Raw genomic sequence first — 57671 nt, forward strand, 5'->3', positions numbered from 1 at the left:
TGGCGTCCTGGCCGTTCCACTGGGTCTGGGACATCTGGCTCGTGATCGTCGTGACGACCTGACGCACGCCCTCGGCCTGCGTACGGAGCGTGTTGGCCAGGCTCCGTACTGCCTCTACGTCAAGACCGAAGACGTTGCCACCCTCTGCAACCATGTCATGCTCCTTTTTCTGTGGCTGTCCCCTCGGACAGCCTCCGTTTCTGCGACGTCACGAACTATTTCACGGCCCGCGACGCGGTGGAATGGGGAGTACTCCCCATGCCCCTCGTCACCCCGGTAGGGCGACGTGGATCTTGGTAGCCCGACCCGCCGTGACGAGGAAGCCACGGCCCGGCGGGAAGTCCTTGCGCCGGATCCGGCCCAGCGGCGTGTTCATGAGCGTCTCGCCGTCGGTGTCTCCTGGCGTGAGGAGCAGGCCGTTGCGGCCGGACTTGAAGGCCCCGGCCAGCGTGAACGCCTTGCTCCAGGTGGACGACTCCGACTCACCGATGACCAGCTGCTCCTTGCGGGTCGCGAGCTTGACGAAGGCCTCCATCGGCTTCTCCGCAGGCGTGCCCGTGAGCTCGGTGTAGTTCTCGATCATCACGGTGAGAGTACCCGGGGCGAGCCGATCGCTCTCGAGGGCCGTGGTGAGGTCCTTGAGGGACTCCACGATGTCCTCCGGGGTCGACGCGGTCACGTCCCACAGGTCCAGCGCGGACAGGCTCGATCGCCGCGACGTCAGGTACACCAGACGTGTGCCGCCGTTCCTGCGCAGCGCGGTCGCGAGCGACACGAACGCCGTCGTGCGTCCGGCGCCAGGCGGGCCGGCCAGCATGAACGGGCCACGCATGGGCAGGCCGATCGGAGCGATGTCGAGGTCGCGCAGGCCGATGGTGGCCAGGTCCCCGGTGCGCTGCGGCAGCTGGTCGAGCGTAAACGAGTCGGGCAGCCGCTCGACGCCGGGCGCCTGGGGCACACCACCGACCGAGCGCATGGTCTGCTCCAGCCGGGCGAGCTCGCGTGACTGCACGGCCGCGTTGGAGTCACCACCGAGCACGGCGATCTGCGCCTCCTGGCCGTACATGATCGCCCGTCCGGGTGCCGACGCCGGCGTCAGGACGTCCTTCGGCGCGTTGAGCATCACGTAGTCGTCCTCCTTCGCCATCCGGTGGATGATCCGCTTCTGCACGGTGGAGGCCAGCGACGGCGGCACGGACACCGCACGGTCGCCGCTCATGACGAGGTGGATGCCGACGGGCCGCCCGTCGGTCGCGAGCTGGGTGAAGGTCCCGAAGACCGAGAAGCCACGCGCGCTGATCGTCTCGTAGGCCTCACGGAACGCCCCGATACCGTCGACGAGCACGATGATGCGGGGCTCGTCGGGCTTGTTCGCGAGGCGCCGGTACTCGTCGATGGTCGACGCGCGCACGGCGGCGTAGCGGTCGGCGCGCTGGTCCAGCGTGTCGCGCAGCCTGCGCAGCAGGCGGGTCACCCGCTCCTCGTCGTCGCCCGCGATGATCGCGCCGACATGGGGCAGGTTCTCCAGCATCTGCAGACCACCGGAACCGCAGTCGATCCCGTAGACCTGCACGGGGCCACCCCGGTGCGTCAGGCCCGCTGACACCGCGATGGTGCGCATCGTCGTGCTCTTGCCCGTGCCACCGGTGCCGTAGATCGCGAGGTTGCCGTCGGTGTCGGGCTCGTAGTGCACGGTCGGCTGGGCCTGCTGCGGCGGGTTGTCCAGCACGCCGAGGACCAGCTGGGAGTCGGTGCGCCGGTTGGGCAGCAGCGCCAGGTCGTACGTGGCCGCCAGCTCCTCCAGCCACGGCTTGCGCGGCGCCGGAACGCCTGCTTCGGCCGCAGCGCGGCGGATCGTCGAGACCACCCGGGCGATGTCGTTGGGGCCGGGGTCCTGCTCGTCGACGACCTCGGGGGCCGGCAGCTCCCAGCGCCGTCCGGTGCCGAAGTCCATCTCCTCGACATCGAGGGAGGACCGCTCCGGCTGGTCGGTGGTCCACCCACCGGCATAACCGGTCTGGAACGTGGTGAGGCGGCCGGGACCGGTCTTCGCGGCGCCGCGGCCGGGGATCGACGGCGAGAAGTGCGCCGCCATCTCGTCACCGAGCACGTCCTTGGAGTCGTGCTCGTCGGCCATGCGCAGGGCGATACGCAGGTTGGTGTTGGCGCGCAGGTTGTCCTTGATGACACCGGCGGGGCGCTGTGTCGCCAGGATCAGGTGCAGGCCGAGCGACCGGCCACGCTGGGCGACGTCGACGACACCGTCCACGAACTCCGGGACCTCGCCGACCAGGGCCGCGAACTCGTCGACCACGATGATCAGGCTGGGCGGCGCCTCGGGGTCGCCCGTGCGCTCCAGGGACGCGAGGTCCTTGGCCTTCTTCCGGTTCAGCAGGTGCTCGCGGTAGTGCAGCTCGGCCCGCAGCGAGGACAGGGCACGCCGCACGAGGTGCGGCGACAGGTCGGTGACCAGACCGACCGTGTGCGGCAGGTGGACGCAGTCCGCGAACGCGGCGCCACCCTTGTAGTCCACGAACAGGAAGGTGACCCGGTCAGGGCTGTGCGCAGCGGCCATGCCGAGCACCCAGGACTGCAGGAACTCCGACTTTCCGGCACCGGTGGTACCGCCGACGAGAGCGTGCGGGCCCTGCGTGCGCAGGTCCAGGTGGAAGGGCTCCACGCCGTTGTGCCCGATGAGGGCGCGCAGGTTGGTGGGGGTCTTGCGGCGCACCGGCGGGGACCCGTCGCGCGGGGTGAGCGAGAGATTCTCCTTCCACCGCTCGATCACGCCGTTCGAGTCCCGGCCGAGCTCTGTCCCCGCGAGCGCCAGGTAGGAGACGGCGCGGGGCAGGTCGGACTCGTCGTCGGTCGGTGCGCCGACGTCGACCACCGGGGACAGGATCCTGGCCACCTCACGCGCGGTGTGCAGGTCGGCGACGTCGCAGCGCACCGGGTAGGCCAGCTGGCCGTAGTGCACCTCGCCGGTCATGGCCCCGTTCTCCTGGGCGGTGGAGTCCAGCAGCACGAAGGTGCGGCAGGCGGCGGGCAGCTGCTCGACGGTGGGTGCGATCCACACCACGTGCACGCCCGCCGTGGCGCCGCGCTCGACGAGGCGCACCAGCCGGGAACGCTCCACCGGCGCGTCGTCCTCCACGAGCACGACGACGGACGGCAGCACGGGCTTGGGCGGCTCGTCCGTGCGGTCCTTGTCCGCGTCCCGCTCCCCCACCAGGGGTGCCGGGCCGTCGAGGCTGACCCCGCGCGCCTCGACGAGCTCCTCGAGCCGCGTCAGCAGGGAGATGCCTGCGGCGGGGTCGTCGGCCAGGTGGTCGGACGCCCCGAGGGGGCTGTGGGGCGAGCCGGTGTGGGGCAGCCACTCCAGCCACTCCCAGTCCTGGCGTGACCGGGCGGAGGTGAGCGCGGTGACGACGACCTCTGCGGGCGAGTGGAGCGCGACGAGCTGGAGCAGGACCGACCGGCCGACGGGCTCCACGACACCGCTGGGTCCGGCGATGCCGACGTTGCCGCCGAACCGGAACCCGGCACTCATGGGGACGTCATGGATGGTCGCGCACCGGTCCTGGAGCTGCAGCACCTTCTCCCAGTGCTCGGGGATGGCGTCGTTCTCCCGGGGTTCGTCGAACCCTGTGCGCGCGGGTGCCGACCCGAGGCCGAACCGCACGGTGAGGAACCCCTTGTGCTCGGGGCGGTGCGTCCACATGAGCCCGCCGAGGCGGCGGACGGCGTCGAGCGACTCGGCGAGCGACGGCGACTCCGCGAGCCGGACGGCCCGTTCGACGGCGTGCGTGCGGTCGATGCGGTCCGCCGTGGCGACCACCTGCTCCTCGAACTGCTCGGACGCCTTCTCGAACTCCTTGCGCGCGTTGACCTTCCGGTCGAAGTACATCCCGACCATCATGATCGGGCTCATGAACATGAACATGAGCGAGATCGGGTTGCGGGTGACCGAGAACATCGCCGCGCCCAGCATCATGGGCGCGAGCATCATGAGCCACGGGAGACGCTGCGGCTGCGGCGGCCTGGGCGGCTTGGGCGCCTTGATCTTGATCTCGCCGAAGCGGGTGACCACACGTGGGGACCGGTTGAACTCGACCACGGGGCTGGTCGGGGCGATGCTCGTGGAGCGGTGCAGCGCGACCACGGAGAGCGTGGTCTCACCGAGGGTCACGGTGTCCGACGACGTCAGCACGGCGCGCGTCATCCGCTTGCCACCCATGACGAGGCCGTTCGCGGACGCGAGGTCGTGCACCTCGATCGACTCGCCCACGACGATCCGGGCGTGCCGCTTGGAGACCTGCCCGTCCTGGAGACGGATGTCCATGCCCCGGTCGCGACCGATGTAGGACGTACCGACCGGCAGCGGGAACTCGCGTCCCGCGTCCGGCCCCTCCATGACGCGGAGCTGCGCCACCGCCGTACCGCGGTCCTGCCCGGGGTTCACGAACTGCTCGGAGACCCGGACTATCGACACCACGGAGCCCGACCGCAGGCCCGCCTGGACCAGGTCGTTCGACGGGGTCAGCACCCGGCCGCTCGTGAAGCTGGTCGAGCCGTCCCCGACGACCTGCAGGGTGAGGTTCTCGGGTGCGGCAGCGCCGCCCCTGGTGGGGTCGCCGGAGAAGAGGGCCTCGGCCACGTCCCGCACCGTGGCGGTGGCGTCGGCCGTGACCGCGACGTTCACCGCGGACTCGTCGGGTCTGTTCAGCGTCAGCTTGATGCGCACGTCAGGCGTCGTCCTTCAAGTCAAGGAGGGGTAGGTCTGCGGGGGTGACAAGGCGAGAGGCGACCGCGTACTCCACGAGCCGCGCGCGGCGGTTGGTGGCGAGCAGCCCGGGGCCGCCACGTAGCCCCTTCACGCCGATCCGGTCGAGCTTCTCGCAGACGTTGTCGAGCTTGCGGTTGAAGCGTGTGGTGGCCCAGCCCAGGCGGCGAGCCGCGTCCGCGCTGGACGGGATCTCGCTCAGGCCGGTGCCCTCACGCCGCAGCATGGGCTCTGCGAGCACCACGATGAGCTGCTTCTGGCTGGTGGTGAAGCTGATGGCGCCGATGGTCGTGGCGCCGCTGTCGGGGTCCTCCGAGCGGACCTCGTGGTACGGGGCGTCCGTGAGCTGGGCCGTCACCTCGTAGGTGGTCGGGCCGGCCGTGAAGACGATGGAGGTGGTGGGGAAGACCAGCGGCAGCCGGTGCCCGGGCGGCAGCCAGGACTGCACACCGCCACCCGAGTCGCACACGGTCGCCGAGATCAGTGACCCCACGTTGGAGAGCCACCAGATCCCGTCCTCGTGCGTCACCCGTAGGAAGCGCCGGTGGAGGTAAGGGTTGTCGTCGATCGCGAGCTCACCCTCGCGGCCGATGTCGAAGCCGTTCTCCGCCTGCGCGGGATCGAACCACTCACCGCAGAACTCCAGCATGAGGTCGCCCACGTCTCCCCCTCTCCTCCTGGTTGGTCGGCCGGCCGGTCAGTCGGCGGGCCGGAACTCGTTCAGCCTGTTCACTTGCAGACCCTCGGGATCTGCGAGGACTGCTTTCCCGCGCGGTCGACGAACACCTCGACGCATGTGGGCTCGCCCTCCGCGCGAGGGACGGTGACGGAGGTGCCCGTCTTGACAGGCTGGGGCTGGTTCGTCTCCGTGAGCGACACCACGCGGTACCCGTACCTGTCGCCCTCGACGAGGTCCTCCGGCGCCTTCCAGGTGAAGACGACCTCGTCGCCGACGATCTTGCCCTTCAGGTCCTGGACCGGGGGAACGTAGCCGTTGAGGGCGTCGGGCGGCGGGTCCTCGCCGGCCGAGACGGTCGCCGTGTCCTCCGGGTCAGGCTCGTCGGCGCTTCCGTTCAGGACCAGCCAGCCGACGACGACCGCCGCGACCAGGACCACCGCGCCGACGACCAGCCAGATCATGCCCGACCGCGACGGCGGGTCCTCCGGCTCGGCCTCCGGCTCCTGGGTCGCCTGCGCCTCGGGCAGCCTGGTGCGGTGGACCGTCTCCTCGACGGGCGGAGCCTCCCACCCGGGAGTGGCAACGGGCACGTCGAAGGCCGCGGGGACCGTCGTCCGCCGGCTCGCCGTGCCGCCGCCCTGCTGCGGACCCCACCCGGAGGTCTCGCGCGCGGGCGGCGCGAAGGTGCCCGACGCCGTGCGCACGCCACCGACCGACGGCGTCGCCGGTTCCGGCCGCTGCCCGGGGTCGATGGCCGTGACGTTCTTCAGCCGCGTACCGTCGTCGTCCCCCTCCTCCTCGGCGACCGCACCGGTCTCGTCGAGGAGGTCAATCGGCGTCATGTCGCGGGCCAGGCCCACCTGGACCTGCTGCAGCGCCCGCGCGAACGCGAGCACCGACGGATAACGCGAGGAGGGCTGCTTCGCCATGGCGATGCGCAGCACCTGCTCCAGCGACGGCGGCACGTCGTTGCGCCCGATCGGGGGCAGCGGTGCCTGCTCGACGCGCGCGACGAGGTCCGCCGACGTGTTGGACCCGCCGGGCACCTCGAACGGCGTCCGGCCGGCCAGCAGCGTGTAGCAGGTGGCGGCAAGGGCCCACACGTCCGTCGTCTTCCCGGCGACCGGCGGGTCGCCGAACGACTCCGGCGGCGACCACGGGATCGACATGCCCTCGGCGGCCGAGGCCTGCTCGAAGGTGGAGGAGATGCCGAAGTCGGTGAGCACCGGGTGCCCGAACTGCGTCACCAGGATGTTGGCCGGCTTCAGGTCACGGTGCAGGATCCCGAGCCGGTGCGCGGTCTCGACCGCGCCGGCGATCTGGATGGTGGTGCGCAGCGCCTCGGCCAGCGAGAAGCGTTCCGAGCGGTACCGCGCGCCCAGGTTGGGGCGCGAGCAGTACTCCATGGCCAGGTAGGGGCGGCCGTCGTCGGCGACGCTCGCCTCGTACATGGTCACGATCGAGGGGTGGTTGCCCAGGATCGCCATCAGGTCGGCCTCGGAGTCGAACGCCACCCGCTGGGCGTCGCTCGCGTGCTCCTTGAGGAGCACCTTGACGGCGACCAGGCGCTTCGGGCGCTGCTGCTCGTACAGGAACACGTCCGAGAAGCCACCGGAACCGATCAGCTTCTTGTACTCGAACCCCGCGATGTGGGGCGGCGCCGACGGGGCGCGCTTGCTACTCACTTGTCTCCCTCATGATGTGGCATGGTCACCAGCTCGGCTGCGTGCGGGACCTGTGCTGCGTGCGAAACCTGTACTGCGTGCGGAACACGGTCACCAGATGCCCTCGAACGTCAGGGTGGCGCCGTCACCGAGGTCCACCACGTCACCCTCGACCACGATCACCTTCTCGTTCGGGTGCAACCGCCGGGGCGCCTGCCCCGCGCGCAGCAGGGTCGTGCCGTTCGTCGTCGCGAGGTCCGCGACCAGGACGTGCCACTCCTCGAGGGTGATCTCGACGTGCGACCGCGAGATGTCCTGGTCGGGGCTCGCCACCGTGACCAGGCGCGGTGTGCGGTCCGCCGATGCGTTGTTGGTGCGCGGACGGCGCCCGACGACCACCGGGCGGTCCAGCTCGACCACCTGCGGGCGTCCGGCTACCTGCTGCACACCGCCCGTCACGATCATCTGCCCGAGCGCCGGACGGGACACCAGCTCCGCGTCGCCGTCCAGGTCCGCGCCGCAGGTGCGGCAGCGGTCGGCGGTGGGCGGGTTGGGGTGCCCCTGCGGGCACGACAGTCCGAGGATCTGCTGGGCGCCCGGCACGACGGCCGCGGAGAACTTGGGGACCGGGCTCGCGTCCTTGCGGAGCGCGGCGATGTCCACGGACATCATGGTCTCGCCGTCGTGGTCGGTGACCTCGGCAGGGGCCTCCGCCAGGGGCTCCCCCACCGAGGCGGCTCGCTGCGCGGCACCAGGGGTGACGCCCGCAGGCGGCTCCGGCGCGAGCACCGGCGGCGTCCAGCCGCCGGGCACGCCCGAGATCAGCCCGTCACCAGGATCGGCCGGCTCCAGCGCCACAGGCTCGGGTTCGACGGGTGCGAGCGGCGCTGGCGGCACAGGTGATGGAGCGACCTTCTCCTCGTGCTCCTCCTCGTCCTCGCCCTGTCGCACCGCGGCGTCCTCGACCCGCCGCATGACCGTGTCACCGAAGAGGTGGCCGTAGTCGTCGTCACCACCGAACTGCGTGGACTCGTCGACCTCGCCGCGGGCGGCGGCAGGCGCGTCGGGGCCAGGGACCACACCGAGCCCGAGCATCGGGACCGACTCCAGCACCGGCGCGGACGCCGTCTCGACGGGCTCGGCAGGCTGGGCCGACGGGTTGGGGGACGAGGGTACGGATCCCGCGCCGATCATCGGCACGTCCAGCGCCCCCGGCACCATGGTCTCGCCGGACACCTGTCGCTCGGCCGGGGCCGAGGAGCTCCCGGCACGGCTCGAGAAGCCCGGGAACGTGACGGCCCCCGGCTTCTCCTCCGCAGGGGCGACCAGCGCGTCGGGGGCAGGCGGGGCGTCCACGAGCGTGCGGCGCAGCGCGCTCGCGCGCACCACCGCCGCCTGCACCGGGTACTCCGTGTCCGCGGGCGGCTCGTCGGTGGTGATCGCGAACGACATCGGAGCGTCCACGACCCGCTCCGACCAGGTGACGACCCCAGCACCCGTCACCTCGACGGGCGCGCCGCCCCCCTCGGCGGTCACGACCACCTTCACGCCGGTCCCGCGCACGGCGACGTGCGCCGCCGTCGCCGGGTCGCTGCCCGAGAGCGAGACCACGGCGAACGGGGGCGTCTCCGCCAGGCCGCCCGCTGCGAGCACGCCGAGGGTCGCGGCGACGCCGCCGTCCGCGTGCTCGAGGGCGGTCCACAGGGAATCGACGACGTCGGCGGACGCCGGGCCGGGCAGCACGACGACCGTGCCGTTCCGGACCACTGCTCGCGCGGAACCCTCGCTGTAGTGCACCGTCATGTCAGACCCCCTGGCTTCTTGCTTCGTGCTCTTCCCGCGGCAGGGTGTCCTCGTCGGGCTCTGTCCCCGGCCGTGGTGCTGTGGAGGACCCCAAGGTCTCGTGGTCCACGCCCGTCACGTCGATCACGACCACCGTGATGTTGTCCCGGCCCCCCGCCTGGATCGCGGCGTCCACCAGGAACGCGGCAGCACGCTCCGGGTCTGGCTGCTCCAGCAGGATCGTAGTGATCTGGTCGTCCGTCAGCTCTCCCGTGAGCCCGTCCGAGCAGACCAGCACCCGGTCGTGCAGCGCCACCGGGATGTACCGGAAGTCCGCTCGCACCCCCTCCTGGGCACCGAGAGCGCGGGTGATCACGTTCCGCCGCGGGTGGCGACGGGCCTCGTCCATCGTGATCGTGCCCGCGTCGACGAGTTCCTGCACCTCGGAGTGGTCCACGCTGACCTGCGCGAGCACACCACCGGACAGCATGTACGTGCGGGAGTCCCCGACGTTCACGAACAGCCAGTAGGGCACGTCCTCACGCTCGTCGACCAGGACGCCGGTGAGCGTGGTCCCCGGCGCGTTGCCCGAGTCGGTCTCGATCGCGCGGATGCGCTTCTGCGCCAGCTCGAGGTACGCCTCGACGAGCGCGGGCTCCACCTGGTCCACCTCGGTGAGCGCGCTGAGGGCGGCCAGCGCCTCTGCGCTCGCCACCTCCCCCGCCTCGTGGCCGCCCATGCCGTCGGCAACGAAGAACACCCGGCCCGTGGCCAGGTATCCGTCCTCGTTCAGGGTCCGGCGACGTCCCTGGTGCGAGGCAGCGCCCCAGACCGTCGTCAGCCCCTGATCCTGCTGCGTCATGCCTTCGACTCGTCGGGGTGCACGACGATCCGGCGGTCACCTACGTGGATGGTCGAGCCCATCGGCACGCGTACGCGCGCGCCGGGCTCCGCGACCTGCGGTGAGCGGCCGGGGGCAGAGACGACCGTGCCGTTCGTGGAGCCACGGTCGGTCAGCCAGAGCCCAGCGGGGTCGACACCCATCTCGGCGTGGTTCTTCGACACCGACCGCGTCGGGTCGTCGACCCGCACGAGGATCGTCGGCGAACCGTCGGCGGCCTGCGGGTTACGGCCCACCAGCGCTGGTCCGTCGATCACGTGCCGCGCACCGGACTCGAGCTCCAGGACCACGGTCACCACCGCAGCGGGCACCAGGCTCGGCGCCTGCATCCGGGTGGCCTCCCACGACTCCTCGGCCTGTGCGGGTGCCTGTGCCGCGCCCTCGCCGGGGAAGGTGACGGGGCGCGTGGGGCGGGACTCCGGGTGCTGCTGGGGCGGGAGCTCGTGCCGGACCGGAGGTGCGACAGGCTGCTGGACGGGCGGCGCGGCAGGCTCCACCTGGGCAGGCCAGGTCTTGGACGGCCAGGCCGGCTCCGGCGGCTGCTGGTGCTGGACCTGCTGGACCGGCTGGGACTGGACCGGGTGCTGCTGGACCGGCTGCTGCTGGACCGGCTGCGGCTGCTGGACCGGCTGTGCGGCCGGGGACGCGCCTGGCGCACTCCCCGGTATGCCGGTGATGATGCCGCCGGCGGGCGGAGCCACCGGCGCCTGCGGGAACGACCACGGGTCGGGAGCCGCGACGGGCGGCGTCCCCGGATGCTGCGGTGCCGCGGGCGCCTGCGAAGGCAGCTGCCGGGAGGTCTGCTGAACCGGCGCGGACGGCGTGGCCGTCCGCAGCGCGGGCCGTCCCGGGGCGCGGGGGCCAGGACCGACCGGGGCGAGCCCCGTCGTCACGGCGATCTTCGGCGCCCGGAGATCGAGCACCACGGACCGGGCGACCTTGTCGTGCCAGCCCTGGATCTTGTCACCCTTGTCCCACAGGGGGGTCAGGTGCACGATGACCGGGCCGGCCACCGGGATCAGCGAGATGACACCGAGCATGAGCACCCGGATCACCTCGCGGCCGAACCCGAGCGGCCCGCGGTCGTCGGCGGAGACCGTCCGCAGGCCCATCGCGGAGTTGCCGACGGTACGGCCGGTCCGTGACTCCCAGATCCACATGGACAGCATGAACGCGAACGCCACTGCTCCTGCGATCACGTAGAGCCGCATGAGCTGGGCGAACATCTCGGCCCGCTGCTCCTGGGACAGCACCACCAGCGGGTCCGGGGTCTCGATGAACAGCAGACCGATCCCCGCGACGATCCCGCCGAGCACGCCGGCGATCCCGCCGTCGATCAGCAGGGCCAGGAATCGCTTGCCGACGCGCGCGTAGGGCGCCTCGAGCTGCTGCTGCGGTGCCATGCCCGCGCTCGGGATCTGGGTGGCCGTGTACACCTCGACCTCCGTGGTGATCGGCGGCCGACTCGTCACGAGCGGCACCCCTCCCGAAGCGCTGCTCTGCCGGGCCTGCGCGGCCGCGGCGGCCTGCTGCACCTGCCCGCGGGGAGTCTGCTGCGGCTCCACCACGGGCAGGCCGGTGCGGGGGAACGCACGCCCGCACGCAGCACAGAAGGGCGCGCCCTCCTGCTGACTTACGCCGCACCCGGCACAGACCACGGCCGTCATCATTTCTCCTTCGTCGTGCCGGTCGCCCGGGCCACCGCCTGGGCCCGACGTCGTTCGGCGACACGTGTCCAGACGGAGCGTAGCGACAGGGCCGCCCGCACCCGCTGTCGTGTGCTCACGGTGGAGCGTAGCCCGCCGACGAGCTCGTCGACCCCGGCCCAGAACGCCTCGACCTCGGCAGGCGTGGGCTCGTCGATCCCGAACACCGTCTCGTCCGCGCGGTGCGCGAGCATGAGGGTCGACGGGACGGCGTGCGCTCCGGCGATCACGCCGGCACTCTCCCGCCTGGTCGCCCCGCGCGGCACGGACGTCCCGAGGTCGGTGACGACGTCGACCACCTCGTACCAGCCACCGCTGATCCGGTCGGCGGGCTGCTCGGCGTTGCGCCGCGCTGTCCGACGCCGGGCCTTGTAGGCAAGGATCGCGACGATCGGGCCGGCGATCACCAGCAGCGGGATGCCGACGGCCAGCAGGATCATGCCGAACAGACCCCAGTCGAAGCCCTCGTTCTCGGCCTCTTCCTTGTCATCGTCCTCGACGCTTCCGGCCTTCGCGTGCTCCGGCTCCTCCGGCGGCTCCGGGTCCTGGAGCACCGGGGGCTTGGGCTCCTCCTTGCTCTCCGGCTGGGGCTGCGCCTGCGGCTTCTCCTCCGGGACCGCGTCGATCGGCACCCAGCCGTACTCCTCGAACCGCACCTCGACCCAGGCGTGCGCGTCGCTGCCGAGCACGGTCCAGGGCTTGCCCTCCTCGTACTCGCTCTTCTTGTCGGGGTAGAAGCCCATGACCACGCGGGCCGGGATGCCCGCCTGCCGCGCCATGAGGGCGAGCGCCACGGCGAACTGCTCGTCGTCGCCCACCATCTTCTCCTCCCCGAGGAGCGTGTTGAGGCGCTCCGCGGAGTGTCCAGGGCGGGACGCGGGCTCGTTCTCGAGCCCGCTGGACAGGGCCCCGTCCGCCTGCAGCCCGTTACGAATCTGGAACAGCTTGGTGGCCGGGTCGGTCTCGATGCCCGTGTACTGCGTCGCCTTGAGCGGCAGCTCCGCCGGCATCCCGCTGCCGTCGGTGTCCGGCAGCTCGACGTCGAGGTCGATCTTGCTCTTCTTCAGCGTCTCCTCGCTCGGCTCCTCGACCACGCGGGTGTTCAAGGTGTACTTGTCGCCCGGCCGGATACCCGCTGTGGTGATCGCCGTGTGAGTTTCCGAGTTGTAGTAGGTGCCCTCCGTCTGGGCCTCCGCATCGGCGCCCTTCCAGATGACGCCGGTGAGGCTGCCCACCCCCGGGACCCAGACTCCGCGGTAGCCCGTGACGGTGATGTCCACCGACGTGGGAGTGCCCTCCGCCGTGCTCGCGATCTCGTCGCCGACGCGCGTGTAGACGCCCGTCGTGCCGCCGCCGCCGGCGGCGTCGTAGACGACGCCGTCGTACTGGTCGAGCACGGCCATCGTGATGCGGCCGTTCTTGGGCAGCTCACTGATCGTGAACATCTCCTGGTCGCGGACCTCCTTCTTGTAGTACCGGAAGCCGACGAGGGGGCTCGTGTACTCGTGGATGTCGAGCGGCGGCACCACCGTCTCGCGGAGCACCGTGCGGTCGTCGTTCGGCATGAGGATCGGCCCGGTGAAGCCGGCGGCGAGGGCCGCGACCGCCAGGATCGTGGCGCCCGTACGGACCCGGTACCAGCGCAGCCTGCGCGTGGCCTCCTGGCTGGACTCCGTGGTGATCGAGTGCGTACCGACACGTGCCTCCATGACGCGCACCGCGCCCCAGAGGAGAGCCACGATGGTGATCACGAGGCCCTGCACCACGGGCAGCGAGGCGTCGACCGTACCCAGCAGGATCACGCCGACGAGGCCTGCCAGCACCGGGACGACTGCCCACACCGCGTGCTTCGCCCGCCAGGCGATGGTGCTGGCGATCAGCGCGACGAGCAGCATGAGCAGGAAGGGGATGACCCCGAGGTCGGGGAACGACTGCATGGGCGGCGCGGTGGTGATGAACCGCTTCCAGCCCTCCACGGAGCCGAGCATCAGCTCACGCAGGGACTCCAGGGACGGGACCACGCCGAGGATCGCGGTGTGCGGCACCGCGAAGGCGGCGCCGAACAGGAAGTACCCGACCACCGCGAGGGCAGTCACCACGACAGCGGGGAAGCGGCGCCAGGCACCCACCCAGGCCACCGCCAGCCCGACGAAGGCGCCGCCGACGGCGGGCAGCAGGTAGCCGAGCGAGCCCCAGACGGGCCCGAACCCGACGATGACGGCACCGAACATCAGGCTCATCGCCGCGAGGTCGACCAGGGCGAACCGGGTCAGCGCGCGGGGACGGTCCGCCTCCTTGCGGCGCGTGGTACCGCGGCCCGTGCCCGTCCGGAATCCGGAACCGGTGTTGTACGGCGACCGGCCCCGGTCGGCGCCTGCGCCGACCGGGGCGTTCCCGCGGGTGTTCTCGTTGCTCATCCGTCGCTCATCTTCTTCAGCGCAAGGGGGAGGTCGGCCAGGCGGCCCAGCGTGAGCACGCCCATCTCGGCGATGGAGTGCCGGCCGAGGGAGGCGCCTGGCACGCACTGGATGGCCATGACCTGCACCCCGGCGGGGACACGTGCCGAGGCCGAGCGCAGCTCTGTGGGCGTCACCATGCTGCCGACGATGAACGCGATCACCGAGAAGTCGGTGGCGGCCATCCCGGCGGAACGGGCAAGGTCGACCAGCTTCGTCTTGCGGGACTCGAGCTCGATGCGGGACAGGTCGTCCATGAGCCGGGTGCGGTGGTCCCCGTGCAGCGTCGCCTCGTTGACGAGCACGGTCACGCCGCGGTCCTCCTTGATGGCCTGCAGGCCCAGGGAGCCGCAGACGCTCACGGCGAGCTCGAACTCGTCCTCGTGCGCGTAGTCCTCGGCGCGTGTGGAGAGCAGCACCGCGAGGTGCGAGCGCCGGGTCTCCTCGAAGACCCGGACCATGAGCTGGCCGGTGCGCGCCGTCGTCTTCCAGTGGATGTGCCGCCGGTCGTCGCCCGCCACGTAGTCGCGCAGGGCGTGGAAGTTCACGTCCGAGCTCGTGATGTCGTTGGTGACCCGGCCCTCGAGGTCCTTGAGGAAGCCCGTCGAGGAGCCCGTGAGGTTCTTGACGCGCGGGTGCACGAAGACTTCCTGCTCGTCCGTCCACGTCATCTCGCGGCGCAGCAGACCGAGCGGGTCGGCACGCACAGACTTGACCGGACCCACCGTGATCACGCTGCGGCGCCGGGTCGGGATGGTGAAGATCTCCTCGTGCGTGCCGCCGCCCCGCAGGCGCGGCACCGGGAACGCCGCGGTGCCGGTGCCCACCGGTAGCTCCATGACGGAGGGCAGCAGGGCGCGGTTCGACGCGTTGCGCACGTCGAGGCGTCCGACGGCGCGGTCGCCGACCGTCACCCGGGCCTGCGCGAGGTCGAGCACCACGTCGTACTTGAACCTGCCGAGCACGAACACGATCGCGCACACGAGCGTCACGCTGAGCAGCACCGCCGCGACCACCAGCTCGAGCCAGCTGAGCGTGAGGCCGACGATCCAGGCAGCGACGGTCACGAGGGTCACCGCGATCCCGAACGTGCTGAACGTACGGCGGACGGGAGCGACCACTCGCCCCACCGCCGCCGCCGCCCGGGAACGGGCGGCGGCGGCGACGGTCACCCAGCCACGCCGGCCACGCTGTACCTGGGCGCGGCCGGCCGCGAGCAGTCCGCGCGGACTCTCCTGCCGCTTCCCGTACGCGGGACCTGGTGAGATGCCGGTCGCACTCATGCCGAGGCCCGCTCCTGCGGTGCCGCGACGTCGGCCATGATCCGGGAGAGCACGGCGTCCGGGCGCGCGCCCGCGAACTCGGCCTCCGGGTCGAGCACGAAGCGGTGGCACCAGACCGGCTGGGCCAGCTCCTTGATGTCGTCGGGCAGCACGTAGTTGCGGCCGTGCGCGGCGGCCCACACCTTGGCGCAGCGCACCAGGGCCAGGGCGCCACGGACGGAGACGCCGACGCGCACCTCGTGCGCGTTGCGCGTCTCCTCGGCGAGGCGGGACACGTACTCGAGCACCGCTGTGTCGGTGTGCACGTTCGCGGCCAGGTCGGCCATCTCCGTGACGGCCTTGGTCGTGATGATGGGCTGCAGCGCGGTGCTGCGGTCCTTCAGCGCGGCACCCGACAGGATCTCCACGGTGGAGGCGTGGTCCGGGTAGCCCACGGAGGTCTTCATGAGGAAGCGGTCGAGCTGGGCCTCGGGCAGCCGGTAGGTACCGGCCTGCTCGATCGGGTTCTGGGTGGCGAGCACCATGAACGGACGGCCGGTTCCGTGCGCGACACCGTCGACGGTGACCCGGCCCTCCTCCATGACCTCCAGGAGGGCGGACTGGGTCTTCGGCGAGGCGCGGTTGATCTCGTCCGCCAGGACGATCGAGGCGAAGATCGGGCCCGGGTGGAAGTCGAACTTGTGGGTGTTCTGGTCGTAGATCGTCACACCGGTGACATCCGACGGCAGCAGGTCCGGCGTGAACTGGATGCGGTTGTGCGAACCCTGCACCGACGCCGCGATCGAGCGGGCGAGCATGGTCTTGCCGGTGCCGGGGGCGTCCTCCAGCAGGAGGTGGCCCTCGGCGAGCATGCAGGTAAGTGCCAGACGCACCACCGGTGCCTTGCCCAGGACCGCCTGGCCTACGTTGCCGACGAGCCGCTCGAAGGTCTGGGCGAACCAGGCCGCCTGCTCGGGGGTCATCGTGGTCATCTCATGTTCCCTACTGCTCGTAGCTGCTCGTTCGCTGGGTGAAATTGCTGGGGTGGAGTTGCGTCGATCATCGCCTGACCGGCCGCCGTCTGCGCGGCGGCCGGTCAGGCGGGTGGCCGCCGACGGTGCGGCGGCCGAATGCTATCCGTTCCACCAGTTGGTGACGCCGTACGCCTGGCCGTCGATCAGGACTCGTACGGGCGTCCCGGGATGGCCGAAGAAGCAGTTGAGCTGCAGTCCGCCGGAGCCGTCCCCGAAGTTGTACGTCCTCTTGTAGCTACCGCCCCAGTCCCTGGCGTGGTTGACGATGTCGTGCCAGCCCTTGACCTCGGGCGTGTCCTCGGCCCAGCAGGCCACCTGGTGGTTACCCGGCTCGAAGTTCGCGAAGTTGATGTAGAAGTACGCGCACGACCTGGTGTTGCAGTCGCCGTTGTTGACACGGCTGCCGTTCGTGACGGTCGCCGTGGGGTTGGGCTTCGGATCCGACGTGCCGGAAGCGCACACGTTCTCGCTCTTCTGGCCCTCGCTGTCGGTCACCTGGATGCATGCCGTCAGTGTCTGGCTGTAGCCGGTGTTCACCGTCTGCCTGCCCGTCTTCGCCGAGCTTGTGACCGCATTGGTGACGCTCACCGTCGTGGGGCGGCCGTTCTCCCCGGTGCCGTCCCAGTTGAAGGTGACCTGCTGGCTGCCACCCTGGGCGCTGATCGTCGGCCTAGGCACCGGGCCGTACGGGACCACCGCGTTCGACGGGGACGACCAGTCCGAGCACATGGACTCGTTGCAGGCCCGCACCTGGAACGTGTACGACGTTCCGTTGTTCAGGTTCCCGTAGACGTACGACGTGGTGTTGCCGGCACTCGGGCTGCCGGAGCCGTTCGCCGACACCTCGTACCGGTGCGCCGGCCCGCGGAACTGGTCGGCCGGGATCGCGCTCCAGGACACGGTCGCACGATGGTCGGCAGGATTGCTCGCCTGCACGTTGGAGGGGACCGTCGGCTGGCCGTACGGCACCTGGCTGTTCGACTGCGGGCTGACCGGAGAGCGCCCCGCCTTGTTCTCTGCCTCCACGGTGAACGTGTAGGACGCCTCCGGGTTCAGGTCCGAGACGTTCGCGGACGTGTCCGCCGTGGGGATGGTCCTGACCTTCGAACCGCCCTCGTACACGGCGAGGTAGTACTTCCTGATCGCGTCGCCGTTGTTGGCCGGAGCGGTCCACGTCACGTCGATCCGTCCACCGCCCAGGTCGTTGGTGCGCTGCGCCGTGGGCGCGGCCGGCGTCTCGGGCTTCCCCGCCGGGGTCTCCGGTGCGGACGGCTCGCTCCAGTCCGACGGGTCCGGGGCGTCGTTCTTGGCCTGCACCCGCACCGTGTAGGCGACTCCGTTCTCCAGGCCCCGCCACACGAGCTGGTTGCCCTGCTGGCAGGTCTTCTGGGTCACGCCGTCGGTCGGGGCCGGGCTGATCTCCAGGTTCACGCACTCGATCGGCGACCGGTCCGTGTACGTCTGGTTCTTCCACGACACCGTGAGGAACTTGTCGCCGAACACGAGCGTCGGCGGGCTCGGCTGGTCGGGCTTCTCGTCAGGACGCGCCTCACGGGATGCCGGGGACGGCTCGGACTCGCCCACCTCGTTGGTCGCCGTGACCGTGAACCTGTACTTCACGTTGTTCTTCAGCCCGTCGAACGTGCAGGTGGTCGTGGCGCACTCGTGCTCCTGACCGCTGTCGGTCCGCAGCATGTAGCTCGTGATGTCGGCACCGTTGTTGTTGGGCTGCTCCCAGCTCAGTACCACGGTCTCCGAACGCACCTCCTCCACCCGCGGCGCGCGCGGCGCCTCCGGCTTGCCCAGCACCGTCAGCTTCGCGATGCCGTCGACCTCGCGATCCGGGTCCTCCGTCGCGTCCTGCACCGTGTAGCGCACGACCATCGCTCCGGTGAAGTCCTCGCCGGGCGTCACCACCAGCTGGTTGCCGCTGTACGACGCCTTGCCGGACCCGGTCTCGACCGTCGCGGAGCCCACCAGGGTGAGCTCCTTCTCCGGGAACGGGTTCGTGTCGTTGGCGAGCACCGGGATGGTCGTCGCCTCGCCCTGGTGCGCGTCGATCACCACGTCGTCGGTGGTCTGGACGAGATCGCGGGTCGAGCCGACCACCTTCACCGTCAGCTCGCCGCTCACCGCCGGGTTCTTGTTGTCGGACACCGTCAGGGGCAGCTGCTGGAACGTACCCTTCGACACCGACGGGTCGACCATCGCCGACACCGCGCTGCCCGATACCGTCGGGGTGATGCCGTTGCTGCCCTTGACCTGGAAGGTCAGCGTGTCCTTGTCGGGGTCCTTGACGTAGCGAGAGAGGTCTACCGAGCTCTCCTCGCCCTCCGCCACCTCGAGCACCGGCGTGCCGGTGATCTTCGGCGGCATGTTCGTCGACGGGGTGACGTCGATGGGCAGGGTGAGGACGGCGGAGAGCCCCTTGGGGTCCTCGGCGTCGACACCGTCGGTCACCTCGAAGCTGACCGACGCCGCACCGGCGTAGTCGGCGGCCGACGTGTAGACGATCGTGTCCTTGTCAGGCGCCTCCGCCTTGCCCTCGATCCCCTTGACCGACTCCCCTTCGGTGATGCGTACCTTGTGGTCCTCGCGCACCACCACGTAGTCCTCGAGCTCGATGGTGAGCGGCTCGCCGCTGGTGGCCTTGAGCGGCTCCAGACCCGGCTTGAGGTGGGGGCGTTCCTGGTCACCCGGGACGCGCACGAACGCCTTGGCCTTGAGGCCGTCCATGTCGGTGACCGTGTAGGTGATCACCTGGGTGCTCGAGGTGAGCTGCACCTCGAGCAGACCCTTCTCGGTGACGCGCACGCCCTCCAGAGGCGGGTCGACCGCAACGTCGAGCTCGGCCGCCACACCGTCCGGGTCGACGTCGTTGGCCAGCACGTCGATGGTCACGCTCGAGTCGCCTTCCACGTCGTCCGATGTCACCACGTCGTCGTAGGCGATGGGACGCAGCAGCGGCGCGTCGCTCTTCACGTTCACCGTGATGGCCCCGCCCGCAGGAGCCTTGAAGCTGTCCTGGATGCCGTAGTAGAAGGAGTGGGAACCCTCCTTGCCCGGCGCGGTGACGACGACGTCGTCCTCCACGACCTTGGGCTTCAGGTCACCTGTGCCCTCGAAGCCCTTGGACACCAGGCCGATCTCGTCGCCGTCCGGGTCGGTGTCGTTCTCGAGCGCGCGGATCGCGACCGTACGGTCCGGCCGCACCATGGTCTCGTCGTCCGCGGCCTGCGGCGGCTGGTTGGAGGCGGGCTTCGGCACGATGCCCACCCGCACCAGACCCTTGCCCACCGCGCCCCGCGTGTCCGTGACCTCGTAGGAGAAGGTGTCCAGACCGGTGGTCTCCCCGCCTGCCGTGTAGTCGATGAACCCGTCGACGATCCGCGCGGTGCCCTTGCTGGCCGCGGCGGAGATGGCGCTCAGCGTGACGTAGTCGCCGTCGGGGTCGCTGCCGTCCAGCTTCAGCGGGATACGGGTGGTACCGCCGCTCAGCACGCGCGCCGTGATGTCGGGCAGCTGCGGGGAGGCGTTCTCCGGCTTGTCCAGCACCGTGATGGTGACCTGTGCGGAGTCCTTCTGGCCGTTCACGTCCGACACCTCGTACACGGCGTGGAAGGTACCCGCCTCCTTGCCGGCCTTGAACCGCACGGTGTCCTCCGAGACGAAGGCCTCGCCGGCCGACGCCGGGGGCGCCTCCTTCAGCTCGTCGGTCAGCTCAAGCTCCAGCCCGTCGGGGTGTGCGTCGTTCTTCAGCACCGGGATGGTGACCACGTCGCCCGCGTGGACGATCGCGTCGTCAGGTCCTGCCTCCGGTGGCCTGAGCTGCTCGGGCGCCGGGATCGACACGACACGCACCTGGCCGGTGGTGGTGCCGGTCCCGTTCGCGACGGTGTAGTTGAACGTCACGGGTGCGTTGAGACGCTTGATCTCCGAGATCTTCAGGATCTGGTGGTTCAGCACCGCGACCTTCACCGGGGCGTTGTCCGGGACGTCAACGCCCTGCACCACGAGCACCCCGCCAGCGGGGTCGGTGTCGTTGGCGAGCACGTCGACGAGCGCCGTGCCGCCGGTCGGCAGCAGCACCTGGTCCGTGACCGCCACGGGCCGGCGGTCGTCGTCCGGCGGGTTCTCGACATCGACCCGGACCAGTCCCATCGTCGGCTTGGGGCCGTCGGTGATCTGGTACGTCACGTCGTAGGAGCCGGGCTTGTCGCTCACGAAGCGGAACACGCCCGCCGCATAGTTGGGCGTGATCGTCGCGCCCTTGGTCTCGGCGACACTCGTCAGGCGCAGCTTGTCGCCGTTCGGGTCGTAGTCGTTCCTGAGCGGCTCCACCGTGACGGGCTCGCCGACGAGCACCTTCACGTGGTCCTGCACCGGGACCGGCGCGACGTTGCTCGCCACGACCTGGATGAGCAGCTTGCCCTGGAACGGCAGGTTGCCCGAGTCCGAGACCGTGATGTCCACGACCTTGCGGCCCGTCGTGGCGCCACCGTCGCGGAACTCGATGGTGCCGTCCGGGCGGGCCCGCACCTCGTCGAGAGGATCGGCGGTCGCAGCGCTGGAGAGGAACAGGTCGTCGCCGTCAGGGTCCTTGAAGTACGGCAGCACCTTGATGCTCGCCGTGCCTTCCTGACCCACCGTGAGCACGGGCTCACCCATCTGCTGCGGCGGGTTGTTCTCCTCGAGCGGCACCACCTTGACGGCTACCGATGAGTTGGCCTTGCCCCCGCGCCCGTCGTCCACCTCGTACTTGAAGTTCGTGGTCCCTGACGCGTCCGCCGGCACGTTGGCCTGCAGGGCCGCGCCGTCGAGCACACGGTCGACACCGACGGCGCCGTCCGGCTCGCCCATGACCGACACCGTCATCACGTCGCCGTCGGGGTCCGCGTCGTTGCCCAGCACGTTGAGCACCGTGGTGCGGCCGGGCCGCACGCCGAACGAGTCCTCCTTGGCCTTGGGCGGCCGGTTCGCCTTGTTCCGGTCGGCGACGAAGTTGTCGACCAGCTGCGGTGTGGCCTCCTCGGACTCCGTCTTCTTGCCCTCGCCGTCCTCGGGCACGACGATGTCCCAGTCGTTGACCTTCTCGAACAGGTCGGAGGCCATCCACAGGGTGCCGCCCGCGATGTCGTTCAGCACGATGACGTCGCGGTTCACGCGGTAGACCAGGCTCGTGCCGACGGCCACGCCCTCGAGCACCTGGTCGACGTCGTTGTCGGTGCCGGCGCAGTCCCGGATGACCTGGCCGGTTTCCCAGGCGCCGTAGGTGCACCCCTCGAGCTGCACGGGCGCCGACGGCGCACCCTGCGCCGCACGCGTCGTCGCGTCGCCGCCGCCGAGAGGCTGCGTGACGAGGCCGTTCGGGGTGGCCAGCACCACGTTGTCGGTCTTGGCGGACGGCTGCTGGAGCCTGCCCTCGGCGCCGTCCTCCACCTTGACCGTCTCGCCGCCCGGCAGCACGAGGTTTCCGCTCGACTGGTCGAGCACCACCGGCTCGTCGCCGACGGCGGAGACCTCGACCTTGGCGTCGGGCCCCAGCGGAAGGTTGGACTCCTTGCTCTCCCGGGGTGCGCCCTGCCCACCGGTCGGCACCGTGTAGAGCTTGGCGTCAGCCGGCACCGCGAGGAACACGGTGCCTTCCTTGCCGACCGCGAGCTTGCCGCCCTTGCCGACCTTGAGCGTCGGCTTGAGCTCCTCCTGGTCGAACCCGACAGCGCCGTCGAACGGGAGGACCCAGAGCCGGCCCTCGTCCTCGTCGTACACCGCGGTCGTGGCGCCGCCCGAGGCGACCTGTGCGCCGGGCGGCAGCTCCATCGAGCCGTCCAGGACGAGCTGGGCCGGGTTCACGGGGCTGGCGGACGAGTCGCTCGAGCTGTCCAGGAGCACCCGCTGCGCGTCCTGCTCCACGTCGAAGCTCGCCGAGCTGGCCAGCAGGACGCCGTCCAGCGCCTTCGCGTCGTAGTTGAACCGGCCGAGCTGGCCGGACGACGTCTGGGTCACCCAGACGCCGGAGTCGTTGAGCTCGACGTCGGCCGTAGCCTCGCCGTCGTAGAGGAGCGCGAAGCCCAGGAGCCCTCCGGCGAAGAGGGTTACCGCGCCGATCGACGCGGCTGACCTGCGGTTCTCGTACACGCGTGAGACAGAGCTCATGCGTCCTCCTCTTCATCACTCCAGCAAAGTTCGTTCACCCGGACGGCACACACAGGCGCAACGGAAGCACCCTACCGGGATGGTGGGTGAATCGGCCTTGATTTTCAACGGGCAGAACTACCCATAGTCCGGTCCGGATTGTACGAGTCTGTCGCGCGAGCGTCACGAAAAGTCGGGGGGCGACTCACCACGTGACGCGGGTCGAGTCGCCCCAGACGTCGGTGTCGACCCAGACCTGCGATCCTGGGCTGCCCCAGGAACAGGCGAGCTCGGCGTCAGTGTCTCCGTTCGCGTCGAGCACGAGCGGGTTGCCGAACCGGTCGTTGCGGTCACGGTTGCGGACCCCGTCGGTGAACGTCGTGGGATAGAAGTCGTCACCGTCGGCGACGCACCGCACCCTGAACCCCGCGCCGGGCGTGCCGTTGCTCACGACCACCCTGACGTAGTTCTTGCCGCTCCCGGCGCTCGCGCCCTTCTGAGCCTGCACCGTGCGGTTCGAGGCGTCGCTGCCGGTCGTGCCGGTCTTCTCGGCCCAGGCACCACATCCTGCGATGTTGCAGCTCCGGGCCTGGAGCCGGTAACTCTTGTTCGGCCCGGTCGGGACGTTGATGCGGGTGGTGGGGGACCTGCTGCCGGAGTCCTCCGCGTCGCCGGTCATGATGAACTCGGTGCCCGTCACCTCGCGCCCCCCGGTGTTGGTCGCCGCCCAGACCGAGAAGTAGCCGTCGTCGCTGCGGTCCCTCGTCCAGCCGAGCTCCGGCTTGCCCGGCACGGTGTACGGGTTCACGGCGTTCGAGCGCGGCGTCCAGTCGGAGCACGTATAGGCGTTGCACGCCCGCACGTCGAAGGTGTGGTCCCGGCCGTTGCTCAGACCGCCGAAGGTGTACGGGGAGCCCGATGTCGTCTTCTCGGTCGAGCCGTCCGCGCGTACCTCGTAGTGGGGATCGTTGCCGCGGAACTGGCTGATCTCACCCCACTCGACGCGCGCCCTGCCGTCGGTCTCCTCACCGAGCGCCGCTCTCGGGGTCCCGGGTACGAGCGGGGTGCCGTACGGCTCAAGCGCGGCGGACCGGGCGCTCGCCGGCGACCTGCCCGCCTTGTTCTGCGCGGTCACCGTGAACTCGTAGGAGGACCGCTGGTCCAGCTCCCGCAGCTGCTGCGACGTGCCGGAGACCTTCAGCGTCCGCACCTTGGTCCCGTCGCGGTAGACGTCCAGGTAGTACCGCGTGACCGGAGCACCGTTGGTCACCGGGGTGGTCCAGCGTACGGCGATCTGCCCGCCCACTGCCGCGTCCAGCCGTGAGGCCTTCGGCGCGCCCGGCTGGGCCGGAGGCGCCGCGGGCGTCTCGGGAGCAGACGCGTCGGACCACTCGGACGGGTCGGGGGCCGCGTTCCGTGCCTGTACCCGCACCGTGTAGGCCGTGCCGTTCCGCAGCCCTTCCCAGACGGTCCGGGTGCCGTCGAGGCACGTCTTCTGGATCTTGCCCGACGGCGGTGCCGGGCTGATCTCCAGGTTGACGCACTCGATGGGTGACCGGTCCGTGTACGTCCGGTTCTTCCACGACACCGTGAGCTTCTGGTCGCCGAAGCGCAGCGTCGGAGCCGTCGGCGGTTCTGGCTTCTCGTCCGGCCGCGCCTCCTCGGACGCCCTCGACTCCGTCGACGTGCCCACCTCGTTCCTCGCCGCCACGGTGAACGTGTAGACCTGTTCGTTCGTCAGGCCGGTGATCGTGCAGGTGGTCGTGGGACAGGTCGTAGCGGCGCCCCTGCTGGGACGCACGCGGTACTCGGTGATCTCCGCGCCGTTGTCCGACGGCGGGTCCCAGCTCAGCACCACCGTCCGGGACCGCACCTCCTCGACGACCGGCGGACGCGGCGTCTCCGGCACGCCGAGCACCGTCATCCGGACGGTTCCCTCGACCTCCCGGGCAGGCTCACCCGTCGCGTCGGCCACCCGGTAACGCACCACGGTCACCCCGTGGAAGCCGGCGGGCGGGGTGACCGTCACGCTGTCGCCGGACGTCTCGACGGTTCCCTGGCCGGACTCGCGCTGTGCCGATACGAGCCGCAAGGGCTCCTCGGGGAACGGGTTCACGTCGTTGTCCAGCACGTCCACCGTGGCCGGCTCGCCCTGGTGCGCATCGCGGACCTCGTCCGTGTTGGCCCGGGTGAGCGGTCGTGTCGAAGCCACCACGGTGACCGCGAGCTGCCCGGCGACCGGCGGGTGCTTCCCGTCGGTCACCGTGAGGTCGACAGTGGCCCTTGTACCCTTCGGCAGGCCGGGCTCCGCCGTCACCAGGACCGTCGTGCCCTGGACGGCGAGACTCAGCCCGTCCGCGCCGCCGTCGACCGCCACGGTGAGCGGGTCGTCGTCGGGGTCGGTGGCGAAGCGGGACAGGTCGAGCGCCGTCTCCTCACCCGCTACCGCCTCCAGCGCGGGGGTGCCGGTGATCTCCGGTGGCTCGTTCGCACCGGGCAGCACGTCGATGGGCAGCGAGAGCACGGCGGTACGGCCCTCGGGATCATCGGCGCCCTTGCCATCGGTGAGCTCGAACGTCACCGCCGCCGGACCCGAGTAGTCCTCGTACGCGGTGTAGGTGATCCCGGCCGGACCAGTGACCTCGTGGGTGCCCTCGGTCGCCGCGACCTTCGACTCGTCGGTGATCCGCGGCACCCGTCCCTCAGCGACCACCACGTACTCGGTGAGATCCAGCGGGGTCGGCTCGCCCGCGAGCACCTCCACCGGCTCCAGGTCCTCCCGCAGCCGGGGCAGCGAACCATCCCGCGGCACGCGGAGGAACGCCTTGCCCGTGAGCCCGTCCGGGTCGGTGACCTGGTAGGTGATGACCTGTGGCCGCTCCGTGAGCCGCACGGCGATCTCACCGGCCGCGGTCACCGCGGCGCCGTCCGGCCCCTGGCCGGGGACGGTGACCTCCAGGTCCGCTGCGAGCCCGTCCGGGTCCAGGTCGTTGCCCGTCACGTCGACCCGCACGGTGCTCGACGTGACGTCCTCGGGGGCGACTGCGTCGTCCCGCGCGATGGGGCGCAGCAGGGGCGCGTCCCGGACGGCCTGCACGGTGATCGCGCCCGTGGCCCGGGCCGCGAACGAGTCCTCGATGCCGTAGTAGAACGTGTGCGTCCCCTCGTCGCGGGGTGCGGTGAGGACCACCAGGTCGTCCACCACCTCGGGGTCGAGGTCGTCAGCTCCTTCGAACGACTTCGGCACCAGGCCCACCTGGTCGCCGTTCGGGTCGGAGTCGTTCGCGAGCGCCTCGACACCGACGGTCCGGCCTGGCCGCACCAGCACCTCGTCGTCCACGGCGAGCGGTGCCTGGTTGATCTGCGGTGGCCTCGCCACGCCGATACGGACCGTGCCGCCCGCCGTGGCGCCGCGGGTGTCCGTGACGGAGTAGGTGAGCCGGTCCTCCCCCGCGGCATTCGAGGACGCCGTGTACTCCAGGTAGCCGTCCACGATGTCGACGGTGCCCATGGCCGGCGGCGACGTGACCGCTTCGAGCTGGACGTGGTCTCCGTCGGGGTCGCTGCCGTCCAGCGGCAGGGCCACACGGGTGCTCGCCCCGGCCAGCACCCTGGCGGTCACGTCGGGCGGCTGAGGGGCGACGTTCTCGTCCTTGTCCACGATGGTGACCGTCACCTGCGCGGAGTCCTTCTGACCGTGCGCGTCGGTGACCTCGTAGACCAGGTGGACGGTACCGCTCTGTTCCGGCCCCGCCTTGAACCGCACCGCGTCCTCGGACACGAAGGCCTCACCCGCGTCCGGCTGCTCCATGAGGTCCCCGGCGAGGGTGAGCTCCAGCCCGTCCGGGTGGGTGTCGTTGCCCAGCACCGGCACGGTGACGACGTCGCCGGCGTGCACCGCTGCCTCGTCGGGTGAGGCCTCCGGCGGGCGCAGCGTGGTCCCGGCCGGCACGGGCACCACCCGCACCTGCCCGACGGCGGTCTCGGTACCGTTCGCGGCCGTGTACTCGATGATGACGGGATCGTCCGGGCGCTTGACCTCGCTGACCCGCAGCACGTGATGGCCCAGCACGGCGGCGGTGACCGGGGCACCGTCGGGCAGCGTCACCGACTGCACCACCAGCACGCCGCCTGCCGGGTCCGTGTCGTTGGCCAGCACGTCGACCAGGGCGGAGCCGCCGGCCGGCAGCAGCACGGTGTCCGTCACGGTGATCGGCGTGCCGGCCTGCTCGGGTGGCTCCAGCACGTCCACGCGAACCAGCCCCAGCGTGGCGTCCGGGCCGTCGCTGACCTGGTAGGCGAGGTCGTAGCTGCCCGGTTCCTGGCTCACGAAGCGGAACGAGCCGCTGGCGTAGTTCGGCGTGATGGTGGCCGGTGCCTGCTCCGCGACGTCGACCAGGCGGAGCCGGTCGCCGTTGGGGTCGGTGTCGTTGGTCAGGGGATACACGGTCACGGGCTGTCCGGCGGGAACCGCCACGTGGTCGCCGACGGCGACGGGCGGCTCCTGGGAGGCGACCACGTCGATCAGGAGCTTGCCCTTCCCCACTGCCCCGACGCTGTCGCTGACCGTGAGGTCGACGATCTTGCGGCCGGTCGCGCCGCCACCGTCGCGGAACTCGATGGTGCCGTCGGGACGGTATCGGACCTCGTCGGCGGCGTCACCGGTGCTCGCGCTCGACAGCACGAGGTCGTCGCCGTCGGGGTCGCGCCAGTACGGCAGCACCTTGATCGTCGCCTTGCCGCCCTGCGCCACCCGGAGCACCGGTTCGCCGTCGGACGCCGGCAGCTCGTTGGAGTCGGTCGGGACCACACGGACCCGCACCTGCGCGCTCGCCGTACCTTTTCGGCCATCGTCCACCTTGTACGTGAAGGTGAACGAGCCGGTGGCGTCGGAAGGGATGTGCGCCTGGAGGGCGAGGCCGTCCAGCACGCGGTGCACGGTGACGCCCGTAGCCCTGTCGGGCTGTGTCGCCACCGACACCGTCATGACATCGCCGTCAGGGTCGGTGTCGTTGCCCAGCACGTTCAGGACGGTGGTGCGCCCGGCGCGCACACCGAGGTCGTCGTCCTGCGCCTTCGGGTCCCGGTTGGGCTGGTCCCGGTCCGCCACGAACTGGTCGACCAGCTCGGGGGTCGTCGTCTCCGACTCCGCCTCCTCGCGCTCCGCCTGCTCGGGCATGGCGAGGTCCCAGTCGTCGACCATCTCGAACTCGTCCGCGGCCATCCACAGAGTGCCCGCCGAGATGTCGTTCAGCACCACGACACTGCGGTTCACCCGGTACGCGAGCTCGCCCTCCACGCCCTCCAGGTGCTCGTCCACGTCGTGGTCGGTGCCCGGGCAGTCGCGCACCACCTGGCCGGTGCCCGACCACGCACCGTACGTGCAGGTGCCCACCTGGACGGGAGCCGCCGGGACCCCGTCGGCCACGCGCGTCGTCGGCTCTCCGCCGGCGAGCGGCTGGGCGACCAGTCCCTTCGCCGTGCCCACCATGACCGACCGCTGCTCGTCCGACGGCTGCTGCAGGCGAGCCTCCGCGCCACCCCGCAGGCCCACGACCTGGCCGTCGGGCAGGACGAGCGTGGACGCGGTCCGGTCCAGCACCACCGGCTCGCCGCCCACCGCGGTGAGCTCCAGCTCGGCGTCCTCCGCGACGGGCAGCTCGCTCCCGGTGACCTCTCCCGGTGCTCCCTGCGTACCGGTGTCCACCCGGTAGAGGGTCCGGTCCCCCGGGACCGCCACGAATACCGTCCCGTCCTTCGCGACGGCGAGCGACCCGCCCGTACCGACCTCCAGGACGGGCTCGAGCTCTTCCTCGTCGAAGGACGTCACACCGTCGAACGGCAGCACCCACAGGCGTCCGCCCTCGGGATCCAGAACGGCGGTGGTGTGGCCGCCCGACGCGACCCGCGCGCCGTTCGGGACCTGTATCTCGCCACCGGACACGAGCTGGGCGGGGTCGATCGGACTCGCGGAGGAAGCGCCTTTGTCGGTCAGCAGGACCCGGTAAGCGTCCTGCTGCACGTCGAACGTCGAGGAGCCCGCGAGGAGCGTGCCGTCCAGTGCCCGCGCCTCGTAGTTGAAGCGACCGACCTTGCCCGACGCGGTCTGCGTGACCCAGACGCCGGAGTCGTTCAGGTCGAGCTCTACGGTGGCCTCACCGTCCTGCAGGAAGGCGAGGGCGGCGAGCGCGCCGACGAACAGGGTCACCAGCACCCAGGACACCACGAGACCCGGTGCCGCCCCGACCTTCGCCTCGTCCTCCGCCACCCCACCGCTCCTTCGACAGGCTGCATCCTAACCAGTTGCCGAGTGTGCGAGCGGCAGAAGGACAGCTTGTTTTCACCAGGAGAAAGCCGTCAGACCGCCCGATCCGCCAGCACCTGGGCGAACTGCTCCAGGGACTCCTTGACCGGGCCCTCCGGCAGCGGCGCCAGCTCGGCGGAGGCGGCACGCGCCCACTGGACCGCGAGCTGCCGCGTCTCCGCCAGGACGGCGTGCGCACGCAGCCGTTCCAGCGCGGCGCTCAGCGCCTCGTCGGACGAGAGGTCGCCGTCGAGCGTGGCGAGCAGGTCCCGGTCCGCGTCCGTTGCGGCGTCCGACGCGACGTGCTGGCGCAGCAGGAGCACGGGCATGGTCGGCACGTGCTCGCGCAGGTCGGTCCCGGGCGTCTTGCCGGAGGTCTCACCGGACGAGGCGACGTCGAGCACGTCGTCGGCGAGCTGGAAGGCGACGCCCACCTTCTCGCCGTACGCGCCGACGGCCTCGATCTGCTCCTTCGGCGCTCCGGCGATCATCGCGCCCAGGCGGGCCGACGCCGACAGCAGCGACGCCGTCTTGTCCGACAGCACCTGGAGGTAGTGGGCGACCTGGTCCTCGCCGTCGTCGGGGCCCATCGTCTCGTGCAGCTGGCCCAGGCACATCCGCTCGAACGTCCTGGACTGCAGGATCACGGCCTCGGGGCCGAGCTCCGCGACGCGGGCGGACGCCCGCGCGAACAGCATGTCGCCGACAAGGATCGCCACCGAGTTGCCCCACACCATGTGGGCCGACGGCGCCCCGCGCCGCATGGGCGCGGAGTCCATCACGTCGTCGTGGTACAGCGACGCGACCTGCGTCAGCTCGACCACCACCGCCGCGTCGACGACGCCCGGCGCGGCGCCGTCACCCAGCTCACCCGTGAGCAGGGTGAGCAGGGGACGGAACCGCTTGCCGCCCGCGTCGATGAGGTGCCGCGAGGCGCCGTCGGCCAGCTTGTCCGCACTGGCGACGGCCTCGAGGAGCGCGTCGTCGACCCCCGTCAGCCGCTCCGCGAGGCGGGATGCCAGCTCCGGGTCGGAGATCGGCAGGCCGAGCGCGGTCGGATCGGGCAGGTTCGACGGAGCGGCCGGAGAAGCCGACGCGGACGTGCCCGTCGTCGTCTGGGGCGGCAGCGGTGCGGAGGTCACGGCACGAACTTACTTGCCTGTTCCACCAGAGAGAGAACCGGGGACGGGAAAGCGCCGAGAATCACTGTCGCGATCGCGCACACGGCGATGGCAACGGCGGCCGGTCCACGGGACCGGACCACTGTCACCACGACGCGCTGCGCGGTCGTGACCTGGACCTTGGTCAGGGTGGCCGCCGCGGTTCCGCCCGTCACCACGCTACCGCTGGTCGAGACCTCGGCCTCGCCCGGCTCGGCTCCTGGCGCGGTCTCGACGAGCGCGACCTGCGACTCCGCGGGCTCGTCCTGAGCCCGCTGAAACACCATGACCACCAGGAGCCGCAGGTAGAACGCGACGGCGACCACCGAGGCGAGCACACCGAGGACCGCGAGCCACCACAGGCCGCCCGTCGTGGCACCGGTGAACGCGCCGAACTTGGCGATGAACCCCGCGGTGAGCGGGATGCCCGCCATCGACAGCAGGAACAGCGCGAAGGCGGCGGTGAGCCACGGGGCCTTGCGGCCGAGCCCTGCCCACTGCGTGATCTCCGTCGCCTCGCCGAGCACCACGCCGTCGTCGCCGACCGGGCCGTTGTCCTCGCCGGACCCCGGCGTGATCCGGCGCTCACGTACCAGCGTGACCACGCCGAACGCGCCGATGGTGGCGATGCCGTACGCGAGCAGGTAGAAGAGCGTGGACGACTGCACCTGCGAGTTGAAGCCCGCGATGCCCACCAGCAGAAAGCCCGCGTGGGCGATCGACGAGTAGGCGAGCAGGCGCTTGACGTCGGTCTGGACGGACCCGATGACCGTGCCCACGGCCATCGTCAGGACCGCGACCACGACGATCACGATCTGCAGCTGTCGCATGATCTGCGGGTCCACCGCCTGCACACCGATCGTGATGCGGTACAGCACCTCGACGAGCGCCGCGACGGCCGCCACCTTGGTGCACGCGGCCATGAACCCGGTGATCGGGGTGGGCGCACCGGTGTAGACGTCGGGCGTCCACGCGTGGAACGGCACGGCGCCGACCTTGAACAGCAGGCCGACCACGACGAGCAGGACACCGGCGACGAGCAGCACGCTCATGCCCTCGAGCGGCAGGCCGCCCTGCTGCACGGCCTGGGCGATCTCCAGCAGGCGCACCGTGCCGGCGAACCCGTAGATCAGCGCGACGCCGAAGATGAACAGCGCCGAGGCGAACGCGCCCAGCAGGAAGTACTTGGCCGCTGCCTCCTGCGACAGGAGGCGGCGCCAGCGTGCCGTCGCGCACAGGACGTACAGCGGGAGCGACAGCACCTCGAGCGCGATGAACATGACGATCAGGTCGTCGGTGGAGGCGAACAGCATCATGCCGCCCGTCGCGAACAGCAGGAGCGGGTAGATCTCCGTCTGCTCGAGGCCGGAGCGTCGGGCCAGGTCCTCGTACGAGGTGCCGGGCACCGCCGAGGCCGCCGGCGCGAACGCGTCCTGTCCGGTGGCCGTACGGTCGGCGACCACCAGCACACCCAGGAAGGCCAGCACGGCGATGATGCCCTGTGCGCCGAGCGCGAAGGGGGTGAGGGTCAGGCTCCCCCCGACCACCTGCACGGGCTGCACCACGATCTGGGGCCAGAGGATCGCGACGAACACGAACCCGCCGGCCAGCGCGGCGAGGGTCAGCACTATCTGGGTCACACGGCGGGCCCTGGCGGGCACGAACGCCTCGATGAGCACGCCGGCCACGCCCGCACCCAGCACCACGAGGAGCGGTGCGAGGGCGAGCCAGTCGATCTCGGGTGCCACGAACTCGGTCACTTGTCGCTCCCCATCTGCGTGGCGGCATCCGCCGGTTCGTCGACCGTCGTGAGGGCCACCGACTGCTCGGCCGGCGCGTTCACGTAGGTCAGGGCCAGGCCCGGTACAAGGCCGAGCACCAGCAGTCCGACGACGAGCGGTGCCGCGACGATGCGCTCACGCCTGCCGAGGTCGGGCAGGGCTTCGAGCCCAGCGGCCGGTGCTCCCGTGAAGATCTTCTGGTACGTCAGCAGCACGTAGACCGCTGCGAGGACCACGCCGGGGATCGCCGCGATCGCCCACGCCGCCGAGCCGTCCGGCGTCCCGTTGAACGCGCCGATCAGCACCATGATCTCGCTGACGAACGTCGCCAGGCCGGGCAGCGACAGCGTCGCGAGCCCTGCCACCAGGAACGTCCCGGCGAGCACCGGCGTGACCGACCGCAGACCGCTGTAGGCCGCGATCTTCTGCGACTTCTCCGGGTGCCGGGACACGAGGAACCCGGCCACCAGGAACAGCGCGCCGGTGGCCAGGCCGTGGTTGAGCATCATGAAGCTCGACCCGGCGGTGCCCAGCGGCGTGAAGGTGAAGATGCCCAGGATGATGAACCCGAAGTGGCTCACGGACGTCCAGCCGACCAGCCGCAGCAGGTCGGTCTGCATGATCGCCATGATCGCGCCGTAGAGCACGGAGATCACGGCGAGCGCGATCACGAACGGCGCGGCCCAGCGGGACGCCTCCGGGAACAGCGGCAGGCACAGGGTCAGCATCCCGAAGGTGCCGACCTTGTCCAGGACACAGATCAGGAGGGTCGAGGTGCCGGGGGTGGCGTTCCCCGCGACGTCGGGCAGCCAGCTGTGCACCGGCACCATCGGCGCCTTGATCGCGAAGGCGATGAAGAACCCGACGAACATCAGGCGTTCGGCGGTGGTGCCGAGGTCGACCGCGACGAGCTCGTCCACGAGGAACGCCCGGCTCGGGTCGACGCCTGCGCCGACAGCGAGGAAGTACAGCGCGATGACCGCCGCGAGCATGATGAGCCCGCCGCCCAGGCTGAACATCAGGAACTTGACGGCTGCCTTACGCCGTCCTGCACCCTGCCCGAACCCGCCGATCAGGAAGTAGGCGGGGATCAGCATGGCCTCGAACAGCACGTAGAACAGGAACACGTCACGGGCGCAGAACACCGCGACCATGAACGCCTCGAGCAGCAGCACGAGGCCGACGAACCTGCGCAGGCGCACCTCGTCCCGCCCCTGCTCCTTCCAGGCGGCGAGCAGCACCAGCGGCACGAGCACCACTGCCAGCGCGACGAGCAGCAGGCCGACACCGTCGACGGCCACGGCGTACGAGACGCCGATCTGCGGGATCCACGCGTAGGTCGCGCCGAGCTGGTGCTCGGCGGCGGCGCCCGGGTCGAAGGCGACGAACGTACCGACGAGCAGTGCCACCTCGACCAGCGAGAACACGAGCGCGATCGGCCGGGCAAGGCCGACCCCAGCGCTCGCCGGGCCCGTGCGGGAGCGGCCGAGCGCGCTGAGACCCACCAGGGCCGCGCCGACCAGCGGCCACGCGATGAGCGCGGTCAGCCAGGGAAACATCTCTCCTCCGATCACTGGGCACCACCGAGGCCCGACACGAGCCAGGCGACGGCGGCGATCACGAGGACGCCGCCCGCCATGCCCGCCGCGTACGAGCGGACGTAGCCGCTCTGCGCCTTCCGGAACACCGCGCCGAACCACGACACGGTCTGGGGCAGGACGCTCCAGCCGCGGTCGACGACGTCACGGTCACCTACCTCGACCAGGCGGGCCACCCCGTGCGCCGGCTTCAGCACCAGCGTCTCGTTGGCGGCGTCCTGGTACAGGTCCCTGCGGGCCGCCCGGGTCAGGACGGAGCCGCGCGGTGCCTCCTCCGGCACGAGGGAGACGGCGTACATCCGGAACGCCAGCAGCGCCCCGAGCACCACTACCGTCAAGGTGGCCCCGATGATCACGGGCACCGGGAGCACCGGCTCGTGGTGCTCTGCGTGCCCCACCACCGGCTCCAGCCAGGTGACGAACGTGCCGCCCATGCCGAGCACCAGGCCCAGCGCGGCCGAGCCGACACCGAGGAACACCAGGGGCCACCACATCAGCGGCGAGCCCTCGTGCGGGTGCTGGTTCTCGGTCCAGCGCGGACGGCGCCCGCCGAACGTCATGAAGAACAGACGGGTCATGTAGAACGCGGTGATCGCGGCGCCGAGCACCGCCACCGAGCCGAACACCCAGGCCCGCCACGGCTGGCCCTCGACGGGCATGAAGGCCGCCTCGATGATCCCGTCCTTCGACCAGAAGCCGGAGAACGGCGGGATACCGAGGATCGCGAGCCAGCCGAGACCCATGGTGATCCACGTGATCGGCAGGAACCGCGACAGGCCGCCGAAGCGCCGCATGTCGGTCTGGTCGTCCATGGCGTGCATCACCGAGCCGGCGCCGAGGAACAGCCCGGCCTTGAAGAAGCCGTGCGTCAGCAGGTGGAAGATCGCGAACGCGTACCCGGCCGGGCCGAGACCCGCCGCGAGCATCATGTAGCCGATCTGGGACATCGTGGAGGCGGCCAGCGCCTTCTTGATGTCGTCCTTCGCGGTACCCACCACCGCACCGAACAGCAGGGTCACCGCGCCGACGATCACCACGACGAGCTGCGCCGTCGGGGCGGCCTCCAGGATCGGCCCGGAGCGCACCATGAGGTAGACGCCTGCGGTGACCATCGTGGCGGCGTGGATGAGCGCGGACACCGGCGTCGGGCCGGCCATCGCGTCACCCAGCCAGGCCTGCAGCGGGAACTGCGCCGACTTGCCGCACGCTGCGAGCAGGAGGCACAGGCCGATCGCGGTGGCGGTGGGTTGGGAGAGCGAGCCGACGACGTCGTCGGACAGGGTGGTCCCGAAGTCCAGCGCGCCGGTGTTCGCGAAGAGCAGCGCCATGGCGGCGATGAGCCCCATGTCGCCGATCCGGTTCATGACGAACGCCTTCTTCGCCGCCACCGCGTTCTCGCGGGCGGAGGGCCGCCCCGTGTCCCAGAACCCGATGAGCAGGTAGGACGCCAGGCCCACGCCCTCCCAGCCCACGAAGAGCAGGAGGTAGGAGTCGGCGAGGACGAGCGTGAGCATCGCCGCGACGAACAGGTTCAGGTAGGCGAAGAACCGGCGCCGGTGCGGGTCGTGGTCCATGTACGCCACGGAGTAGATGTGGATGAGCGTGCCCACGAAGGTCACGAGCATCACGAAGGTCATGGACAGCGGGTCCAGCCGGATGCCGAGGTCCACGTCGAGGCCACCGGCGGACAGCCAGGTCCACAGGTGGTGGTCGACCGATCGCTCCTCGGGGGGTGTGCCGATCATGCGGAACATCAGGATGATGCCGATGACCCCGGAGGCGGCCGAGGCCAGCACCCCGAGCCAGTGGCCCCAGCGGTCGGTGGCCTTGCCACCCAGCAGGAGGATCGCCGCGCCGATCAGCGGGATGCCGACCAGCCAGGGGGCGAGCCCGATCACGTCGTTCACGTGTCTACCCTTCAGCCCTTGAGCAGGTTGACGTCGTCGACCGAGGCCGAGCGGCGGGTGCGGAATATCGTCACGATGATGGCGAGGCCCACGACGACCTCGGCCGCTGCGACGACCATGACGAAGAAGGCGAGCACCTGGCCCGTCAGGTCGCCGTGCAGCCTGGCGAAGGTGACGAACGCGAGGTTCGTCGCGTTGAGCATGAGCTCCACGCCCATGAACACGACTATCGCGTTGCGGCGCAGCAGCACGGTCGTCGCCCCGATGGCGAAGAGCACGGCGGCCAGGACCACGTAGTTGGTGATGTCCATCAGGCGTCCCTCTCCGACTCGGTGGTCGCGCTCGCCGTCGTCCCGCGGGTCGAGCCTGTCTTCTCGCGGTTCGAGCCGGTCGTGACCACCACCGCCGGGCCGTGCGGCGCCGGCCGCTCCTGCCCGCGGATCCGCAGCACACGCGACACCGACTGCGGCACCTGCTCGCCGTCCGGGCCGAGCGCCGGCGTGTCCATGGCGTTGGACCGGGCGTAGACGCCGGGCGGCGGCAGCGGGGTGAGGACCACGCCGTCGGGCAGCGCCTTGATCCGTGCCTCGGCCACCGAGGCCTGCGTCTGCTTCGGCGTGAGCCGGCGCCGGTGCGTCAGCACCAGCGCGCCGACCGCGGCGGTCACGAGCAGGACGCCCACCGCCTCCATGGCCAGCACGTAGTCGCCGAACAGGACGCGTGCCAGCGCCTGCGGGTTGGCGACCCCACCCGGGTCGCCGCCGTTCAGGCCGACGGCGGGCGGGAACGTGGCGTTCGCCACGACACCGCCGAGGATCGCCGCCAGGCCGATGCCGATGAGCAGGCCGATCCAGCGCTGGCCCCTGATCGTCTCGGTGAGCGAGTCGGACGCGTCGACGCCGACGAGCATCAGCACGAACAGGAACAGCATCATCACGGCGCCCGTGTACACCACCACCTGGACGACGCCGAGGAACGGCGCCTCCTGCGCGATGTACAGGATCGCCATGCTGACCATGACGAACACGAGGCACATCGCCGCGTGCACCGCCCGCTTCACGAACAGCAGGCCGAGGGCGGCGAGGACCATGAGGGGCGCGATCGCCCAGAAGAGGACCGTCTCGCCGCCCGAGATCTCGAGGCCGGTGGGGGTCACGCGTTCACCTCCGTGCCACGGGGCCCGCCGGTCAGGTGGGCGCCGGCGTGCGCGCCGGACGGGTCGACGGTCTCGGCGGGGTCGACTCCGGCGTCGGACCGCACGGAACCGACGGCCGCCGCACCGGCCGACTTCTCGGCGACGCCAGGGCCCTCGTCCGGACGCAGCTCGTGCTGCCTCGGTGTGGGCGCAGGGGCCTTGCCCGTCGCCGCGGCCTCCGCCGCGTCCAGCGTCGGGTCGTCGGGCCGCTGCTCGCGGACCCAGTCGACCTGCGCCGCCGTCGGGCCCAGGACGTCACCGCTGTAGTAGTTCGTGTCCGTGGTGCCCTCGACCATCGGGTGCGGCGCGGCCAGCATGCCCTCGGAGAGCGGGGCCAGGAGGTCCTGCTTCTCGAAGATCATGCCGGCGCGCGTCTTGCCCGCCAGCTCGAAGTCGTTGGTCATCGTCAGCGCGCGCGTGGGGCAGGCCTCGATGCACAGCCCGCAGAAGATACAGCGCAGGTAGTTGATCTGGTAGACGGCGCCGTACCGCTCGCCGGGGCTCATGTGGGCCCCGTGGGAGTCGTCCGCGTTGACGTCCAGGCCCGCGTTCTGCGGCAGGGCCGCGTTGGACGCGCCCTCCACGTAGATCGCGTCCGCCGGGCACGCCCACGCGCACAGCTCGCAGCCGATGCACTTCTCCAGCCCGTCGGCGTACCGGTTGAGCTGGTGCCGGCCGTGGAACCGGCGCTGGGTGGGGACCTTCTCGCGCGGGTACTGCTCAGTGACCGTGGGCTTGAACATCGACGACAGCGTCACGCCGAAGCCCGCGACGGGGGCGAACATCTCCCCGATGGGCCCCGGCTGGGGCCGCAGGGGCTGATAGTCCTGTTGCTCACTCACCGTGGACCTCCTTTCCGAACCGCTTGGACGGGGGCAGCTTCTCGCCGGGCAGCGGCGGCACCGGGAACCCGCCGGCGAAGGCGTCGACCGTCGCCTTCTCGGTGTCGGCGCCCTTGCCCGAGCCCGGTGGCGCTTCCTTCTTCTCTGGCCAGAACCACATGACCGCTATGAAGACGATGGCGCCTCCGACGATCACGGGGATGAACTGCTGGTAGGTGACGCCCTGGATGCGCTGCAGCCACTGCACGACGGCGAGCACGACCACCCAGGCGAGCGCGACCGGGATGAGGACCTTCCAGCCGAACACCATGAACTGGTCGTAGCGCAGGCGCAGCAGCGTGCCGCGCACCCACACGAAGAAGAACATGACTGCCCAGAGCTTCGCGAGGAACCAGATGACGGGCAGCCAGCCCTCGTTGAGGGCACCGCCGAGGAACGCGTCGGGCACCGGCGCGCGCCAGCCGCCCAGGAACAGCGTGACGCAGACCGCCGAGACGTTGAGCATGTTGATGTACTCCGCCAGGAAGAACCAGGCGAACTTCATCGACGAGTACTCGGTCATGTAGCCCGAGACCAGCTCGCCCTCGGCCTCGGGGAGGTCGAACGGCAGGCGGTTGGTCTCGCCGATCATCGAGATCACGTAGATCACGAACGCGGGCGCCAGCGGGATGAACCACCAGATCTGCGTCTGGCTGTCCACGATCTGCGACGTCGACATCGACCCCGCCATGATGAACACGCTCACCAGCGACAGGCCCATCGCGAGCTCGTAGCTGATCACCTGGGCCGTCGAGCGCACGGCGCCGAGCAGCGGGTAGGTCGACCCGGAGGCCCAGCCGCCCAGCACGATGCCGTAGACGCCGAGCGACGCGGCGGCCAGCACGTACAGCACCGCGACGGGGAAGTCGGTGAGCTGCGCCGGGGTGGTCCAGTCGGTCCAGAAGAAGGACACGCTCGGCCCGAACGGGATGACGGCGAACACCAGCAGCGAGCAGAACACCGAGATCATCGGCGCCAGCAGGTACACGAACCGGTCCGCCCGGGTCACGGTCATGTCCTCCTTGAGGAGGAGCTTCATGGCGTCAGCGAGCGACTGCAGCAGGCCGAACGGCCCGTGCCAGTTGGGTCCTGGGCGCACCTGCATCCGCGCGACGACCTTGCGCTCGAACCAGATGGCGAAGAGCACGCTGGTCAGCAGGAACACCACGATCAGCACGGCCTTCACGATGGAGGCCCAGATGGTCTCCTGCGAGAAGTCGGCGCTCACGCCGGGTGCGGCCGCGGCCAGTAGCACGGGGTTCATCGGGCCGTTCCTTCCGAGCGATCCGCGACGGCGGCGGCCACCGTGACGGTGACGAGGTCGCCGGCCGACGCGCCGAGCGTGTCGTGCACGCGGCACGCGGCACTGTTGAGCGGCAGCCACACGACGCCGTCGACCATCCCGTCGGTGACGACGGCGGGCACCTCGACGGCGCCGCGCTTCGTGCTGATCGCGACCCGGTCGCCGTCGGCCACACCGAAGCCCGCCGCGGTGGCGGCGGACATGCGGGCGACTGCCTGCTTGGCCGTGCCGGCGAGGAACTGCTCGCCGTCCTGGCCGCGCCCCGCGTCGAGCAGGAGCCGCCAGGTGGCGAGCACCGCCTGCCCGAAGCCGACGGCGGGCGGTGCGGCCGGTGCGCCGCCCTGGACCGTCAGACGGTCGCCGGTCCAGGCGCTGTGCTGCGTCATGGCGATGGAGAGGTGGGCCTCGGCCGGCGATGCCGCCTGCAGGTCCACACCCAGGTGCTGGGCCAGCACGTGCAGCACGCGGTGGTCGGGCAGGGCGCTCGACTCGAGCGCGGCGCCGAAGGACCGCACGCGGCCCTCCCAGTTCCAGTACGAGCCCGCACGCTCGACGGGCGGTGCGACGGGCAGCACGACGTCGGCCCGCTCGGTCACCTCCGAGGCGCGTACCTCGAGACTCACGACGAACCCGCCGCGCGCCGATGTCGCGTCGAGCGCCGCGCGTGCGGCAGCCGGGTCGGGCAGGTCGGCGAGCTCGACGCCGCCGACGATCGCGCCGCCCAGCGTGCCGTCCGCCAGCGCCGCGAGGATGCCGGCGGTGTCGCGGCCGGGGGTCTCGGGGACCTCGGCGCCCCAGGCCTCGGCGACCTGGGCGCGTGCTGCGGCGTCCGCCACCGGGCGGCCGCCCGGCAGCAGGTCGGGCAGCAGGCCGGCCTCGACGCCGCCGCGCTCACCCGCGCGGCGCGGGATCCACGCGAGCCGCGCGCCCGTCGCCTCGGCGAGGCCGACGGCAGCCGCGTACGCGCCGCGCGAGCCCGCGAGGCGTTCGCCCACGAGGATCACGGCGCCCGGCTGGGCCAGGGCACTGGTGTCGATGTCGGACGTCGGTGCGTCGGCCGGGGACAGTCCGCCGCCCAGGGTGGTCGTGAGGCTGGTCAGCCACTCGGCCTCCGTGCCGGGCGCGGCGGGCAGGAGCGTGCCGTTCAGGCGGGTCAGGCCGCGGGTGGCGTAGGGGGCGATCGAGAAGACCTTCGTCCTTGCCTTCCCCTGCGATCCCTTGCGCAGCCGCAGGAACGTGATGCCCGCTTCCTCCTCGGCCTCCAGGCCGACGAGCAGCACAGCGGGCGCCTGCTCGAGGTCGCCGAACGTGACGCCCACGCCCGACCCGGCGACGACGTGGGCAAGGAACGCGGCCTCCTCGGCGGAGTGCACGCGCGCACGCTGGTCGACGTCGTTGGTGGCCAGCGCCGTGCGGGCGAAGCGCGACCAGGCGAAGGCGTCCTCGACGGTGAGCCGGCCGCCCGGCAGCACGCCGACGCCGCCGCTCTGCCTGGCCCTGGCCAGCCCTGCGGCCGCGACCTCGAGCGCCTCCACCCAGGACGCGGGGCGGAGCTTCCCGCCCTCCCGGACGAGCGGCGTGGTGATGCGGTCGGCTGCCGACTGCCAGGTGAACGCGAAGCGGTCCTTGTCGGTGATCCACTCCTCGTTGACCACCGGGTCCTCGCCCGAGAGCCGGCGTAGCACCTGGCCGCGGCGGTGGTCGATGCGGATCGCGGAGCCGCAGGAGTCGTGCTCGGCGATGCTCTCGGTGCTGACCAGGTCGAAGGGGCGCGACCGGAAGCGGTAGCCCGCCCCGGTCAGCGCGCCCACCGGGCAGATCTGCACGGTGTTGCCGGAGTAGTAGGAGGAGAACGGCCGCCCGGAGGTGTCCGTGGTGGCCTCCCCGACCGGGCGGTCCACGGGGCCGACGGGCTCGCCCGCGAACCCGAGCACACCCTCGTCGAACCGGCCGATCTGCTGGTGCGCGCCGCGGTCCTGCAGCGCGATGAACGCGTCGCCGGCGATCTCCTCGCTGAACCGGGTGCAGCGCTGGCACAGCACGCAGCGTTCCCGGTCGAGCAGGATCTGCGTCGACAGGGCGATCGGCTTGGGGAAGGTGCGCTTGACGTCCACGAACCGTGTGTCGGTGCGGCCGTTCGACATCGCCTGGTTCTGCAGGGGGCACTCGCCGCCCTTGTCGCACACCGGGCAGTCCAGCGGGTGGTTCATGAGCAGGAGCTCCATGACCCCCTGCTGTGCCTTGTCCGCGACGGCGGAGGTGTGCTGCGTCTTGACGACCATGCCGGGCGCGACGGTCATGGTGCACGAGGCCTGCGGCTTCGGCATGGGCCGCACGTTGCCCTCGCGGTCCGGCATGGAGACCTCGACGAGGCACTGCCGGCAGGCCCCGGCGGGCGCCAGGAGCGGGTGGTCGCAGAACCGCGGGATCTGGATCCCTGCCTGCTCGGCGGCCCGGATGATCAGCGTGCCCTTCGGGACGCTGACCTCCGTGCCGTCGATGGTGAAGGTGACCAGGTCTGCCGGTACGGCCTCGGTCTTCGGGTTGTTCGTGGTGACGGTCATCGGTGACCTCCGGCGCCGGCGCCCGCGAGGGCCGCCGCTGTCCGTGTCTTGGGGGTGTAGGGGAAGAGTGCCGAGGCGCTCGGGTCGAACGGGCAGCCGTGGCCGTCGATGTGTGCCTGGTACTCCTCGCGGAACAGCTTGATGCTGGAGGTGATCGGCGAGACGGCGCCGTCGCCCAGCGCACAGAACGCCTTGCCCAGGATGTTGTCGCACAGGTCGAGCAGCAGCTCGAGGTCGCCGTCCTGGCCCTCGCCCGCCTCGATGCGGTGCAGTACCTGCTTGAGCCAGTAGGTGCCCTCACGGCACGGGGTGCACTTGCCGCACGACTCGTGCGCGTAGAAGTCGGTCCACCGGCTCGTCGCCCGGACCACGCACACCGTCTCGTCGAAGATCTGCAGCGCGCGCGTGCCGAGCATCGACCCCGCTGCGCCCACCGACTCGTAGTCGAGCGGGACGTCGAGGTGCTCGGCGGTGAAGATCGGCGTCGACGACCCGCCGGGGGTCCAGAACTTCAGCTCGTGCCCCTCGCGGACGCCGCCCGCCAGGTCGAGCAGCTCGCGCAGCGTGATGCCGAGCGGCGCCTCGTACTGGCCGGGCGTGGTGACGTGCCCCGACAGGGAGAACAGGCCGTGCCCCTGGGACTTCTCGGTGCCCATGGCGGAGAACCAGTCGGCGCCCCTCGCCACGATGGCAGGAACGGAGGCGATGGACTCCACGTTGTTCACCACCGTTGGCCGCGCGTACAGGCCGGCGACGGCGGGGAACGGCGGCTTGAGCCGCGGCTGGCCGCGCAGGCCCTCGAGCGAGTCGAGCAGCGCCGTCTCCTCGCCGCAGATGTAGGCGCCGGCCCCCGCGTGCACGGTGACGTCGAGGTTGAAGCCCGAGCCCTGGATGTTCTTGCCCAGGTAGCCCGCCTTGTACGCCTCCTCGACGGCGTTCAGCAGCCGGCGGTAGACGTGCAGCACCTCGCCGCGCACGTAGATGAACGCGTGGTCGCAGCCGATCGCGTAGCTGGTGATCGCAACGCCCTCGATCAGGTGCTGCGGGCTGGCGAGCATGAGCGGGATGTCCTTGCAGGTGCCCGGCTCGGACTCGTCGGCATTGACGACCAGGTAGCGCGGACCGCCGTCGGGCTGAGGCAGGAAGCCCCACTTCATGCCCGTGGGGAAGCCGGCGCCGCCGCGGCCACGCAGGCCCGAGTCCTTGACCGCCTGCACGATGTCCGCGGGCGCGGTCCTCAGGGCCTTCTTGAGGCCCGCGTAGCCGCCTGCGCGCTCATAGGTGGCCAGGCGCCAGGAGCGGTCCTTGTCCCACGTGTCGGTGAGTACCGGTGTCAGCGTCGCGATGGAAGTCACTTCGCGCCCTCCCCTGGCTTCTTGTCCTTGCCGACCTGGGTGTCCGACGGCGTCACGGGTTCGCGCTCGGCCGACGAGCCCGGCTCGCCGGTGATGGTCTCGCCCGGCCGGTCGGCCGTCTCGGGGGCACCGTCCGGCGCCCGCCAGTCGTTCTCGCGGGCGATCCGCAGGCCGGCAAGGGTCGGCGCGCCCGCGCCGACACCCTCGTCGGCGCGGCCGTCGTTGAACCCCGCAAGGACCCGGCTCATCTGCTTGAACGAGCACACCGACGCGGCACCGCGGGTGGGCACGACGTCCTCGCCGAGGCGCAGCCTGTCCGCGAGCGCCGTCGCCGACTCGGGCGTCTGGTTGTCGAAGAACTCCCAGTTGACCATCACGACCGGCGCGTAGTCGCAGGCCGCGTTGCACTCGACGCGTTCGAGCGTGATCGCGCCGTCGTCGGTGGTCTCGTCGTGGCCGACGCCGAGGTGCTCGCTCAGCTCGTCGAAGATGGCGTCGCCGCCCATCACCGCGCACAGCGTGTTGGTGCACACGCCCACGGTGTAGGTGCCGTTGGGGTGGCGCTTGTACTGGGTGTAGAAGGTCGCGACGGCAGAGACCTCGGCGGCCGTGATGCCGAGCATCTCGGCGCAGAACAGGATGCCGTCCCGGCTCACGTAGCCGTCGATCGACTGCACGAGGTGCAGCATCGGCAGCAGGCCCGAGCGGGGGTCCGGGTACCGCGCCATGATCGCCGTGGCGTCGGCGGTCAGCGTGGCCAGGGTCTCGGCGGAGTAGCGGGTCTTCGTCGTGGGCGTCTCTACCGGCTCTACGGTCATCGGTCCACACCTCCCAGCACGGGGTCCAGGGAGGCGACGGCGACGACGACGTCGGCCACCTGGCCGCCCTCGCACATCACGGACACGCCCTGGAGGTTGTTGAACGAGGGGTCGCGGAAGTGCGCGCGGTAGGGCCGGGTGCCGCCGTCGGACACGACGTGCACGCCGAGCTCACCGCGCGGGTGCTCCACGGTCTGCCAGGCCTGGCCGACGGGGACGCGGAAGCCCTCCGTGACCAGCTTGAAGTGGTGGATCAGGGCCTCCATGGAGGTGCCCATGATCTTCTTGATGTGCTCCAGCGAGTTGCCCTGGCCGTCGCCGCCGACGGCGAGCTGGGCGGGCCAGGCGATCTTCTTGTCGGCCACCATGACCGGCTCGCCCTCCGTGCGGTCGAGCCGCTCCAGCGCCTGCTCGACGATCTTGAGCGACTGGTAGCACTCCTCGACGCGGAGCACCACGCGGTCGTAGCAGTCGGCACCCTTCGCGGTCGGGACGTCGAAGTCGTACGTCTCGTAGCCGCAGTACGGGTTGTCCTTGCGGACGTCGTACGGCAGCCCGGTGGAGCGCAGCACGGGACCGGTGATCGCGAGCGCCATGCACCCGGTCAGGTTCAGGACGCCGACGTCGGTCAGGCGCGCCTTGAAGATCGGGTTGGCGAGCATGAGTTCGGTCAGCTGCTTGAGGTAGCCGCGCACCTTCACCAGCGCCTCGCGGGCCTGGGTGGTGAAGCCCTCCGGCGTGTCCACCGCGACCCCGCCGGGACGGATGTACGCGTGGTTCATGCGCAGGCCGGTGACCGCCTCGAACAGCCGCAGGATCTCCTCGCGGGCGGTGAACCCGACGGTCATCACGGTGGTGGCGCCCATCTCGTTGCCGCCGGTGCCGAGACAGACCAGGTGGGAGGAGATCCGGTTGAGCTCCATCATCAGGACCCGGATCACCGAGGCGCGCTCGGGCACGTCGTCCGTGATGCCGAGGAGCTTCTCCACCGCCAGGCAGTACGCGGCCTCCTGGAACAGGGGCGCCACGTAGTCCATGCGGGTGCAGAACGTGGTGCCCTGCGTCCACGTCCGGAACTCCATGTTCTTCTCGATGCCCGTGTGCAGGTAGCCGATGCCGGCGCGGGCCTCGGTGACGGTCTCGCCGTCGATCTCCAGCATCAGGCGCAGCACACCGTGCGTCGACGGGTGCTGCGGACCCATGTTGACGACGATCCGCTCCTCGCCGATCGCCTCGCGCGCGATGTCGTCCCAGTCGCCGTCGCCATAGGCCTCGAAGGCGCGGACCGTTGACGACATGTCATCGTTGCCCGCCGGCCGGGTGGCGTGCGGAGCAGCAGTGGGAGCGCTCATGAGTAGCTCCTCCTCGTGTCCGGCGGGGGCACGGTGGCCCCCTTGTACTCGACGGGGATGCCGCCGAGCGGGTAGTCCTTGCGCTGCGGGTGGCCCACCCAGTCGTCCGGCATCTCGATGCGGGTCAGGGCGGGGTGACCGTCGAAGACGATCCCGAAGAAGTCGAACGTCTCGCGCTCGTGCCAGTCGTTGGACGGGTACACGGACGTGGTCGACGGGATGTGCGGGTCGTCGTCCGGTGCGGCGACCTCGAGCCGCAGGCGGCGCGAGTGCGTGATCGAGGCCAGGTGGTAGACCGCGTGCAGCTCCCGGCCGGCGTCGTGCGGGTAGTGCACACCGCTCACGCCGAGCGACAGCTCGAACCGCAGGTCCTGGTCGTCACGCAGCGCCTGGCAGACGGCGACGACGTGCTCACGGGCCACGTTGATGGTCAGCTCCGCCTGCTGGGCGTCGGCGCTCGCGGCGCCGTGCAGGTCCACGACGACCTTCTCGATCGCCTGCTCCGGCGCCACGCCGGCGTCGGTCAGCACCTCGGTCAGGACGTCGACCACCTGGTCGAACCAGCTCCCGTACGGCCGGGCCGACGCCGCGGGCATCGCGACCGGCGTCACGAGGCCGCCGTAGCCGGACGTGTCGCCCGAGCCGTCCGCGCCGAACATGCCGCGCTTGACCTCGACGAGCTCGAGCGTGGCGGCGCCCTCCGGCGGCTGGACCGTCTCGGCCACCGCCTTCTGGTCGCCGCCGGGCGTGACGTCGCTCATCGCAGCAGACCCTTCATCTCGAAGGTCGGCGTGGCCTCCATGGCGGCCGCCTCGGCGGCCCGAGCGGCCTCGATGCGGTTCACGCCGAGCGGCGCCTTCTGGATCTGGTCGTGCAGCCCGAGGATCGCGTTGATCAGCATCTCCGGCCGCGGCGGGCAGCCGGGCAGGTAGATGTCGACGGGGACCACGTGGTCGACGCCCTGCACGATCGCGTAGTTGTTGAACATCCCGCCCGACGACGCGCACACGCCCATCGAGAGCACCCACTTGGGCTCGCTCATCTGGTCGTACACCTGGCGCACCACCGGGGCCATCTTCTGGCTCACGCGTCCCGCCACGATCATCAGGTCGGCCTGCCGCGGCGACGCACGGAAGACCTCCATGCCGAACCGCGAGAGGTCGAACCGCGACGCACCCGCCGCCATCATCTCGATGGCGCAGCAGGCCAGACCGAACGTGACCGGCCACAGCGAAGCCTTGCGCAGGTACCCGGCGAGATCCTCGATCGTCGTCAGCAGGAAACCTGACGGCGCTTCCTCGACACCCATGTCTCCTCCTTGCTGCCGGGACCCGCCCGGCGTCGCCGCACGACGCCGTCAGGCGCCGTGCATGAAGTCGTCTACTGCCTCAGACCCAGTCGAAACCCCCACGGCGCCACTCGTAGACGAACGGCACGGTGATCAGCGCCAGGAACGCCAGCATCGCCACCAGCCCGAACGTCGCGAGCGTCGTGAAGTCCACGGCCCACGGGTAGAGGAAGACGACCTCGATGTCGAAGACGATGAATGTCATCGCCACCAGGTAGTACTTGATCGGCAGCCGCCCGCCGCCCACGGCGTGCGGCGTCGGCTCGATGCCGCACTCGTACGAGTCGAGCTTGGCGCGGTTGTAACGCTTGGGACCGATGATCGCGCTCGCGGCGACACCACCGAGCGCCAGGACGGCGCCGATCGCCATGAGGATCAGGATCGGTACGTAGGGGTTCATGCTGTGCCCTTCGTGGACGACGTGCCCTTCGGATGCGTGATGCGCTGCGTGGGACCGCTCTGCGTGGGACTGCTCATGAGCGGGGGACCACCCTCGTCAGACCCGCGATGACGCGGTCGACCCAGTCGCCGCCCTGCGGTTCGTAGCAGTCGGACAGGAGCTTGAGCGTGAACTGCATGACCACCTTGCGGGGCAGCCCGTGGCGGACGCAGAGCCGCATGATCTCCGGGTGCTCGATGAGCCGCACGAACCATCGGCCCAGCGTGTAGTAGCCGCCGAGGTCGTCGCGCATGCGGTCCGCGTAGGTGCCGAGCGTGGCCTCGCGGGCCGTGTCGGTGCTCTTGTGGCGCGCCTGGCTGATCGCCTCGGCGGCGACCCGGCCGGCCTGCAGCCCGTAGGCGATGCCCTCGCCGTTGAACGGGCTCACCATGCCGGCGGAGTCGCCGGCGAGGAGCACGCCGTCCGCGTACAGGGGGCCGCGGTTGTAGCCCATGGGCAGCGCCGCGCCGCGGATCGGGCCTCGTTCGGGCTCGTGCACCAGGTCCCAGCCCTCCGGCGCGCTCTTCTCCAGCCAGGTCTCCATCAGACGCCGGTAGTCGATGCCCGCCTTCGACTGGCGCGCGGGCGTGGAGTGCACGCTGCCGAGGCCGACGTTCACCGTGCCGTCGCCGAGCGGGAAGATCCAGCCGTAGCCCGGCAGCAGGTCGCTCTTGCCCGGCTCGCCGTCCCACAGCTCGAGGTGCGACTCCATGAACGGGTCGTCATGGCGCGGGGTGCGGTAGTAGGCGCGGACGGCGGTCCCCATGGGCCGGTCGTCGCGGCGCTCCCGCCCGATCGCGAGCGAGAAGCGTGAGCTGACGCCGTCGGCGGCCACCACGACGGGGGCGCGCAGCTCCTTGACGGGGCCCTCCGCGCGGCCGCGGGCGTCGAGCGACTGGACGGTCACGCCGACCACGCGGCCGCCGTCGTCGTCCCGGAGCGGGCCGGTGACCTTGGTGCGCTGCAGGAGCTTGGCGCCACTGGCCTGGGCGTGCTGGGCCAGGGTGTGGTCCAGCGTCATCCGCGACTTGGCCATGCCGTAGCCCGGGTAGGTCGTGAGAGTGGGCCAGTCGAGCTCGTAGGAGCGGCCGCCGCCGTGGACGCGCAGGCCGCGGTTGCGGATCCAGCCGTCCTCCTCGCGGGTGGGGACGCCCATGCGGACCAGCTCGGCCACGGCACGCGGCGTCAGGCCGTCGCCGCAGATCTTGTCCCGCGGAAACTCGCCCTTTTCCAGGAGCAGGACGTCAAGACCCGCGGCTGCGCACCAGTGCGCGGTGGACGAGCCGGCCGGACCGGCGCCCACCACGATGACATCCGCGTCGTCGCGTCTTGCAGTTCGCACGTTCACCCCCGTTGGGAACCCGCAGCTGGTCGTTGCTGACCTCGCTGTGCGGGGTTCGACCGGGCTTCGTGACAAGCCCTTGTGAACCCTGTCACAACACCGACACCCTAGCCACACTTAGGGGGGATTGTGTAGGAAGGTTCCCCTTACTTTGCAGGCGGTGCCGAGGGTCGTGGGCCGACGACTCCCGCCGTGTGCGCGGCGATCGCGAGCTGCGTGCGGTTCTCCAGGTCGAGCTTGGTCAGGGCGCTCGAGATGTGCGCCTTCACCGAACCGTGCGAGAGGTACAGCCGACGGGCGATCTCGGCATTGCCGAGACCGTCCGCGACGGCACCCGCGACCTGCCGCTCGCGGTCGGTGAGAGCCGCGAGGCCGTCCTCCGCCGCCGCGCTCGTCCCTGAGCCACCCGGCCCCGTCCGGCCGGCTCCGGTGCCCCCTGGCGTGTCGGCCACGTGGTCGATCAACCGCCGCAGCACGGTGGGCGAGACGGTCGGCTCTCCGTCGGCCGCCGCACGGATCGCCCGGACGATGTCCGCCGGCGGTGTGTGCTTGAGCAGAAACCCCGACGCCCCCGCGCGCAGGGCGTCGAGGACCACGGGTTCCGTGTCGAACGTGGTCAGGACGATCACTTCGGGCTGCGGGACGTCCGGCGCCGCCCGCAGGGCACGCAGCGCGGCGACGCCGTCGAGCCGCGGCATGCGGAGGTCCAGCAGCACGACGTCGGGCTCCGCTTCCCGGACCACGTCGACCAGCCGGTCACCGTCGTCCGCGTCCCCGACCACGTCGATGCCTGGCGCTCCGGTGAGCATCAGACGCAGACCCTGCAGGACCAGCGGGTCGTCGTCCACCAGAACCAGACGGACCGGTGTCATGTCCGCTCCCTCGGCAGGTGAGCGGACAGGCGGAACTCCCCGTCGTGGACGCCGTACTCGAAGCTGCCGCCGTCCAGCCGCACCCGCTCGGCCAGGCCGATCAGCCCGGCACCCACGCCGGGAACCTCGCTGGCGGTCACTCCGACGGGCAGCGGGTTGGCCACCGCTACGCACACCTGCCCGTCCACCAGGCCCACGTCCACGGTCACGACGGCACCCACAGCGTGCTTGCGCGCATTCGTCAGCCCCTCCTGCACGGTCCGGTAGACCGTGCGCTGGACATTGTCGGGAAGGTCGGCGAGCGGCTCCAGCTCCAGCCGGGCGGTGACCCGCTGTCCGGCGCCCCGTGCCTCGTCCACCAGCCGGGAGACGTCCCGGAGCAGCGGCTGCGGAGGCTCGGGCGGGGATGTGGGCACCACCTCGGACGCAGGGCCGTTCGCCGCAGGGTCCCGCAGCACGACCAGTACCTGCCGCAGCTCCTCGACGGCCAGGTGCGCGTTCTGCCGGATCACGGCAGCGGCGGCGCGGACCTCGTCGAGCGTCGGCGGCGCGTCACCCGCCGTGCGGTACTCCAGCGCCCCGGCGTGCACGGAGAGCAACGAGACCCGGTGCGCCAGCACGTCGTGCATCTCACGGGCGATGCGCTCGCGCTCGGCCCGGCGCACGCCCTCGAGCCGGGACGCCGACTCCCGGCGCTCGCGCGCCGCGTCGGCACGCAGACCCTCCAGCACGAGACGCCGCGAGCGGGTGAGCAGCCCGAAGCTGAGCGCCAGCAGGTGCAGGAGCGAGATCACGATCAGCCACGACGTCCAGTCGACGCCCGGGACCGGGAACAGCGCGTGATACGGGATGGCGGCCGCGAGGTACGCGCCGACCAACGGCACCGACACCTTCGGACGCAGATGGGCCGCCATCCGGTAGATGACGACGACCACCGCGAACGCCGCACTCGCCGACAGCGCCGCGGGCACGAAAACCACCAGACCTACGGCCAAGGGGTGGCTGCGGCTCCACCAGAGCGCACAGCAGGTCGCGATGCCCATGGCGAAGTCCCAGGGCAGGAACCAGTCAGGTACCCCAGCGGTCCCGTCCCGCACCGGGTCCCAGTACGACGCCCAGATGAGCAGCGCGAAGGCGAACAGCAGGCAGTCGACGAGCCACTGGACCCGGCTCCGCCGGACGTGCAGCGGGCTCAGCCCGGCGAGCACGGACCGCCGTCCGCCCTCGACCGGGAGTGCCGCGCTGACCATGCGTCGAGGATAGTTACCCGCCGCCGGGCGCGGCCACGGATCGTGACAGGTCTGGCCGATCGGCCAGTCCTGCCGCACCGAGAACTGGCCGATCAGCCGATGCGCGCACCGCCATCGGGCAGCAGGCTGCAGACATGACCTCAGAACCCTCAGGCCTGGACAGCGCGCCACCGTCCGGCGCGGTTCCCGCACTCGAGCTGGACGGACTCCGACGTGAGTTCGCCGACAAGGTCGCTGTGGACAGCATCGACCTCCGGGTACCGCCCGGGTCGTTCTTCGGCCTCGTCGGCCCCAACGGCGCGGGCAAGACCACCGCCCTCTCGATGGCGGTCGGCCTGCTGCGACCGAGCGCCGGCCGGGCGCTCGTGCACGGCGTCGACGTATGGGCCGACCCGACCGAGGCCAAGCGTCTGCTCGGTGTGCTCCCCGACGGGCTCGCGCTGCCCGAGCGACTGACCGGTGGTGAGCTGCTCACGTACTGGGGGCGGTTCCGAAAGCTCCCCGCGCAGACGGTCGCGGACCGCACGGCCGAGCTGCTGCGCATCCTGGAGCTGGAGGAGGCGGAAGCGCTCGGCACGCTCGTGGGCGAGTACTCGACGGGCATGCGCAAGAAGATCGGCCTGGCGACCGCGCTGCTGCACTCGCCGCGCCTCCTGGTGCTGGACGAGCCGTACGAGGCGGTGGACCCGGTCTCCGCGCGGGTGCTCACCGCCATCCTGCGCCGGTTCACCGACTCCGGCGGCTCCGTCATCATCTCGAGCCACGTCATGAGCCTCGTCGAGCAGCTGTGCGACCGCGTGGCGATCATCGCCAGGGGCCAGGTCCTCGCCGACGGCACCCTGGACGAGGTGCGCGGCGCCGGCACCCTCGAGGACCGGTTCGTCGAGCTCGTCGGCACCACCGACCTCGCGAAGGAGGACCTGACGTGGATCGGGAGCTGATCTCGCTCAAGCTGACCACCCTGCGCCATACGGCGGTCGGCATGCGCCCGGCGGGCTGGGCGATCGGCGGCGCTCTCGTGGCAGCGACCTGGGCCGCCGCCGTGCTCGCCGGTGGGGACGGCGCCCGGCACACGATGCTCACGCTCGCCCTCCTGCTCTGGGGCGTCGGCGCGGCCATCGGCCCCGTGCTGATGAGCGGCGCCGGCACGCTGCGCCCGGCCTGGTTCGCACTGCTGCCGATCCCTCGCCGGGCGCTCGGCCGCGGGCTCCTCGTCAGCGTCTACGTGAGCATCGCCGCCGCGATCGTGCTCGCGGCACACCTCGCCGTCGGCGTGCACGCCGTCCTCCTGGACCCTGCGACGCTCGCCGTCGCCGTCCCCGGCGCCGTGCTGACCTGGGTGCTCGTGATCGCGCTGTCCCGGCTGGTCTACGGGCTGCTCGGTGCGGCGATGGGTTCACGCATCGGGATCGAGATCGCGGGGATCCAGTTCGGTCTGATGTTCGCGGCCATGTTCGCAGGCTGGATCCCGGTGAGCATCGCCGTCCAGCGCACGCCCGACCTGCTGGCTACCGGCATCACGGACAGCGCCGTGACGCGGGGTCTGGACATGAGTCCCACGTCGTGGTCGGTGCTCGCCGTCGAGCGTGCCGCGCGTGGCGACTGGGCCGGTGCCTTCGTCCTGCTCGGCGCCCTCGCGCTGTGCGGGGGTGCGGTCGTGGCGGCCACCGTCCCGCTCCTGGTTCCGTCCACCCGCCCACGCGACCAGCGACGGCGGGGCCGACGCCGGTCCGCCCGCCTGGTCGCCGGCGGCGGGTTCCTGCCCCGCACGCAGACGGGCGCCGTGATCGCCAAGGAGGTGCGTCAGTGGAGCCGCGACGGCTGGCGTCTGCTGGAGGTGCAGTCCGGTGTCTGGACGGGCATCCTCATCGGCGCTCTCGCGCTGACCAGCGATGAACTGCGGGGCATCGCGGCGTTCTCCGGCCTGATCGTCGCGTTCATGCTCGGCATCTCGGCCTGCACGATGTACGGCCAGGACGGCAGTGCGGTGTGGCTCGACGTCGTCGGGCAGGACGAGACATCGGTCCGGGCGGACGTACACGGTCGCCAGTGGGGCGCCGTGCTCACGTTCCTGCCCAAGGTGCTGGTCGTGACGGCGGCCTTCGTGGTGCTCAGCCAGGCCTGGTGGGCGGTACCCGTCCTGCTCGCGGCGACCCCCGCCCTGTTCGGGGCGGCCTCCGGCGCCGCCGTGGTCGTCGCCGCCGTGGGGGTGTCGCCCGGAGTCGACCCACGGCAGCGGGTCGGGCCCAACGACGCGGTAGGGAACATCACGTTCCACGTGTGGATAGTGATGTTGCTGATCGCGGTCGGCACCGCACCGACCGTCGGGATGATCGTCGCCTACGCGGCGGCGCCGTCCGCGTGGCTGGCGACGCTCATGGTCGCTGTCGGCCTGGGCAACGGCTTCGGCGCCGCGTGGCTGCTCGGCCGGACAGCGATCGGCTACCTGACCGATCGGCTGCCGGACCTGTTCAGCCGCATCCGGTACGGCCAGGTGTTCCGCGAGACCAGCACCTCTGGTGCGCTCGACTGGTTCGAGTCCGCCACGCTCAAGGGCGAGCAGGAGGCCAAGGCGCGCAAGCAGAAGGAGCGGGCGGACCGGGTCGCCCGCTCCGCGGCACGCTGACGAGCGACGGCGGGGGCCTCAGCCGGCCACCCGCCGTCGCCATCGGACCGTCACGCCGTCACGCCGGGCGGACCGCCCGGTGCAGCGCGACGATGCCGCCGGAGACGTTGCGGTAGGCCGCGTGCTCCCAGCCGGCCTCGAGCAGCAGGTGGGCCAGCTCGACCTGGGTGTGCCAGGTGCGGATGGACTCCGCCAGGTAGTCGTACGAGCCCTTCTCGCGGGTCACGAGGTTCGCCACCACCGGCAGCGCGCGCATCAGGTACTCCTGGTAGACCACCCGGAACGGCTTCCACGTGGGCGTGGAGAACTCGCAGATCACCACGCGGCCACCGGGCCGGACGACACGCAGCATCTCGCGCAGCGCCACGTCCGTGTCCGCCACGTTCCGCAGACCGAAGCTGATGGTCACCGCGTCGAAGGACGCGTCGGCGAACGGTAGTCGCATCGCGTCCCCCGCGACGAACGGCAGGTCCGGCCGGCGCTCCTTCCCGACCTGCAGCATGCCGATCGAGAAGTCGGACGGGACCACGAACGCGCCGTCGGCGGCAAAGGGTTCGCTGCTGGTCCCGGTGCCAGCGGCAAGGTCGAGCACCCGCTCGCCGGGCATCGCGGCGACCGCGTCGACCGTGAGACGGCGCCAGCGCCGGTCCTGGCCCAGGGAGATCAGGTCGTTCGTCAGGTCGTAGCGGGCGGCGATCCCGTCGAACATCGACGCGACCTCGGCCGGCTTCTTTTCCAGGCTTGCGCGGGACATGCCGCCATCGTTTCACGACCCCGGACGGCGCGGCGGCATCCCGGCCCGGCCGTCCGGCCACCCCGCCCTGTGTGACGTCTCCCACGGGATGTGGGGTCGATCCGTCCTCCGACCTATCCTGAGGAAGATGATCGTCTCGCCTGCCGGACGCACCCCCGGTGCACCCACCGGCTTCTCCGTGTCCGGCACCTGGGTCACCGATGCGCCGTCCCCGTCCGACGACCTGCCGCGGGGCGCCCCCGGCGGTCCCCAGCTCGTGGTCCGCACCGTCGCGGTCGACGACCTGCCCGATACGCCGACCGCGCTCGTCGACCGCCTCCCCGACACCAACGCGCTCGCCTGGGTGCGGCACGGCGACGGGCTCGTGGGCTGGGGCGAGGCGCTGCGGTTCGAGACGTTCGGCCCCGGCCGCTTCGCCGACGCCGACGACGCCTGGCGCCAGGTGCTCGACCGCGCCATCGTGCACGACGACGTGGCCCTGCCCGGGAGCGGGCTGGTCGCGTTCGGCAGCTTCGCGTTCGACGACGTCACCCCGGGCGACGAGTCCGAGGACCCCGCGCGGGCGAGCGGTGTGCTGATCGTGCCGCGCGTCGTCGTCGGCCGGAAGGGTGACCGGGCCTGGACGACCACCATCTCCCTCGTGGGCGACCGCTCAGCCCCCGTGGGTGAGGAGCTGCTGTCCGCCTACCCGCACCAGCCCGTCACCGATCCGGGCAAGGTGGTCCTGGCCGACGGCGCGGTGGGCGCGGCGGACTGGCCGGCCGTGGTCGCCGAGGGCGTGGCCCGGATCCAGACCGGTGAGCTGGAGAAGGTGGTGCTCGCGCGCGACGTCGTCGCGACGGCCGAGCACCCGGTCGACCCGCGCCACCTGCTCGGCCGGCTCGCGTCCGCGTACGACGCCTGCTGGGCGTTCAGCGTGGACGGCATGGTCGGTGCGACGCCGGAGCTCCTGGTCCGCAGCGAGAAGGGCCTGGTGGCGTCGCGCGTACTGGCGGGCACCATCAGCCGCGAGCACGGGCCCGGCTCGCCGGAGGTCCCCGCCGACGCCGACCTGCTGCACGCCGCCAAGCTCGCCCGTTCGTCGAAGGACCTGGAGGAGCACGAGTTCGCGGTGCGCTCCGTCGCGGCCGCGCTGGAACCGTTCTGCTCGTCGATGAACGTGCCGGAGGCGCCGTTCGTGCTGCACCTGCCGAACGTCATGCACCTGGCGACGGACGTGACGGGCGTGCTGACCGACCAGAGCCCGGCGTCGGGCCTACGGCCGTCGTCGCTCTCCCTGGCGGCCGCGCTGCACCCGAGCGCCGCCGTCTGCGGTACGCCGACCACTGCCGCGCGCAGCCTCATCCGGGAGATCGAGGGCCTGGACCGGGCCCGGTACGCCGGGCCGGTGGGCTGGGTGGGCGCCGACGGCGACGGCGAGTGGGGCATCGCCCTGCGGTCCGCCGAGATCTCGGCGACCGACCGGCACCACATCCGCCTGTTCGCGGGCTGCGGCATCGTCGCGGCGTCCGACCCGCAGGCGGAGCTGGCGGAGTCGGAAGCCAAGCTGGAACCGATGCGCTACGCGCTAGGCGCCCTGCCGAAGTAGGTCCGCGAGGTAGAGCGCCTGTCCGGGTCTTCCTGGTGTCACCAAGGGAGACCCGGACAGGCGCTCTACCTCGCGGACCTGCCTCAGGGGGTGCCGGCCGTCGGGCCCTCGCCGATCGGGTCGGTCTCGTCGCCCCACACCTGCTCGCGGAAGCCGTCCCACACCTGGACGTTCGAGGTCGCGCCGAGGAAACCCATCCGCGCGTCCGTGGCGGTCAGCAGGATCTCGATGAGCGAGGCGCCCTCGAGCACCTTGGTGGCCACCTCCAGGAGGTCCTGCCCGTCGGGCAGGTTCGCGTGGATCGACGACACGTACATGTGCGCGTCGCCCTCGAGCGAGACGAAGTTGGCCCGGGTGTCCGTGCCCGCCGTCGTGCCGTGGTCGTAGGCGTACGACTTGAGCCAGAAGCCGTCGACGACGACCTTGTCGGCCGAGATCTTGATGGCGTCCCGCCGCTCGCCTGCGCCCTTGACCGGCACGTTCGCCAGGCCGATGCCGTTGATGCCGGTGAGCGGGATGGTCAGGTCCCTGCTCTCCAGGTCGGCGGGGAGGGAGAAGACCGAACCGTCCTCCTTGGCCCCGCACTGCCCCGGCAGGTCGACGTTCAGGTCGTACCTGCCGCCGAAGCTCACCTTGACGCAGGTGCCGAGCTCCGTCCGCAGCGCCTCCTCGATGGTCTCCTGCGGGTCGATCTCGCCGCAGGGATCGGACGGCGCGCTGTCCCCCGCCTCGGGTGGCACCGCGCCGTCCTGCGTCGGCTCCTCGCACTCGGGCTTGTCGTCGCCCGCGCCGGTGTCGCCGTCGGCCGGGTCGCCCGACCCGGTGTCGCCGTCGCCCTGGCCGGTCCCGCCGCCCGTGACGTCGTCCACCGCGTCACCGACCGGGTCGTCGGTCCCGCCGTCGCCCGGCTCCGCGGTGCCCGGGTCGGTATCGCTCGGCGACGGGGTGGGCGTGGCCGACGGGTCCGCCGCGTCGTCGTCGCAGGCACCGAAGACCACGCACCAGAACGAGTCGTCCTGCGTGGTCTGGGCGTCCGACGTCGACGCGGGCATGCTCATGCCGCCGACCGCCATCGCGCCCGCCACCGCTACCGCTGCCGACTTCTGGGACAGGGCGCGCAGCGCCGTGCTGAGCGAGTCCGCGCGCGGGATGGCTTCCGTGTCCGGGGCGGGCTCGGCCGCCGGTCCGTCGCCCTCCGCCTTCGTGTCCCCGACCTTCGCGGCGGCCGTGGCGGCCGTGCCCGACGCAGGGGTGGGTGCGTCCTCCGCCGCGCCGTCCGCGTCCGGAGCGCCGTCCGCTGCGTCGTCCGCGGCGCGCGGCTCGGCGGTGTCTTCCGTGCCGTCGGCCTCCGTAGCTGCCTCGGCGTCCTCCTCCGGAGGCGCCCAGGACACGACGACGACGCCGCCGACCACCCCGAGCAGGAACCCCACGACCCAGCCGCCGAGGTTCACCCCGGCGATCGAGTAGACGGAGATCACCAGCGCGATCACGCCGTAGAAGATCCGGTGCACGGGCTGCGCGATCGACAGGATCCCCAGCAGTATCAGCGCGAGCGGGAGGATCGTCGCCTGGGAGCCCTCTACCCCGAACTGCAGCACGACGTTCATCCCGAGCTGGTCCAGCTTGATCGGGCCGGACAGAAGCATCTCGAGACCAGCGAGCGCTACCAGCACACCCCCGACGAACGGCCGCTGCTTGCGCCAGGGACGGAAGTCCCGGCGCCAGTCAGCAAGCTTCGTGCGAAGTCCGGGGCGGCCGGCGTCGGCCTGGCCGTCACCCGGACTCAGAAGCACTCGGTGCCGTCCGTGATCTTGAGGCTGAGGTCCGTCAGCTGGAAGACGGCGGCCTGCGTGCTCCACGACACCTGCTGGAGACCGTTGATGTCGATCGAGTCGGAGTCCATGGCGAAGTCGCCGGCGTCACCCTTCTTGGTCGTGTTGACGGTGGAGGCGTCGACGCCGATACGGATGTTCTTGAAGACCGCGGTACCCGACAGGTCGTTCATGCCGATCTGCAGGTCGGTCGCGAGGGCGGGCTTGTCCTTGGCGGTGCCCGCCGAGATGAGGAGGCCGACCTTGCCGAGCGGCGTGTCCTGCACGACCGACTGGCACAGGTTGTAGAGCTTCGCGTCCTTGATGTTCGCGATGGCTGCGGGGTGCTCCGTGCCGTCGGAGGCGGTCGCCACGCCCGCGTACTGCGAGAAGCCGGTGCCCACGAGCTGGTCGGCGCCGATCTTGAACTGGCTGCCGGAGATCGCGAACGAGACGGGCACCGCGCCCTGGGCAACCCCACCGAGCAGAAAGCTGGCGGCGATCGCGACCGGGATGACTGCCAGAGCCACGCGCCCCTTGCGCGACCCCGTGAGCTTGCTGAGCTTCATTGGTGTTCCCCTCGATGCCAATGTGAGGACGACTACGCCGTCGTCCCTTCGCGACGTTAGCGCGATTACTGACTAAGCGTCAATTGTCTGCTGAGAGCGCCGCAAAGCATGCCGGATATGCTCGAACCATGGCAACAGCCCGTCGCACCCGACTTCGTCCGGAGGAACGCCGCAACCAGCTCGTGGCACTGGGAGTGGCCACTCTTGCGGACCGTCCACTGGCCGACGTGACCGTCGAGGAGATCGCCGCCGAAGCCGGTGTCTCGACGGGTCTCGTCTACTACTACTTCGGCTCGAAGAACGGCCTGCACCACGAGATAGTGCGTCGCGCGCGCGACTCGATGCTGCACGCCTCCGAGCCCCTCGCGGAGCTTCCGCCGGCCGAGCGCCTGGTCAGCACGCTGACCCGGCTCGTAGCGTACGTACGGGAGCACGGCCCGACCTTCTACTCG

At 71.1% G+C, this 57671-nt stretch carries 37 protein-coding genes (2 of these 37 cut by a window edge); 4 read left to right on the forward strand and 33 right to left on the reverse strand.

What is annotated here, in order from left to right; translation table 11 throughout:
- From AB0I32_RS14290 to AB0I32_RS14435, 30 genes are all read right to left on the reverse strand, one after another.
- Positions 1–154, reverse strand: the 5' portion of a protein-coding gene (locus tag AB0I32_RS14290; protein ID WP_357506990.1) for a WXG100 family type VII secretion target. It extends 131 nt beyond the left edge of the window; only the first 154 of its 285 coding nucleotides appear in the window; the start codon lies at positions 152–154; its stop codon lies beyond the left edge, outside the window.
- Between the two features lie 114 nt (positions 155–268).
- Positions 269–4744 carry an FtsK/SpoIIIE domain-containing protein gene (locus tag AB0I32_RS14295; RefSeq protein ID WP_357506992.1) on the reverse strand — a complete coding sequence of 1492 codons (4476 nt, stop codon included), beginning with the start codon at positions 4742–4744 and terminating at the stop codon, positions 269–271.
- A 1-nt stretch (position 4745) separates the two neighbouring features.
- Positions 4746–5444, reverse strand: a complete 699-nt coding sequence (locus AB0I32_RS14300) for a hypothetical protein (protein WP_116673533.1) — start codon at positions 5442–5444, stop codon at positions 4746–4748.
- A gap of 68 nt (positions 5445–5512) precedes the next feature.
- Positions 5513–7147: a serine/threonine-protein kinase gene (locus AB0I32_RS14305; RefSeq protein WP_357506994.1), complete on the reverse strand. Its 1635-nt coding sequence runs from the start codon at positions 7145–7147 to the stop codon at positions 5513–5515.
- A 90-nt stretch (positions 7148–7237) separates the two neighbouring features.
- A complete protein-coding gene (locus AB0I32_RS14310; protein ID WP_357506996.1) occupies positions 7238–8929 on the reverse strand; it encodes an FHA domain-containing protein in 1692 nt (563 codons plus the stop codon).
- Between the two features lies 1 nt (position 8930).
- Positions 8931–9770 (reverse strand): protein phosphatase 2C domain-containing protein, encoded by an 840-nt coding sequence (locus AB0I32_RS14315; RefSeq protein ID WP_357506998.1) that lies wholly within the window; start codon positions 9768–9770, stop codon positions 8931–8933.
- Positions 9767–11476, reverse strand: a complete 1710-nt coding sequence (locus AB0I32_RS14320) for an RDD family protein (protein ID WP_357507000.1) — start codon at positions 11474–11476, stop codon at positions 9767–9769. Before AB0I32_RS14320 ends, AB0I32_RS14315 begins: the two co-directional genes overlap by 4 nt.
- Positions 11476–13932 carry a transglutaminaseTgpA domain-containing protein gene (locus tag AB0I32_RS14325; protein ID WP_357507002.1) on the reverse strand — a complete coding sequence of 819 codons (2457 nt, stop codon included), beginning with the start codon at positions 13930–13932 and terminating at the stop codon, positions 11476–11478. The genes AB0I32_RS14320 and AB0I32_RS14325 overlap by 1 nt, the downstream gene beginning before the upstream one ends.
- Complete coding sequence (locus tag AB0I32_RS14330; protein WP_357507004.1) at positions 13929–15254, reverse strand: DUF58 domain-containing protein; 1326 nt, start codon at positions 15252–15254, stop codon at positions 13929–13931. The genes AB0I32_RS14325 and AB0I32_RS14330 overlap by 4 nt, the downstream gene beginning before the upstream one ends.
- On the reverse strand, positions 15251–16225 hold the full coding sequence (locus AB0I32_RS14335; protein WP_357507006.1) for a MoxR family ATPase: 975 nt from the start codon (positions 16223–16225) through the stop codon (positions 15251–15253). The genes AB0I32_RS14330 and AB0I32_RS14335 overlap by 4 nt, the downstream gene beginning before the upstream one ends.
- A 141-nt stretch (positions 16226–16366) precedes the next feature.
- Positions 16367–22423, reverse strand: coding sequence for an Ig-like domain-containing protein (locus AB0I32_RS14340; RefSeq protein WP_357507008.1), 6057 nt, complete (start codon positions 22421–22423; stop codon positions 16367–16369).
- A gap of 184 nt (positions 22424–22607) precedes the next feature.
- On the reverse strand, positions 22608–28670 hold the full coding sequence (locus AB0I32_RS14345) for an Ig-like domain-containing protein (RefSeq protein WP_357507010.1): 6063 nt from the start codon (positions 28668–28670) through the stop codon (positions 22608–22610).
- Between the two features lie 89 nt (positions 28671–28759).
- Positions 28760–29848: a polyprenyl synthetase family protein gene (locus AB0I32_RS14350; protein WP_357507012.1), complete on the reverse strand. Its 1089-nt coding sequence runs from the start codon at positions 29846–29848 to the stop codon at positions 28760–28762.
- Complete coding sequence (nuoN, locus tag AB0I32_RS14355; protein WP_357507014.1) at positions 29845–31626, reverse strand: NADH-quinone oxidoreductase subunit NuoN; 1782 nt, start codon at positions 31624–31626, stop codon at positions 29845–29847. The genes AB0I32_RS14350 and nuoN overlap by 4 nt, the downstream gene beginning before the upstream one ends.
- The gene (locus AB0I32_RS14360; protein ID WP_357507016.1) at positions 31623–33206 is read right to left on the reverse strand and encodes an NADH-quinone oxidoreductase subunit M; all 1584 of its coding nucleotides are present in this window, start codon (positions 33204–33206) and stop codon (positions 31623–31625) included. The genes nuoN and AB0I32_RS14360 overlap by 4 nt, the downstream gene beginning before the upstream one ends.
- Positions 33207–33217: 11 nt before the next feature.
- Positions 33218–35143: an NADH-quinone oxidoreductase subunit L gene (gene nuoL, locus AB0I32_RS14365; protein ID WP_357507122.1), complete on the reverse strand. Its 1926-nt coding sequence runs from the start codon at positions 35141–35143 to the stop codon at positions 33218–33220.
- A 20-nt stretch (positions 35144–35163) separates the two neighbouring features.
- Positions 35164–35463, reverse strand: a complete 300-nt coding sequence (nuoK, locus tag AB0I32_RS14370) for an NADH-quinone oxidoreductase subunit NuoK (RefSeq protein WP_116673522.1) — start codon at positions 35461–35463, stop codon at positions 35164–35166.
- Complete coding sequence (locus tag AB0I32_RS14375; protein WP_357507018.1) at positions 35463–36308, reverse strand: NADH-quinone oxidoreductase subunit J; 846 nt, start codon at positions 36306–36308, stop codon at positions 35463–35465. Before AB0I32_RS14375 ends, nuoK begins: the two co-directional genes overlap by 1 nt.
- Entirely contained in the window at positions 36305–37132 is an 828-nt protein-coding gene (gene nuoI, locus AB0I32_RS14380) for an NADH-quinone oxidoreductase subunit NuoI (RefSeq protein WP_357507124.1), read from the reverse strand. Before nuoI ends, AB0I32_RS14375 begins: the two co-directional genes overlap by 4 nt.
- Positions 37133–37181: 49 nt before the next feature.
- Complete coding sequence (gene nuoH, locus AB0I32_RS14385; RefSeq protein WP_357507020.1) at positions 37182–38492, reverse strand: NADH-quinone oxidoreductase subunit NuoH; 1311 nt, start codon at positions 38490–38492, stop codon at positions 37182–37184.
- Positions 38489–41095 (reverse strand): NADH-quinone oxidoreductase subunit G, encoded by a 2607-nt coding sequence (locus tag AB0I32_RS14390; protein ID WP_357507022.1) that lies wholly within the window; start codon positions 41093–41095, stop codon positions 38489–38491. Before AB0I32_RS14390 ends, nuoH begins: the two co-directional genes overlap by 4 nt.
- On the reverse strand, positions 41092–42441 hold the full coding sequence (gene nuoF / locus AB0I32_RS14395) for an NADH-quinone oxidoreductase subunit NuoF (protein WP_357507126.1): 1350 nt from the start codon (positions 42439–42441) through the stop codon (positions 41092–41094). The genes AB0I32_RS14390 and nuoF overlap by 4 nt, the downstream gene beginning before the upstream one ends.
- A 5-nt stretch (positions 42442–42446) precedes the next feature.
- Positions 42447–43268, reverse strand: coding sequence for an NADH-quinone oxidoreductase subunit NuoE (nuoE, locus tag AB0I32_RS14400; RefSeq protein WP_357507024.1), 822 nt, complete (start codon positions 43266–43268; stop codon positions 42447–42449).
- Positions 43265–44620, reverse strand: coding sequence for an NADH-quinone oxidoreductase subunit D (locus AB0I32_RS14405; protein WP_357507026.1), 1356 nt, complete (start codon positions 44618–44620; stop codon positions 43265–43267). Before AB0I32_RS14405 ends, nuoE begins: the two co-directional genes overlap by 4 nt.
- Positions 44617–45381, reverse strand: a complete 765-nt coding sequence (locus tag AB0I32_RS14410; protein ID WP_357507027.1) for an NADH-quinone oxidoreductase subunit C — start codon at positions 45379–45381, stop codon at positions 44617–44619. Before AB0I32_RS14410 ends, AB0I32_RS14405 begins: the two co-directional genes overlap by 4 nt.
- On the reverse strand, positions 45378–45929 hold the full coding sequence (locus tag AB0I32_RS14415; protein ID WP_357507029.1) for an NADH-quinone oxidoreductase subunit B family protein: 552 nt from the start codon (positions 45927–45929) through the stop codon (positions 45378–45380). The genes AB0I32_RS14410 and AB0I32_RS14415 overlap by 4 nt, the downstream gene beginning before the upstream one ends.
- 79 nt (positions 45930–46008) lie before the next feature.
- Positions 46009–46368, reverse strand: a complete 360-nt coding sequence (locus AB0I32_RS14420) for an NADH-quinone oxidoreductase subunit A (RefSeq protein ID WP_020016036.1) — start codon at positions 46366–46368, stop codon at positions 46009–46011.
- Between the two features lie 73 nt (positions 46369–46441).
- Positions 46442–47749 (reverse strand): geranylgeranyl reductase family protein, encoded by a 1308-nt coding sequence (locus AB0I32_RS14425; protein WP_357507031.1) that lies wholly within the window; start codon positions 47747–47749, stop codon positions 46442–46444.
- A 146-nt stretch (positions 47750–47895) separates the two neighbouring features.
- Positions 47896–48621: a response regulator transcription factor gene (locus tag AB0I32_RS14430; RefSeq protein ID WP_357507033.1), complete on the reverse strand. Its 726-nt coding sequence runs from the start codon at positions 48619–48621 to the stop codon at positions 47896–47898.
- Positions 48618–49871 (reverse strand): histidine kinase, encoded by a 1254-nt coding sequence (locus tag AB0I32_RS14435; RefSeq protein WP_357507035.1) that lies wholly within the window; start codon positions 49869–49871, stop codon positions 48618–48620. The genes AB0I32_RS14430 and AB0I32_RS14435 overlap by 4 nt, the downstream gene beginning before the upstream one ends.
- 134 nt (positions 49872–50005) lie before the next feature.
- Between AB0I32_RS14435 and AB0I32_RS14440 the strand changes: the two genes are divergently transcribed.
- Both AB0I32_RS14440 and AB0I32_RS14445 read left to right on the forward strand, forming a co-directional pair.
- Positions 50006–50812: an ABC transporter ATP-binding protein gene (locus tag AB0I32_RS14440; protein ID WP_357507037.1), complete on the forward strand. Its 807-nt coding sequence runs from the start codon at positions 50006–50008 to the stop codon at positions 50810–50812.
- On the forward strand, positions 50797–52497 hold the full coding sequence (locus AB0I32_RS14445) for a hypothetical protein (RefSeq protein ID WP_357507039.1): 1701 nt from the start codon (positions 50797–50799) through the stop codon (positions 52495–52497). Before AB0I32_RS14440 ends, AB0I32_RS14445 begins: the two co-directional genes overlap by 16 nt.
- A gap of 58 nt (positions 52498–52555) precedes the next feature.
- Here the strand turns inward: AB0I32_RS14445 and AB0I32_RS14450 are convergent, their stop codons facing one another.
- Positions 52556–53251, reverse strand: a complete 696-nt coding sequence (locus tag AB0I32_RS14450; protein WP_357507041.1) for a demethylmenaquinone methyltransferase — start codon at positions 53249–53251, stop codon at positions 52556–52558.
- A 127-nt stretch (positions 53252–53378) separates the two neighbouring features.
- On the opposite strand from AB0I32_RS14450, the gene AB0I32_RS14455 reads away from it, so the two are divergent.
- Positions 53379–54839: an isochorismate synthase gene (locus AB0I32_RS14455; protein WP_357507043.1), complete on the forward strand. Its 1461-nt coding sequence runs from the start codon at positions 53379–53381 to the stop codon at positions 54837–54839.
- Between the two features lie 83 nt (positions 54840–54922).
- On the opposite strand, the gene AB0I32_RS14460 is transcribed toward AB0I32_RS14455, so the two are convergent.
- A complete protein-coding gene (locus AB0I32_RS14460) occupies positions 54923–56632 on the reverse strand; it encodes a DUF6114 domain-containing protein (protein ID WP_357507045.1) in 1710 nt (569 codons plus the stop codon).
- Positions 56623–57219, reverse strand: a complete 597-nt coding sequence (locus AB0I32_RS14465) for a DUF6230 family protein (RefSeq protein WP_357507047.1) — start codon at positions 57217–57219, stop codon at positions 56623–56625. The genes AB0I32_RS14460 and AB0I32_RS14465 overlap by 10 nt, the downstream gene beginning before the upstream one ends.
- A 128-nt stretch (positions 57220–57347) precedes the next feature.
- On the opposite strand from AB0I32_RS14465, the gene AB0I32_RS14470 reads away from it, so the two are divergent.
- A protein-coding gene (locus AB0I32_RS14470) for a TetR/AcrR family transcriptional regulator (protein WP_357507049.1) crosses the window boundary here: on the forward strand, positions 57348–57671 show its 5' portion. Its footprint extends 306 nt past the window's final position; 324 of the gene's 630 nt are visible here — the first part of the coding sequence; its start codon is at positions 57348–57350; its stop codon lies beyond the right edge, outside the window.

Source organism: Promicromonospora sp. NPDC050249 (genome assembly GCF_040656015.1).
In the GTDB taxonomy this organism is placed as follows: Bacteria; Actinomycetota; Actinomycetes; order Actinomycetales; family Cellulomonadaceae; genus Promicromonospora.

Coding starts and splice junctions, on each gene's coding strand:
- AB0I32_RS14310 (WP_357506996.1), bottom strand. CDS start 8,929: ATGACGGTGCACTACAGCGAGGGTTCCGCGCGAGCAGTGGTCCGGAAC.
- AB0I32_RS14315 (WP_357506998.1), bottom strand. CDS start 9,770: ATGACGCAGCAGGATCAGGGGCTGACGACGGTCTGGGGCGCTGCCTCG.
- AB0I32_RS14320 (WP_357507000.1), bottom strand. CDS start 11,476: ATGACGGCCGTGGTCTGTGCCGGGTGCGGCGTAAGTCAGCAGGAGGGC.
- AB0I32_RS14325 (WP_357507002.1), bottom strand. CDS start 13,932: ATGAGCAACGAGAACACCCGCGGGAACGCCCCGGTCGGCGCAGGCGCC.
- AB0I32_RS14330 (WP_357507004.1), bottom strand. CDS start 15,254: ATGAGTGCGACCGGCATCTCACCAGGTCCCGCGTACGGGAAGCGGCAG.
- AB0I32_RS14335 (WP_357507006.1), bottom strand. CDS start 16,225: ATGACCACGATGACCCCCGAGCAGGCGGCCTGGTTCGCCCAGACCTTC.
- AB0I32_RS14340 (WP_357507008.1), bottom strand. CDS start 22,423: ATGAGCTCTGTCTCACGCGTGTACGAGAACCGCAGGTCAGCCGCGTCG.
- AB0I32_RS14360 (WP_357507016.1), bottom strand. CDS start 33,206: ATGTTTCCCTGGCTGACCGCGCTCATCGCGTGGCCGCTGGTCGGCGCG.
- nuoK (WP_116673522.1), bottom strand. CDS start 35,463: ATGGACATCACCAACTACGTGGTCCTGGCCGCCGTGCTCTTCGCCATC.
- nuoI (WP_357507124.1), bottom strand. CDS start 37,132: ATGTTCGCCCCCGTCGCGGGCTTCGGCGTGACGCTGTCGTCGATGTTC.
- nuoH (WP_357507020.1), bottom strand. CDS start 38,492: ATGAACCCCGTGCTACTGGCCGCGGCCGCACCCGGCGTGAGCGCCGAC.
- AB0I32_RS14390 (WP_357507022.1), bottom strand. CDS start 41,095: ATGACCGTCACCACGAACAACCCGAAGACCGAGGCCGTACCGGCAGAC.
- nuoE (WP_357507024.1), bottom strand. CDS start 43,268: ATGACCGTAGAGCCGGTAGAGACGCCCACGACGAAGACCCGCTACTCC.
- AB0I32_RS14405 (WP_357507026.1), bottom strand. CDS start 44,620: ATGAGCGCTCCCACTGCTGCTCCGCACGCCACCCGGCCGGCGGGCAAC.
- AB0I32_RS14410 (WP_357507027.1), bottom strand. CDS start 45,381: ATGAGCGACGTCACGCCCGGCGGCGACCAGAAGGCGGTGGCCGAGACG.
- AB0I32_RS14415 (WP_357507029.1), bottom strand. CDS start 45,929: ATGGGTGTCGAGGAAGCGCCGTCAGGTTTCCTGCTGACGACGATCGAG.
- AB0I32_RS14420 (WP_020016036.1), bottom strand. CDS start 46,368: ATGAACCCCTACGTACCGATCCTGATCCTCATGGCGATCGGCGCCGTC.
- AB0I32_RS14430 (WP_357507033.1), bottom strand. CDS start 48,621: ATGACACCGGTCCGTCTGGTTCTGGTGGACGACGACCCGCTGGTCCTG.
- AB0I32_RS14435 (WP_357507035.1), bottom strand. CDS start 49,871: ATGGTCAGCGCGGCACTCCCGGTCGAGGGCGGACGGCGGTCCGTGCTC.
- AB0I32_RS14440 (WP_357507037.1), top strand. CDS start 50,006: ATGACCTCAGAACCCTCAGGCCTGGACAGCGCGCCACCGTCCGGCGCG.
- AB0I32_RS14450 (WP_357507041.1), bottom strand. CDS start 53,251: ATGTCCCGCGCAAGCCTGGAAAAGAAGCCGGCCGAGGTCGCGTCGATG.
- AB0I32_RS14455 (WP_357507043.1), top strand. CDS start 53,379: ATGATCGTCTCGCCTGCCGGACGCACCCCCGGTGCACCCACCGGCTTC.
- AB0I32_RS14465 (WP_357507047.1), bottom strand. CDS start 57,219: ATGAAGCTCAGCAAGCTCACGGGGTCGCGCAAGGGGCGCGTGGCTCTG.